The following is a 41,930-nucleotide window of genomic DNA, read 5'->3' as shown; positions in this document are numbered from 1 at the left end:
GCCGTCGCACTGGACCCATCGAATGCGATGACTCTGAACAATATGGGTACGCTTTATCTTACACAAAAAAAATTTGACCTCGCAGAAAAACAATTGCAGGCCGCCATTCGAGCGAATCCGCATCTGGCCGGCGCATACAATGGCCTCGGTGTGATTCATGCGAGCAAAAAGAACTGGGGTGAGGCGATTAAGAACTGGACGCTGGCGCTGAATGAGAACAGAAAAAATTACGATGCGATGCTGAACCTGGCTTTCGCATATCTCGAAAATCAGCAAAGAGACAAAGCCCTTGAGCTGTTGAAGGAATTTGAAAAAAATGCGCCGCGAAATCGATACGCAACCGACCTTACAAAAGTCCGTTCGTTAATCCAGAAACTTCAATGAGTAAGAAAAAGGGAAAAAAACAAAGTAGCGCGGGCGTCTCGCCTGCGAGATCTGCGCAGACGGGACGTCCACGCTACTCTGTTGCGATTGTCATTGGAATTGTGTTTCTTGTTTTAATTCTAGGATACGGCGCATTTCATTTCTCTTTCAAAAATAAAGGAGAGCAGGAAAATTCCGCCTCCTACAACGTTCTGCTGGTCTCCATGGATACGGTACGGGCCGATTACTTGCGTCTATACGATGCGGAAGGGGTTGAGACACCACACCTGGAGAAACTGGCGAAGGAAGGAATCCTTTTTAAAAAGGCAATCTCTCAAATCCCTTACACGCTTCCTTCCCATACTTCAATGTTTACGGGCCTCCATCCGGTTGCTCACGGTGTGCGGGACAATGTGGAAGACGTTCTTCGAAAAGAAATCCCAACCATAGCTGAGACCTTTCTAAAACATGGATATAACACAGCGGGATTCGTCGGATCGATGGTGCTGAATCGCACGACAGGATTGGCCAGGGGGTTTGAGTACTATGATGATTTTCTTAGCAGAGCCGACGTTCGTGGAGAAGATCTTGGAGCGATAGAAAGGAGGGCGCAGGAAGTTTTCTACTCTTTTCAAAACTGGCAGGGGAAACGGACCGAACAAAAGCCCTTTTTTGCATTTCTTCATTTTTACGACCCTCATGATCCTTACGATCCTCCCTCTACCTTCTCTCCGAAAGAGGATACAGCTCAGGAGCGCTACAAAGGAGAAATCCGATACGTGGATTATGTTCTGGGCGAATTGTTCGAGTTCTTGCGCAACAGGAATCTATGGGACAACACGGTTCTTGTGATTACTTCCGATCATGGTGAAATGCTTCAAGAGCATGGTGAAATCGGCCACGGCTATTTCTTGTACCAGCCCGCGCTTGCAGTTCCTTTGATTTTCCACCTTCCCGGCCAAAAGCAAAGCAAAGCGATTTCTAATGTCGTTCAGCTGGTGGATGTTCCCTCCACGATACTGGAGCTCAGCGGTGTTCCAGTGCCCGGGGAAATGCAAGGAGAGAGCCTTGTGCCTTTACTTGAGGGAGAGTCCGGGAGAAAAAACCGGTTTGCGCTTTCCGAATCTTACTTTGCTTCGATTCAGCTGGGTGTAAGCCCAATCTTTTCTATTCAGGATTCATCCTGGAAGTACATTGATTCCCCTCAGGCGGAACTTTACGATCTGGCGAAAGATCCGGCCGAAAGCAAAAATATCATCGAAGAAAAAAAATCACTCTCTCAGCAGATGAAACAGAAGCTTGTGCAGTATGGTGAAAGAAATCGTGCTTCCGCTGCGAAGCCTTCCGAAAAAAGATCGATCACTCCCGAACAGGCCGAGCAATTTGCAGCGCTTGGTTATCTCGGTGGAAGTTTCTCAGAAGAGAAATGGGACTTCCGCAAGGATCCCAAAGACTATATCGATGACTGGACGCGCATTCTCGAAGCAACGAACCTTACCATGCACGGACAATACGCTGAGGCATTGTCGGTTATTGATCAAATCGCAAAAGATGCAGGAACACTTACAGACCCGATTCTGATTCTCCAATCAAAATGCCTTGCCGGGCTGGGCAAATTCGGCGAAGCCGAAAAGATATTAAAACAGTTAGGAGACACGCCTGCTGCTTCTACATTTCTTGCGGGAATCTATACAAGCACAGGAAGAGACAAAGAAGCTTCGGAGGCCTATCAGCGCGCGCTTCAACAGCGGTTTTCGTATTTCGTGTTATACAACTATGTGCTTTTCTTAAAACGGACAGACAGAAAGCAGGAAGCGCTCGATCTTGTAAATCAGGTGCAGCAAACACGCGGTGATACCGACCAGGCGAAACCCTTGCTCGCTGAAATCTATTTTCTTTTAGAAAGATGGGAAAAAGCTGAAGAACTTTTGCTGGCGCTTGTGCAGGATCGCCCCTGGGAAGCAAAATGGTATGTTCAGCTTGCGAGTCTGTATCAAACTCAGAACCAGCCGCGAAAGGCTCTGGACCTGCTTCTAAAGAAGTATGACACGTTCTCAAATAACGCTGAGTATCTATTGCGGCTCGGTATTCTATTTCGTGCCGTTGGAGATGGGCCTCGTGAAATTGCCACTTTTCAGAAGATGATTCAAATTGCGCGTAGAGATCCGAGAGGTTATTTTTATCTCGCTAAAGCTCTTCTGGATCATAATCGTAACGCCGAGGCTGCCATTCAGTTGAGTAACCATGGGTTCTTGCTGAATCCTGATCCAGCGATTCAGATCTTCGGTCATTACGTTTTGAGTGATGCTTATCAGTCCGCCGGAAAATTATCCGAAGCTGAGAAAGAAATTCAATTGGCGCAGAAAATGGAAAAAGACCGTTTGTAGCAGCGATTCGCTAATATATGGCTAATAAGAAAAAACAAAAACTCGAAAAGCAAGAGATAAAGTCACCGGAGCCGCGCGCGAATCGATGGAAGATTCTATTGCCAGCCGTAGCTGTAATTGCAGTGGTCGCGCTTGTTTTTCTCTATCTCCGCTCCAGTCGAAAAATTCAGAGTGGAGCGTACAAAGATTTTAATGTGTTGATGATCACGCTTGACACGACGCGGGCGGATCATCTTCCGATGTACGGATACGACAAGGTAAAGACGCCTAATCTCGATGCTCTGGCCGACGAGAGCTATATCTTTGAGGATGCAATTGCACATGTGCCGCTCACGTTACCGTCTCACACTTCGATGCTGACCGGACTCCTGCCGATTAGTCATGGAATCAGAGATAACGCGGGTTTCTTTCTGGACGAGAAAGTGACAACTTTGCCAGAAGTTTTGAAAGCGAATGGCTACTCTACCAGCGCTTTTGTTTCGGCGTTTGTTTTGGATTCTCGTTGGAAGTTGAATCAAGGTTTCGATCACTATTATGACAATTTCGATTTGGCGGAGTTTAAACAGGTGAATCCACAGGATGCGCAGCGCCCGGCCGAAGAAACAGTAGTGGAGGCAGAGCACTGGCTGGAGTCCCACACTAATGAGCGATTTTTTTGCTGGGTACATTTTTATGATCCGCACGATCCCTACGAACCACCCGAACCGTTCAAAACTGAGTATTCGGATCAACCGTATGACGGTGAAATTGCTTATACGGATGTCCAAATAGGAAAGCTGTTGGATAAACTTGATTCTCTGCAGCTAAGGAAAAAAACCATCATCGTTATTACCGGTGATCACGGAGAAGGTTTAGGGGAACATGGAGAGTTGAGCCATGCCCAGTTCATTTACAATTCAACTCAGCATATTCCACTATTGGTGTATCTCCCGGGTCGTCCTAATGATCGTGTGAAAGGCCTGGTGCGCCATATCGACCTCTTCCCGACGATTCTCGAATTGTTGGGAATACCTCAGCAAAAAGAAATCCAGGGGCGATCTTTTGTTCCGCTTCTCAATGGAGGGAAAGATGCCGAACGCGTTGCATACAGCGAAAGCATTTACGCAGAACTCCATTATGGATGGAGTCCGATCAAAGGGATTACGACAGAGAAGTATAAATACATCGATGCGCCGAGAGCAGAGCTCTATGACAGGATCAATGATCCGGCAGAGAGTCGAAACTTGATCCAGGAAAAACCCGAGTATGCGAAAGTGTTGAGAGATCAACTGGACGAAATCATCGCTAAATATTCTGATAAAAACCGCCAAGGACCGCAGCAAATGGATCCGGAAACGGAGGAAAAACTACGGGCTTTGGGATACATCGGCGGTACTGTTCAAAGCACAGAAGAAAGCCGAAAAATTGATCCCAAAGATAAGATTCATCTTGCCCAAAAGTTGCAGACAGCATCCTATCTGGCCCAGAAGCAGCAATATCAGGAGTCCAATGAAACACTCGCGCAGGTCTTCAGAGAAGATCCAGCAATGCCCGATGCGCACTTCATTGCCGGTATCAATTACATCGGGTTGAAAGACTTCGATAAATCGATTGATGAGCTTATGCAAACTATCGCCCAGCGACCGCAGCATACGATGGCGCTTTATAACATCGGTTATGCCTATGAACGTAAAGGCGAGAATGACGAAGCCTTGGACTGGTTTTTGAAGGTACTGCAGTACGAGCCTACGCACCTGTATGCAAGCCTGAAGATTGCTCATTTGTACCGCATCATGAACAAACCAGAAGAGGCGCGACCTTATTTCTTGCAGGCGATGGAAACCTATCAACGGTTTCTATCAAATACAAAGAGCGATAAAGCGAAAACTGCGCTTCATTCCACCATTGGTGAAATTTATTTTGGGGCGGGGGATCTCGACCAAGCAGAACAACATTTCAGAGCTGCGATCGATTTAACTCCCGACAGGAAAGGTTTGCATTATAATCTCGCATCGATTTACGAAGCCAAAGGGAATTTGCCCGCGGCAATGGACGAATACCGAAAGGAAACCGAGGTAGATTCGGAGAATTTCAAAGCCTTTAACAATTTGGGATTGTTGTACCGGCAAGCACGTCAGTTGGATCGCGCGGCGCTTTGTTTCCAAAGAGTTGTTCAATTACTTCCTAAAGATGCTCGAGGTTATCTTTTGCTTGCGTCCACTTATAAAGAGATGGGACGCGTTCAGGAAGCCAACGCGATCCTGCAGCAGGCAGAGCAAACGCGTTCACCTTAATGAATTGCACAGCGTCGGCGATTCTCATATACTCATGGATTTGAAATGGGATGAGAATTGCTCTCTCCTCCTGCCGCTGTACAGAGGTATTTATGAAAAACTTCATTTTGATTTTGTTAGCTTTGTTCATCGCTGCCACTTCTTTTGCTGAGGAGAAGCGAAAGCAATATCCGGTCAGCGCAGAACATCAAAAATGGCTTGATCTTGTGCACTGGATCATATCCGATTACGAGCGCGAGGCTTTCCTGATGTTGGAGAAAGAAGAAGACCGCGCGCGTATGATCGAAATTTTCTGGGAGAACCGGGACCCCACTCCCGGGACGGTCCAGAATGAATTCAAAGAAGAACATTTGAAAAGAGTTGAGTACGCGAATAAGTTCTACGGACGCGAAACCTCGATGGCCGGTTGGAGAACAGATCGCGGACGCATCTATATTCTGATGGGCAAACCGGACTATACCAAACGAATTCCCGCCTCCTTTGATAATGTTTCGCTTGAGCTCTGGCATTACGTGGGCTACAAAGGGTATGGCCTCCCCAGTTCACTCTATCTACTCTTCTACCAGCCGGATAATATGCCGCCTTACAGGCTTTATTCACCATTGTCCGATGGCATTCGTGATCTGTTCATTCAGCGAAACAAAACATCAATGTTACCCGAAGACGCTCTGTACGGAATGCTCCGCCAGGAACTCGATCCCGAAGTAGCTCATGCCTCGATCAGTTCCATTCCTTCGGAATCTGCCGACCCGGGTTCACCTGGAACCAGCATTACCACCGAAGTGATTCTGGCGAAACTCCAAAATGCAAGAAACTACGATATTAGTAAGCGAAGATATGTGGATGATTTCCTGAAGGACCGTCCCTCAGTTCAGGTTTACTATTCCATCGGAAGGGAGGGGGTTCATGATGGCCTCTACTGGTTTCAGGCGCCTACCGGGGACTATTACATCGATTATTCCATCGAATACGAGCCGGACAAGCTGGACATGGGCTCCTATGAAAACTACTACACATCACTGACTGTTGATGGCCTGATTACCGCTCCGGACAAAACCGAAGTGGAACAAATCGTGGGTACTCACGAGATCAAAGTAACGCCTGAGCAATTTGAAAAAATTAAGTCGATGCCGTTTCAGTTTCAGGGGAGGCGGCCACTGATTCCGGGAAAATATGATTTCACGTTGATTGTGGCGAACAACGTTTCCAGAAAAAGCGCTACTTTTGTGGAAACGATTGAGATTCCCGATTTGACAAAACAGTCCAAACCTTCCATCACACCGGTCATACCGGTTCGGTCCATCGAAGCAGCTGCGAAAGACAACAAAATTCGTCCATTCCAGTTTGGAGATAAGATTTTCATTCCCAACCTGCCTGCCCGATATTCCAAGAATGCTCCCATGCTGCTTTATCATCAGGTGATTTTTCCCGATACCTATGCCTCGATGGGGACTCCGGAACTTCATTATGTGGTTAAGGTCGGGGACCAGATTGAATCGGAGCAAACGGAGCCGGTTTCCATTGCCGCTTCGCAGCTCGCAGGGAACTATATTGAAATTCAGAAGGATATTTCACTTTCCGCATTGTCTGTTGGAGCCAAGACTCTAACAGTAGAATTGCGCGAAGGTGAAAAAACAATCGCAAAAACTGCGCCATTAATGTTTACTGTTTCGAACGATGCGGCGCCGAACGTCTGGAAATTTTCCGTAGCGCTTCCGGGATTTAACTCGGGTTACCACAGTTTCCTTCAGGCACAGCAGCTGTTGCGTCTGAAAAGACCCAAAGAGGCGAGGTTGTTACTGGAGGATGCTCATACAAAGGATCCGGAAAATCTCGAAGTCACCTATCAGTTGATGCGTGCGGCATTGCAGGAGAAAAACCTGAACAAGGTGATTGAATTGGGATCTCCCTTAGAAGTGAAGAATCCGCGTAATCCACAGGTTTTATGGTTGATGGGGTGGGCATACTATTATTCGGAGAAGTTTCATGATGCGTTGCGGTTTTTTGAGAGGTACCGAATCGAGGAACCGAAGAAAGTGGAAGCCTTAAACATTCTCGCCGATATTTACTTCCGGTTAGATCAACCTGCAAAGTCACTCGAACGAGTCGAACAATCGCTGGCCCTTCGTCCGAATCAAAAAGATATTCTGGATCTGAAGAAAAAACTGCAGGCTGAACAGAATTAATGCTGTTTGTAGGGGCGCCGCATTTGCGTTTTTTGCAAATGCTGCGCCCGAATCATGCCGGGCTGAGCATTCGCAAAAAGCCCGAATGCGCAGCTCCTACCAGTTACTTCGTCATTTGTCTGCTAGCGATCTGCGCAGGTTGTAATTCGTCCAATTCTTCCTCTTCCAAAGGTTACTTCACCGACATAACGGAAAAGAGTGGATTGAAGTTTGTCCATGATCCCGCGGTCGATGGATCCTACTTCTATCCTGAAGTCATGTCTGCAGGTGGCGGTTTTCTCGATTACGATAATGACGGTGACCTGGATATTTTTCTCGTGAACGGGCAACGGCACGGTACCAATCAAGGAGGTCGTTTGAAGAACAGGCTTTTCCGGCAGGGACGATTGGGGAATTTTGACGACGTTACAGAGGAAGCATTTGGGAATGCAGCCACCGGATACGGCATGGGGATCGCGGTTGGTGATCTGGAGAACGATGGCGACGTAGATTTATACGTTACAAATTTTGGGCCTGATCAGTTATTCCAAAACAACGGCAATGGCACTTTTTCGGACATTACAAAGAAAGCTGGAATTGACAATCCTGGTTGGGGCAGTTCGGCAATATTTCTTGATTTTGATCGCGATGGTTTTCTGGACCTTTATGTTGCCAATTATGTTGTTTTTGATCCAGCGGTGTTCTGCACCGACAAAGTGGGGCGCAGAGATTACTGTGGTCCACAGGGTTTTCGCGGGGAGCCCGATCAATTGTATCGAAACAACGGAAACGGCACCTTCACAGATGTTTCGTTGAAATCCGAAATTGGAAAAGCGAGCTGGAAAGGTCTGGGTGTATTGAGCGCAGACTTCAACAACGATCTCTATCCGGATATCTATGTTGCCAATGATGGGGAGCCTGCAAATTTGTGGGTCAATCAACGTGACGGCACATTCAAGGATCTTGGCATGGTATTGGGCGCTGCGGTTAACGCGCTGGGACAGCCGGAAGCCGGTATGGGTGTTGCTTCAGGGGATGCGGATGGAGATGCAGATTTTGATCTGTTCAAAACGCATCTGCGAAACGAAACAAATACTTTTTACCGTCACATGGGGCAGATCGGTTTTCAAGATGATACGGCCGTTTCCAATCTGGGTCCCCCAAGTCTGCCGTATACCGGTTTTGGCACAGGCTTCTTTGATTATGATCAGGATGGTGATCTCGATCTTGCCGTTGTGAATGGCAGAGTTACACGCGGGCCTCTGTTGCTCCAGAAAAATTCACCGGATTACTGGGATGATTATGCTGAACCGAATCTGTTGTTTGAAAATGACGGGACGGGGCATTACCGAAACGTAAGTGACCTGGCAGGAGAATTTACCAGTGAAATAGAAAACAGCAAGGGATTATCGTTCGGAGACATCGATAATGATGGCGACATCGACCTGTTGATTACGAATGGAGGGGGACCTGCGCGTCTCCATCGAAATGATGTAAGCTCAAAAGGTCACTGGTTGATTGTTCGAGCCAAAGCCTGGAATCGTGATGCGATTGGCGCTGTTGTATCGATCCACGTATCCGGCCAACGCATTAAGCGATTGGTGCAGCCCGGGTACAGTTATTTATCCAGCAACGATCCTCGCGCGCATTTTGGGCTTGCGAGTGCGACTTCGGTGGATGAAATTACGGTTCTCTGGCCGGATGGAAAAACGGAGATCTTCCCGGGCGTCAAAGCAGATCAGATCGTTACTGTGGAGAAAGGTAAAGGTAAAAGTGAGGAAACGAAGTAGCGCGGGCGTCTCGCCCGCAAAGGAGCGGACGTCACGTCCGGGGTCCGTTACTGCGGAAAAACCGCAGTCTCGTAAGTGGCTTTTCATCGGCGCCGCTATCGTCCTTTTAGCGCTCGGAGCCCTCTGGTACTTTTGGAAGCCACAAGAGCAGATAAAAACTGCCGCTCCCGCCACTCCTGAATCGACAGTTGAGGCATTAGCGAAGAACAATTTTCAAGGCGCAGAAAAACCGGTAGTGGAAAAACTCCGCAATGTCATCAATGATGTAAAAGCGAATTCTTCTTCGGCACATTCCTGGGGCAAACTCGCAATGAACCTTCATGTGCATGATTTCAAAAATGAAGCTCTTCTTTGCTATGAAAAAGCCGCAGCATTGAATCCTTCCGATTTCCGCTGGCCGTATTACCGGGCGATGTTGCTGCATGACCGTGGTTCTGAAGAAGCGCTCAAGTATTTTGAGCAAAGTTTGAACCTGCGCCCGAATCACTTTGCCGGAAGGGTGCGATACGGTCAGGCCTTGCTCGACTCCAATCGTTTGGAGCAGGCAGGTCGCGAATTCGTAAAGGCTCTGGAAATCAATACGAACAGCTCTCATGCGTATGTCGGGCTGGCCCGCATATCATTGAGCCAGAACCAGGTCAAGGATTGTGGCTCGCTTCTGCAGAAGGCGATACAAGTCAACCCGCGTCATGGAGAAGCCTACGGACTTTTATCCGAAGTTTACAGACGGATGAATCAACACCAGAAAGCGAGTGCGCAGTTGTTGATCTCGCAGCAATTACCGAAGATCACCCCACTACCGGATGATCTCGAAATGGCATTGATTGCGGAAGGAGTCAGTTCTTACTGGCACGACTTGCGGGGACGCGCCGCTCTGGAAAAAGGGGATTATGCGCTGGCAGAACAAGAGCTCAAGAAAGCAGCTGCTGCTTCGAAGGATTTTTCCCGGCAGGATACGTTGGGTGTCGCGTATCTATATCAACGAAAATACGCGGAGGCGGCCGCTGCGCACAAAAAAGCTTTGGAGCTGAATCCTAAATCAACCGCAAGCATGAACAATCTGGCTGCAGCCCTATATGAAATGGGTCAGGAGCAGGCCGCTATGGACACAATTCGACGCGCCATCCAAAACGATCCGCGGATCCCTTACTCATACTTGCACCTTGCGAGATTGAATATTCGAAGCGGAAATCGCGCTGCAGCTGTGCAAGCGTACAGATCGGGTCTGGAACAGCTGCCACAAAATCAGGATCTTGCACAACAGCTTGCGTGGTTCATGGCGACAAGTTCCGATGCATCTTTGCGTAATGGTCTGGAAGCGGTTCGTCTTGCTGAAGCTGTTGCGTCCCGGAATCCCAATGCGGAAACGCTGGACGTTTTGGCAGCAGCTTATGCGGAAGCAGGCCGTTTTGATCGTTCCGTTCAGGTGGCGGAACAGGCTTTGACCATCGCTGAGTCCAACCGCCGGCAACAACTCGCTGAGCGGATCAAAACTCATCTGAAGGCCTTTCGCGCAAAGCGTCCCTATCATGAGTAAAATGTACAGAGGCGATCCTCCTCCTTATGAAGGAGGGGGCAGAGGGAGGTTGAGAACTTTCCAACCCCCTCTTAATCTCCCCCTTCATAAGGGGGAGAAATCCAGGCAAACACGCCATATCCTTCTTCTGCTGTTTTTCCTTCTGTTCATTTCCGCCTGCAAGAAAGATCAGCTCTCGCCTCAAGACAAAATCCGACGGATGTTGACGCACCGGTCTCTTGGAATTGCATATCTTGAGGAGATGCGTCTCGTAGATTCCGAAAGCGAATTCAAGAAACTGATCGACATTGCGCCGGAGGAGGCACTGGGGCACGCTAATCTTGCATTAACCTACCTTCGGTTGAATCGTAATTCTGATGCGGAAAAGCCCGCGCGCAGGGCCCTTCAGCTTTCAGATGAACCGGAGATTCACCTCATCCTGGCCGAGGTCCTGGAGCGATCCGGAAGGATGGAAGAGGCGAAACAGGAGCTGCAGAAGTCTGTTCAGAAATTTCCGCGACACATCAGCTCGCAATACAAACTTGCGCAGCTCAATACGCGTAGCGATTCTCCCGACCGCTATAAGAAGGCGGAATTGAGCCTTCAGGCCATTGTTGCAGCAAGTCCTGCAAACCTTCCCGCAAAGCTGCAGTTAGCGGAAATGCTGGTGCGCAACAGGAAAGCGAAAGAGGCGATTGTTCAGTTGCGCGAAATCAGGCAGTTTGTTCCGGATATTCCACAGGGATCCGAACAGTATCTGGACCGCGCCCTGAATTCCTTGTCAGTATCTAATACCGTAGAAGCTCTGCCGGCTGTCATTGCCTTTCAGAACTTCATGAAGCCGACGCCCCTTTATCAAGCGGGCATTGTGGAGCTGGCAGGTCCGGGAGGCGCCATACTGGGATTTCCAGTTTTGCATTTCAGCACAAAATTTTCGTCGCAGGTCCAGAGTCAGCCACTTGCGCATATCAGATTTTCAACAACAGATACCAAGTCGGTGCCCGACCCTTCGCGAATTACCATTGATTACAACAATGACGGCAAAATGGAGATCTGCCTGGTTAGGGAAAGATCTTTGCAGTTACTCGATCAGAATCAAAAGCTGTTACACGAGATTTTCGGAAAATTTACAGGAGCACTCTTTTTGGACCTGGATCAGGATGGTGATCTGGACATATACACAACAGGCGAAGCGAAAGCGCACCGGAACAACGGAGATGGAAGTTTTGCGGATATGACAGCCGCCATGCGACTGGAACGGACCAGCCAGAGTTCGGATGCCGCCTTCGGAGATTTCGACGATGACGGGGACCTCGATATTTTCGTTGCAGATCCAACTGGGGGCGACAATCTTTTTACAAATTTGAGGCAGGGACAATTTCAAAACATTGCGAAGAATGCCGGACTTTCCGGAGCCTCGCAGTCCGTAGCGGTTGCTGATTATGATTCCGATGGTTACTTAGATATTTTCGTAACGGGCAAGGAATCGATTCTGTTTCGCAATAAGGGGAACGGAACATTTCAAAAAGATAGCCATTCACCTTCCGTTCACCAGGTTTCCGCTAATGATGCCTCTTTTCTGGATTTCGATAATGACGGATTCCTGGATCTATTTGTCGGAGGCGCGAAAGCAACTCTTTTTCGGAATAACGGCTCCGGGATTTTTCAAAACGCTTCTTTCGTGCTTCCTTCGCCTCTTCCGAATATCGCTAATATCACAGTGGCGGACTATGATTCGGACGGCGATATGGACCTGCTCCTGGCAGATACAACGAAGAAAATTCATTTGCTGAACAACGAAGGTGGCAATGCAAACCGCTGGTTAAAAGTTGCGCTGTCCGGACTTGGCACAGGCAGCGGAAAAAATAATCGAAATGGCATCGGCGCGAAACTCGAGCTGAAAGCCGGCGATCTGTATCAGATGCGTGTTGTAACCGGAACCGTAACGCATTTTGGCCTTGGCCCCCGAACGGGCGCAGATGTTTTACGCGTGGTATGGACCAACGGAGTGCCACAAAACCATGTTCAGCCGCAAAGCAATCAAGTCCTTCTGGAAAAACAGATTTTGAAAGGATCCTGTCCGTTTGTTTACGCATGGAATGGCGAAAGGTTCGAGTTTGTCACCGATATCATGTGGAAGAGCGCTCTCGGAATGCCGCTTGGGATCATGGGAGGGGCAACCGCATATTCTTTTCCCAATTCGTCCGATGAATTCTTGAAAATTTCCGGATCGCAGCTGAAAGCCAAAGATGGTTTTTATACGATTCAAATCACCGAAGAACTCTGGGAGACTCCGTATCTGGATAAAAGCAGGCTCATTACGGTGGATCATCCTGACACAGTGGAAGTTTTCATTGATGAAAAGTTTGTGATACCGCCATTTCCACCGCTGCATGTTTATCCTGTATCCGAAAGAATCTATCCGCTGGCAGCCTTCGATCAGAATGGTATGAATGTCCGCCGGCAATTGCTATCGCGTGATGACGTTTACGTCAGCAATCTAAAATCCGCGAAATACCAGGGGATCACGGACGGACACGATTTGATCCTGGATCTCGGACAGTTCCATGCGTCGAATGATGTGATTTTGTTTTTGCGTGGATGGATTTTTCCCAGCGATGCCAGCATCAACGTTGCCCTTTCACAATCACAGCAACTGAAACCGGTTGCGCCCTATCTGCAGGTTCGTGACCCGAAGGGACAATGGAAGACGGTGATCCCATCCATCAGTTTTCCGATGGGCAAAGACAAGACCATGATTGTCGACATGACCGGCAAATTCTTAACCAACGATCACCGAATACGAATTCGCACGAGCATGGAAATCTATTGGGACGAAATCTTCTTTACCAGGAATGAACCTTCGATTCCTTTGCGGTTGACCACCCTGAAGCCGGCATCAGCCGATTTGCATTATCGCGGTTTTTCGAGAGCTTATCGAAAGAACGTATTGGGGCCGCATTGGTTCGACTATTCCAGCGTTGATAAAACGGCGCAATGGCGCGATCTGGAAGGGAACTACACGCGGTTTGGTGATGTAACTCCACTGCTCCAGGAATCGGACAGCCAGTACGTCATCTTCAATGCCGGCGATGAGATTACCATTCGTTTTGATGTTTCGGGCGCGCCCACTCTCCCTAAACGGTGGACGCGTGACTTCTTGCTGTACAGTGATGGCTGGATCAAAGATGGTGATTTAAACACGGCTCATTCGAAGACTGTTGACCCGCTGCCGTTTCAGAGCATTCGCTCCTATCCGTATTCACCGAAAGACCGTTACCCCACCGATGAAACACACCAACAATACCTGAAAACCTACAACACGCGGGTTGTCAAACCAAAGGTTTAAACAAAGTGGCGCGGACGTCCCGTCTGCGCAGTTGTCACAGGCGAGACGCCTGTGCTACTTTGCTTTAATTCCTATTCGTTAAGCTGGATAGTCTGATCTGCTGGAACGTTTTCCAAGCGGGTGGTTTTGCCGCTGGGCCAGGCGACTTCAACGAGTTTTACTTTTGTCTGGTTTCCCAAACCAAAAGTCACCGGCAATTCGCTTTGAGAGCAGTAACTCGAACCTGCTTTCACAGTTTTCCAGGATGTCTTGCCATCTTCAAAGTGAAGCGTGATCCGTGCGCCGATCCCATCTTTGTTGCTCTGTGATCCTGTGGTTTTGAACCGAAGATAATGATTGCTCCCGGAATCATTTCGCAGCAGCCGTGCTAGACCTCCATTCGTGGAAATCAGAATGTCCAGGTCGCCATCGCTGTCTATGTCTCCGTAGGCAGCTCCACGTGCCACGACCGGCTTGCTCAAGTCAGGTCCAACTTTTTGAGTTGCTACTTCAAATTGTTTATTCCCTAAATTTCGAAATAGATGAGGAGGTTCCGCATACTTCACCTGTTGTTGTACGCGCTCAATGTCATCGTGAACGTGTCCATTGGCCGCAAAAATATCTTCTTTACCATCCAGATCAAAATCAAAAAAGAAAGCTCCAAACGTTAGAGTGAGCAAGCTGTTCTGACCGACTGTTGAGGCAGGCGCTTCATCAATGAACAGACCGGTTCCCTCATTGTGATACAACCCCAGCATCTCATTTGAAAAATTGCCAATGAGCAAACTTGGATATCCGGATCCATCATAATCGGTTGCATCCACGCCCATGCCGGCGCGCGCCACGCCTGCTTCGCTGAAAGCAACGCCTGCCAGGACCCCTTTCTCGCTGAAGGTTCCGTTACCATTGTTGTGGTAAAGCTTATTGGGTTGTGTATCATTTGCCACAAAGAGATCCTGCCAGCCATCCCGGTTGTAATCAAATGCAATCACGCCCAGAGCCTTGCTCGTCGGATCGAGCAAGCCCGCTTTTCTAGTTACGTTTTCGAAAGTTTTATTCCCGCGGTTGCGATAGAGTCTGGAAGATTCGCCCTGGTAAGATTCCGGCGTGCAATAAGACTTATTGACGCCATCCAGTGTGCAAAACAGATCGTTGTCGATGGACCATTTCACGTAATTGCAAACGAATAGATCGAGCTTTCCATCTTTATCATAATCAAACCACGTGGCGCTCGATCCAAAATCAAAATCGTTGAGGCCGGCCTTCTGTGTGACATCAGAAAAGGAACCGTTCCCTTGATTCTCAAATAGCCGGTCTGATTCGAGCGCAGTTACATAGATGTCCATATCCCCATCGTTATCATAATCGGCGATAGCGGTTCCAAGGCCGAACAGTTCTACCGCCAGACCGGCTTCTTTTGTTACGTCTCTGAAAGTTCCGTTTCCGTTGTTGCTGTACAGAGCCATGTAGGAAGTCTTCTTCCGATTTTGCGGCCAATCCATTGAATTGATGAGCAAAATATCTTGAAAAGTGTCATTGTTGTAATCCAGGAAAGCGCATCCGGAACCCATCGATTCCGGCAGATATTTTTTCCCAAAGGCGCCGTTATTGTGAATAAAACTGATTCCAGCTTGCGAGGTAATATCTGTAAAACGATTCGCTGCAGAGGGAATGGTTAGCGCGGGTTCGGTTTTTGGTGAAACATTCTCCGCAGGCTTTTGCTCCTGTTTGCAAGAGACAAAAACAAGAAGAACAAGGAAGAAGTAGCTAATGCGCAGAGGTATGCTCATGGATGGGCTGGCGTTCGTTGTTGTCTTCGGGATTCAATTTGCGGAACTGTCCTGTAATCGTCTGAGAAGTTTCATCTGCTTTGAAACGCTCATAATACACTTTTTCTTTTTCAGCCATTTCCTGATTCCCCAAACCCTGATAACAGAGCATTAAGTTGTAATGAGCCTGCAAGTCTTCCGGATCGATCAGCAGGGTCTTTTCAAATTCCGCGATTGCATCTTCATGTTTTCGCTGGAGAAACAAAATCCGGCCGATCTGATTTCTTACGACTCGATCTCGCGGATACTTCTCGGCGGCTTTTTGCAGATGATGGAGAGCATTGTCATATTTACCCTGTGCTTTGAGGGTCAGGCCGAAGAAGAAGTGCGTCTTTGCAAGATCCGGAGCCAGGGCAAAAGCTTTTTTCAGCATTTCCTGTGCTCCCATCATGTTTCCTTCCTGGATGCGTGCTCTTGCAATGTTCACCCAGCCGTCCGCATAATTCGGATCCAGCTCCGTGACTTTTCGAAAAGCCATTTCTGCGGCCCGCAGGTCACCTTGCAATAACAATCCGATACCGTAATCATTCCAGCGTTCGCGCAAAAGCGGATCGGCTTCGTGCCGTCTGGCCGATGCTTTATCAGCGACCTTGAGCACGACTTCATCTTGAGACATCACAACGATGGGAAGATCCGGTATCGCTTTGATCTTGCCGGACACATGGGAAGTATCCCCTTTGAAGATCCAGCGGCCGTCGTCGTATGCCTTCCCCAGAGCGAAGTCTTTGTGTTCGGGATCTCGAATCCCAGCGAACGCCCAGTTGGTATTCCACCACGCGAATTTCCTGTAATTCAGTTTTGCTTTCAAATGAATTTTGCTCCCCACATCCGGCGGAATTTGCATTCGGAAGTGCACAGTTTCAGCAGCGCCTGGAGGAATCAAACGCACGTACGCAACGGATCGCGCGGCCCATGCATTTCGCTTGTTGATTCGATTTCCATGCTCATCCAACAGCAAAGAGCGGTAAAAATGAGCGCCTTTTTCGACCGGTCCCCGTTCCTTGCCGTAGTCTTCCGTTTTTCCGCTCCAAAAAATAACACGGCCTGTATCATCTGTTGCCTGCAATTCCAGCCAGACATCAAAAGCATCCACGGTTCCTCCGGGGAAGAAGTGTCCCACTCTTCGCGTGCGCACAACCACATCCAGGCGAATCGTGTCTCCACGCGCGACAGTGGCGTCAACTTTGTCCAGCGGCGCCACGACTTCAACAGGTTCACGAATTACAGTTGAACTTGCTCCGTATGAAGCTGATTCTTCGCCGACTGCAAACATGCTCTGAAGTTTCGGCCCATCAGTCGATTCTTTTTCCGTTACTTTGATAGGAATCGCTTTCGAGTAAGCAAAAATGTCGACCGTGACTTGGTCCGCTTTCAAGAAATCTTCGACAACCTTAAATTGTTCCTGATCCCGGTTCACATGCGGCAACGCTGTGTTTGCGCCCGGGAAACGGTGAGAATGGACCTTCCCGTTGATAGCAGCGGGATCCTTCGCATCGACAAGCGGCATGTGACAATCACCACATTTCATGGGGTTCGGTGGATAGTAGAAAGATCTTGCTCCCTGACCCGATATACCACTTGCCTGCCAGTTGTCATATTCGTTAAAGCCCCGCGACCACCGGTAATTATTTACCGGCACGTCCAGATGAACTTTGTGACAGGCGGAGCAGTATTCCGCCATATCTTGCCGAATAAAAGGTTTCATAAAAGTTTTCTTATGCGGTTCCGGATCTGTAAAAACCAGAAAATCGTGCAGCTTTTCGAGGAACTTGTTATCACTCGCAGCCAGATCATGCAGTGGTGGATATTCAATGACAAAGTCTCCCTGCCCCATGGAGCTTTTCACATGAACAATCGAGTGGCAGGAAGTGCAGCTCAAACCAGCCTGCGCTTCAGGTGTGTCAATAATTTCTTTGATGGGAGTATCCATCATTCCGTTGAAGATAACCGCGTGATCGTGGCATCCTCCGCACCATTTGGAAGGTTTTGTGCCAATCACGTCCTGCATGTATTCAATCGATTTGCGGTACCACTGATTATTAAAGGATGAAAAGTGATGAGCGGAGGAGAACCATTGCTTGTAAATGTCGACATGACATCTGCCACACATATCGGAGGTCATGAAGAAGTTGGAAGGTATTTTTCCGCCTGTATTCGTCTGAGCGGACGACGGAAAGAAGGGTCCTTTCGGGCCATCCCCTTCCTGAAACATGCTGGCCGGAGGAGCTTTTGGATTTACGATGCGGTCCGTGGACGCTGTTTGACCGCGCTGATACGACAGGACGATTGCCGGAAGGAAGACTGTCACTGCGAGAGCGGATGCTAACCTTCCTGACGTCCATTTTGTATGTCTTACTCTTTGAAACAGATACACAATTAACAAAAGCGATCCAATCGATGTGATTCCGATGTGCCAGTGCAAAATCCAGCGGTAAGGACGATGAGCGCCGGTCCACATTAAAAGGATGCCGAAGAGGACGCCGGCAATCAGTGAGACCGTCGCCAGTTTACCGATCAGCGACATCGAACGGAAATGTTTTGCGATGTAAATCGAAAAGAGAACCAGCAGAAGGAGCCCGAACCCCAAATGGAAAAGCACATTGGTCATGTAAAAGATGGTGGGATCTGCTTTTGCTGCCAGATAGACAGTATTCAAGAGCAGAAGTAGGAAGCCGTAGAGAAGAATCTTCTGGAGTTTCAAGTAGTAATTTTAGCACAGCAGGCGCGAGCATTTCGCTGTTTAGACGAAATGCTGCGCCCTCCAAAACCCGTCTACTCAGTCCCTATGATCATGCATTTCCATGATCCGTTCCGATAGGATCTTTTTCTGTTCCGGTGAAAGATCGGAAAAGAGCTCATTCACGCGATTGACCAGATCGTGCGCGAATTGGGCATGGGAATCGATCTGTCCATGCACCAGAGGAGTAACTTTTGTGAAATCAGGATTGTCTTTTGCCAGCTCCTGTTTCACGATGTCATGAATTTCCTCTCTTTTACCTTTGCGTTGTTCGATACTGGATTCCAGATCTTTTTTGAATGTGTCCCATCGAGCTTGCTGGACGGAATTCAAATTCAGATCCCCAGCGAGTTTGTCGATTTTGTACATGATGAAATCTTTCATCATTCCGTGGTGCCGATGCCCGCGGCCGAACCCAAAAGAGGGCAGGGTCGCAAGCAGAATTGCAAAGAGCGCTATCGGGATTGCTACAATCAAAACCTTTTTCATTTCTAAACCTCCGTAAATTTTCCTTTCATATGAACAATACGAAAGCGTATTTTCGAATCCTTTACCCAAATGTTAAGAAATGTAACGCGGGCGTCTCGCCTGCGGCGAAAGATCTATAATGAATGCACGGTTTATGAGTGTGCCTGTACTTTTAATTGACGACGATGTCCGCCTGTGCGAGTTGTTGAAGAGCTATCTTTCCGGCCATGGGTTTGACGTTACTGTCGCAAATACTGTTAAAGAAGGGACCCGCAACTTGCGAAGCGAAGACTACGATCTGGTTTTGCTCGATATCATGTTGCCGGACGGAGATGGTCTCGAAGTTTGCAAGAAAATTCGCAACGATTCGCCGGTTCCGGTGATTATGTTGACAGCACGCGGGGACGATGAAGACAAGATCATCGGTTTGGAATTGGGCGCGGATGACTATCTGGCGAAACCATTTAATCCGCGGGAGCTCGTTGCACGAATCAAAGCTGTTTTACGGCGGAAAGGAGCGTCCCCCGATTGGTCCGGTAACCTGAAGGCGATTGAATATGGAGAATTCTATTTGAATCCTCAAAATCAGAAGCTCGTGATTCAGGGGGAAAATGTGGAATTGACCGCCGCAGAATTTCGTTTATTACGGGTACTGGCGTCGAATCCAGGCAAGGTGTTTACCCGTGAGCGTTTGATGGATCTGGTGTCGGGACGCGATTTCGATGGAATCGACAGATCGATCGATGTTCATATTTCGAGGTTGCGGAACAAGATTGAGCCGGACCCAAAAAATCCACGATGGATCAAAACCGTTTGGGGTACCGGTTACCGCTTCCAGACTTAATTTTCAACGCAGAGCACGCAGAGAACGCGGAGAGAATTTTTTTTTTGCGTTACTCTGCGCCCTCTGCGTTAAAAATATGTTCGGCAAGATTTATCTAAAACTTTACTTCTGGTTTTTGCTGGTTTTCGTATTGACCATTGCCATCGTTTCGATGATGATCCACACCTTTTACTCGGAGCGTGTTCGCGATGAGCTGCATGACCAGATGGAGTCTCATGCGCGATTTCTAATGGCTGAATATGCGGAAGCGTGCCAGGAGATGAACTCGAATTCTTGCCGCACGTTCCGTGAGCGGCTCAACCGGATCCGTCCGTTGCGTTTCTGGATTGTGAATCGTTCCGGCCAGGTGGTATTATCGAACGAAGAACATCACGGACCGTCGGTCAATGCAAAGCAATTGGCTCGAGCGGCCGCTGGTGAAACTGTTATTGTAACAGGACGCCGCGCTCCACATCGCATTATTGTTCCACTTCGGCAAGATTCCGGCGTGGTCAAAGAGCTGGTCATTGTGGAACGCGGCTTTATGGGCAGGGGAAGATTTCCGCGTTTCCCGGTTCTCGTTTCTCTGATAATTGTTCTCATCACGATTGCTGCTTTGATCTTTCCACTTTCGAAAAAGCTGACGAAGCCGGTTCGCGAATTGCATCAACTTGGCCAGGAATGGGCTCAGGGACACCTGGAAAACCGCGCTTCTGTTTCAGGAAATGATGAAATCTCCGATCTTGCCGGCGCTTTCAATACGATGGCTGAAAATCTTCAGAAGATGCTGCAACAGAGAAAAGAGTTTTTGGCGTGGATCTCTCATGAATTGCGATCTCCTCTTGCGCGAATGCGAATCGCTCTGGAATTGTTATCCGAAAAACAGCAGGGCGAAAAATTGATTGAAGATATGCAGGAGGAAATATTGGAAAGCGAGAAGTTGATCGAACAACTGCTCCTTTTATCCAGAATCGAGATGAATGTTCCCATCACAAAAGAGCTCGCGCCTTTGGAAAAAGTTACGAAACGAGCGATCGAACAGGTCGAGCCTCTCGCCAAACATCAGGAAGTCAGTTTGATTCAAAAGGGAGAGGGTAGTGTAATGGGGGACCTGTATCAGCTGGAGCGTGCGCTCGTCAACGTGTTGGAAAACGCAATCAAATTTTCTTCCATGGGCGGAAGAGTTGAATTGGAAATAGAGCAAGTGGATGGCAAGGTGATTGTGAAATGCATGGATCAGGGCTCGGGAATCGATTCAACGGAACAGGAGAAAATCTTTCAAGCTTTCTTTCGAGGAAATGGCGCAGCAGGCAAGGATGGATTCGGACTCGGACTGTTCATCGCCCGGCGAATCATCGAAATGCATGATGGTACCATTCGCGCAGAAAAAAACAGTCCGAGCGGAACCCGGATCGTTATCGAGCTGCCCTCCTCAAAAAATAGTTGACAAAGTCAACTATTTTTTTGCTCGATTATGGTGTTGCCCCCCTCATTGCAGAACTTCGGTATCCGAGATAACTGAAAACCAGAATCAAAAGCGATGCCAGAACATGGGCACCCAGGAACATTGGCAGGTTTTTCACATCGTAAAACAATGCAATGCAGTAGACGTGCAACTGAAATGCAAGAAGAATCGGCACGCTCACCAAAAACGATTTGTGTGGCGCCCGGAAATGTGCAACTCCCGCCAAAACCATGAGTGATCCAAGAACTATGGAAGACCATGCACCATACGGTGTAAGAAGATTACTCGGTTGATGCACTTCTTTTATACCGAGAAAAGCGGTTGCAGCTCCGAACAGGATCAGAAGTATCCCCGCTATTTTTGACATGCTCAAATTCTAGCCGAATCAATGGCTTTTGCAATGGTAAACAAAGTAGCGCGGGCGTCTCGCCGGCGTCTTGCCCGCTGTTGACGCAGGCGGGACGCCCGCGCTACTTTGCTTACTTGCGATATAGTTGATGTCATGTCCAACGATTTACAGCAAAGTCGTTTTCTTAAGGCATGTCGCAAAGAGAGTGTGGATTGCACGCCTGTCTGGCTGATGCGGCAGGCGGGCCGGTATATGCAGGAGTACCGCGAGCTCAGGCAAAAATATTCCTTGTTAACGTTATGCAAGACTCCCGAATTGGCCGCGGAGATTACGCTTCAGCCGATACGCCGCTATCCATTAGATGCCGCCATCATTTTTGCGGATATCCTTTTACCTTTGGAGCCCCTTGGCTTGCATCTTGAGTTCGCCAAAGGGGAAGGTCCGGTCATAAATAATCCGGTGTCGAATCCCACAGATGTCGCGAGCCTGGAAACATTTGATGTAAACGAAAATCTAGGCTTCGTTCTGCAAGCGATTCGTCTCGCTGTACACGAGCTCAAAGGGATTCCGCTCATCGGCTTTGCCGGGGCTCCTTTTACAGTGGCAAGTTATGCAATTGAAGGTGGTTATTCCCGTCACTTTCTAAAAACGAAACAATTCATGTATCGCCAACCGGAAGCCTGGCACGAGTTGATGGAGAAAATCAGCAGCGTGACAGCCGAATATCTCAGGCGACAAATTGAAGCGGGCGCCTCTGCCGTGCAGATGTTTGACAGCTGGGTGGGTGTGTTGGGTCCGGAAGATTACTGCAAGTATGTGCTGCCTTATTCGAAGATTGTGCTTTCAAACCTTGCAGCGCCGGCGATTCATTTTTCTACAGGCACCGCTGCCTATCTCGATTTAATTTGTGAAGCGGGGGGCGAGATCATCAGTGTTGATTGGCGCGTTGATCTGCGTCAAGCGTGGAACCGGATTGGCGACCACGCGATTCAGGGCAATCTTGATCCTGCTCATCTGTTGATGAACACGAAGGAACTTCGGCAAGAAGTTAGAAAGGTGCTTTCGGCTGCCGGGGGACAAAACGGCCACATCTTCAATCTGGGGCACGGCGTTTTTCCGGATACACCCGATGAGAATGTTGCCGCATTGGTGGAAGAGGTGCATAAATGGAAGCCGTAATTCTGCTGGCTCACGGCGCTCCGGAAAGTGTAGATCAAGTTGAGGAGTATCTGCTAAGAGTCCGCCACGGCCGTCCGGTGGATACTGAAATCCTGGAAGAGTTCAGGGACCGGTACAGGAAGATTGGAGGGTCTCCTCTTTTGCAGTGGACTCAGTTGCAAGCGGAAGCCCTGGAAAAATTATTGAAAAGCCATTCAGATCATCGCAAAGTCTATTTTGGAATGCGCTATTCGGCGCCCTTTATCGGCGATGCTTTGAACCGGATGGTGGCGGATGGGGTTGATGCAGTGACCGCAATCTGCCTTGCGCCGCAATATTCTCAGCTGACAATCGGCGCGTATAGAAAGGCCATGGAAGATGCCATCGCGGGCAGAAACTTACAATTCACGATGATTCCGTCTTACGCGAAACATCCGCAGTTAATCCGCGCGTATTCGGCGAATTTGCAAATCATTTTGCGGGATCACGCGGATGCATTTGTCATACTCACTGCTCACAGCTTACCGGAGCGTGTTCTTACGCAGGGTGATCCTTATGATTACGAGGTCAAAGATACTGCCGTGCTTGTTGCGCGGGCTTGCAAGCTTTCTGATTGGCGATTTGCCTATCAAAGCCAGGGGATGACTGCCGAGAAATGGCTGGGACCCACAGTCGAAGCGCGGCTGGATGAGCTTGCTCTCAAATCCATTTCAAAAGTTGTCCTGATGCCTGTTGGTTTTGTCTGTGATCACATGGAAACCCTGTACGACATTGATATTCAGTTCTCCGATTACGCCGCGAAAAAAGGAATCACTCTTTATCGAGCCCCTTCGCTGAACGATTCGTCATTATTTATTGAGCTTCTTTATCAATTGGCCGGTCAATGATCGAACGTGGCGCTGTTATCGGCACTGGTATTTCCGGCCTCGTCGCCGCGTATTTCCTTCAGGCGCGCATCCCTCGCTTGAACCTGGATATCTACGACGCTCAAGATCGAATCGGAGGAGTGATCAGGAGCGAAAAAATTGCCGGTTGTGTCGTGGAAGGCGGGCCCGATTCCTTTTTAACGGTAAAAAAATCGGCCGTGCGTTTGTGTGAAGCTATCAATTTGGGATCGGAACTTGTAGGATCGAACGATCGATCGCGTAAGACGTACTTATTTCAGGATGGTGAACTAAGGGAATTGCCTGAGGGCTTCTTCTTGATGGTGCCCACAAAGTTCTGGTCATTCCTCAAGACCGATCTTTTTACATGGCCGGGCAAGCTCGAAGTTCTCTCGGATGTTTTTTCCTTTCCGGAAGAAAAGGACATCGAAGCTGCTGAGTTTCTGGAGCGCCGTTTTGGTACGGAAATTTTGCAAAAGATTGGGGAGCCGATGATCAGCGGCATCTATGGCGCAAATGTAAGTCGTTTGAGTCTCCAGACTGCTCTTCCTCAGATCTGGGAAATGCAAAAGAAGGGAAGTATCATCCGTCAACTGATAACACGCAAAGCGAGTGAATCGGCAGAGAGTCTGTTTACAACTCTGGAAAACGGAATGGAGTCCCTGGTGGCTCGATTGCAGGAAAAAATTGATGCGAACTGGAAACCGGGCCACCGCGTTGAATCTGTTTCGAGAAACGCGGATGACTGGAAGATTGGGGATGAGCATTATGATTTTGTCGTACTGGCAGGCTCTCTTCCGCGTCTCAACGTTCCAGAGTTTGCTGAAATGGATTCTCTCTACAAATCGATTCGGAGGAACTCCGCGGTGGTGGTTGTTCTCGGATTTGAAGGAGTGAAAAAAGAAGGTTTCGGCTGGCTGGTCCCTGCATCGGAGCGCCGTTCGATTCTTGCATGCACCTACGTTTCGAATAAGTTTCCGCGCCGTTCTCCGGAGAATCTTTTTTTAGTCCGCGTATTTTTGGATGGTGATCAGGCGGCATTGTGGATGGAGCGTTCGGATGATGCGATTCAGATTGAGATTCTGGGTGAGCTGAAAAGAATTGCGCAGATCGGCAGTGAACCTGTTTTTTGTCGGATTTTCCGGTGGAAGGATGCGATGCCAGAATATCAGGTTGGGCACAGCGCAAAAATAGAACGACTGCGCAAACTCACAAAACTGCATCATGGATTGTGCATGACCGGCAACATATTCAGCGGGGTTGGCGTGCCCGATTGCATTCAGCATGCGCAGAAGGTGGTGAGTGAAATGCTGAACAAGTGGAGAATGGAACTGAAGAGTTGAGTGGTGGGCGGGCATCCCTGCCGCCGGCCAAACACCAACACTTAACGAGCGGGCAGGGACGCCCGCCCTCCAACTTTTTAGCCAGGAGTAAGATTGCGTTACAAGAAGGAATTAGATCTTGCAACTGATGCGGCTCTGGAAGCAGGGGAATTGTTGCGCAGGGAATTTCACCGGCCCGGTGGACCGCGCGGCCAGCGCGCGCACGCCGAAGCGGACGATGAAGCGGAATGGTTGATCCGGAAACGTCTTACTGAAAGTTTTCCGCAATACAGGTACCGCGGTGAAGAAACAGGTTCTATCGAGACGGCGGACGATCATGTCTGGCTGGTGGATCCGAATGATGGAACTTCGTCCTACCTGCGCGGAGCTCGTGGAAGCGCTGTTTCGATTGGTCTTGTGAAGAAAGGCGTACCCGTACTGGGCGTTGTCTACGCATACACGGCCCCCGACGACAACGGAGACTTGATTTGTTGGGCTGAAGATTTCGACCTGATGCGAAACGGAAAATCCGTAAAACCGGCATGGGATCTTTCCAGCCCCGGTCATGTGGTACTGCTCGTTTCAACGCATCGCGAAAATCTCATGGAAACGTTGCTCGAATGTATTCACCCTTATCGTTATCGCGCTTTTCCCAGCATCGCCTATCGCCTGGCGCTGGCCGCCGTAGGAGACGGGCATGCAGCGGTTTCCTGGCACAGTCCGGGTGACTGGGATTACGCGGCCGGACATGCTTTGCTTCGCGCAGCAGGCGGAATTTTTACGAATGAAAACGGCCAAGAAGTCACCTATGCAGCGGATGGCGCCAGCAAAGTGAAGATTTGTTTTGGAGGACCTGCTGCACTTGTTGGGGATCTATGGAAAAGGAACTGGCATCCCGTCCAGGTACGTCATTCGGCTAAAATGCCCTCTACGTATGACTCTCCTTTTTTGTTTGCGCGTTTAGCGCCAGGCAAAGCGATTGCAGATCCGGAGCTTCTTTCACGCGCTCAGGGTTGTTTGATCGGACAAGTTTCAGGAGACGCACTGGGGAGCCAGGTTGAATTCCAGGATGCTGCCACGATCCGTAACCGCTACCCGGATGGATTAAGGCAAATGCAGGATGGCGGCCCGTTTCAATTAATGGCGGGGCAACCGACGGATGATTCTGAACTCGCACTGTTACTCGCAAGAAGTATTGTTAAAGAAGAAGGGTACGACAGTGAAAAAGTTGCCGCTGCATATTACTATTGGTTTCATCGCAGCGATCCCTTTGATGTCGGAGCCACCATGTTGCAGGCGCTGCGACCTGTAATGGAAGAGAATGTCCGTAGTAATCGCGCAGCGGAAGCGATGAAAGCCAATGCTTCTGGAGAAAGCCAGGCAAATGGATCGCTCATGCGCATCAGCCCGCTGGGAATTTACGGTTACCGGAAACCACCGGATGAATTATTCGCTTTGGCGCAGAGGGAAAGTTCTTTGACACACCCTCATATTGTGTGCCAGCAATGCTGCGGCTTGTATTGCATTGCCATCGCTCATGCCATTTTCTCCGGTCAAAGCGGCAAACAAGTTTACGAAGCGGTCAAAAGGTATGCTTATGAGAAGCCGCTGGAACCAGCCGTTCTTCAGGCTTTGTCGGCTGCAGCCAGATACAGGCCCGAGACAATCGTCCATCAAGGCTGGGTTGTGACGGCATTTCAGAACGCTTTTTATCAATTGGTTCATTCTAATAGTTTCGAAGACGGGATCGTGGATACTGTCATGCAGGGAGGCGATACCGATACGAATGCGGCAATAGCGGGAGCGTTACTGGGCGCTGTTCATGGGAGGGAGGCGATTCCGTCTTCGTGGCGAAACCTCGTGCTGAGCTGCCGGCCCGATCTCGCCGCGGGCGCTGTGCAGCCGCGTCCCTGGGCCCTGTGGCCCGTGGATTTGACAAACCTGGCTGAGTTGTTGTTGCTTGCGTAGCGAAGTTTGTAGTAGCGAATTCATTCGCTATAATTTTGGGAATGAACCATCCACCTTGCTATTTAACCGCCGACTCAATCTTAATCGTGGGGAATGAAGTTTTGCTGGTCCAGCGTAAACACGATCCATTTCAGGGAAAGTGGGGATTGCCGGGAGGATTTGTAGAGGAAGGGGAGAAAGTATTGGATGGCGCGAAAAGGGAATTACAAGAAGAAACCGGAGTAGAGAACATCTCGTTAACACAGTTTGCCGCTTATGGAGACCCTGGCCCGGATCCTCGCGGTCGTATCGTTTCCATCGTCCACTGGTCTTTGCTGCAACAGAAACCGGATGCAACTGCTGCCGATGATGCCGCTGACTGGAAATGGTTTGATTTGAATCAACTTCCCGAATTGGCTTTTGATCATGCGCAAATTATTGCTGACGTCCGAAACCGCTTAATGAAGTGCCAAAGTGATGAGTAATGAGACATGCAACAAGACTCGGCAATCATTGCTCAAAACTGTGGCACTTATCAAGTTGATGCGAGGTTGAGACAAATCAAGTGAAAATACTGTACATCCTGGCTGTGCTGATGCTGATCGGGATCGTTCTCATTTTTCTCTGCTCTATGAAAGTGTTGAATGATCTTAGCGCTGTCTCAAATCCCAGAAGATCGCCTCGCGTACCACGATTCAGACAACAGCAGGAACCCGCGGTAAAACCGAAGACTCAGATTTATGTGATCGGAACCTACCTCGGCCTTACCTTTTTTATAGTAGGTGGGGCTGGTTCCATTCTTGTGTTGTTTCAGGCAATGCGGCGCGGTTGATGGAAATCAAAATCAAACGTCTTCATCCGTACGCGCGTTTGCCGGAATACAAGTCCAAAGAAGCCGCCGGAGCAGATCTATATGCATGTCTATCTGAAGAAATCACCATACCGCCATTCGGGATCGGTCTGATTCCAACAGGTTTTGCGCTGGAGATTCCGGGAGGCTATCAAGGCGAAGTTCGTGCCCGAAGCGGACTGACTTTAAAAGAAGGATTATTCGTTCTCAATGGTCCGGGCACGATTGATGCGGACTATCGCGGCGAAGTGAAGGTCATCCTTGCTAATTTCACAGCCGAACCCAAAACGATCCACCATCATGACCGGATTGCCCAACTGGTGATCATGCCGGTTACTCAGGTAGCGTTCCGTGAGGAAACGGAACTCTCTGATACATCACGCCAGCAAGGTGGTTTTGGCTCCACCGGCCGGAAGAATTAACGCAAAGACGCAAAGACGCAAAGACGCAAAGAAAAAAATATTAAATGAAAATTCGTATTAGCAAAGTCGATGTCATTCTCTTTTGTATGGTGCTTTTCTGGGGGGCCAACATCAGTGTCATCAAAGTTGCTTTGAGAAGTTTTCATCCTGTTGTGTTCAACTGTTTGCGATTCAGCATTGCCACGCTCACGATGTTATTCCTGTACCGGGACGTTCTGAGAAATCCTCCTGGGCGAAAGGCAATCTGGAGATTGATGATACTGGGGATTCTGGGCAATACCTGTTACCAGTTCCTTTTCATCTATGGAGTAAAGTTGAGTTACGTCTCGAACGTATCCATCATGCTTGGCACTACGCCGATCTTTACTGCGGCTTTAAGCAAATGGCTGAAAATAGAACAAGTGAAAGGGCGCCTGTGGCTGGGAATCTTTCTTTCCTTTAGCGGGATTGTTTTTATTGTTGTCGGATCTCGCGATTTTCGCGCCGGCAATTTCTCCGCGAATCTTGGTGATCTTTTCGTCGTCCTGGCGTCTTTAAGCTGGTCTCTTTACACTGCTTTTTCCAAAAAGCTGGTGAGCGCGTATTCATCCCGTCATTATGTGCTATACACAGTTTTGTTTGGCACTCTTTTGATCGTTCCATTGTCCCTTCCTTATTTCGAACATCAAGATTGGGGTCAAATTGGACTTTATGGCTGGGTGGCCGTCTTTTATTCCGCTTTTCTAGCTCTTGTTTTCGGTTATTCCGCCTGGTATTACGGTGTGCAGAAAATCGGCAGTACCCGCACATCTGTGTTTTCCAATCTAACTCCTGTTGCGGGATTGATGATCGCTATGATTTTCCTGGGCGAACGCTTGACTTTGCTTCAATGGGCCGGCGCGCTCATCATATTCACCGGATTGATGTTGAACCGCTTTGCAAAAGGCAGCGTTCTGGAACCGGAACTGAATCCGGGAATCGTTTCAACGAAGTAATCGTAGAGTAAAATAGAGGCCATGTTGCAAGATCGTGGTAACGGGGTACTACTGCATCTTTCCTCACTTCCTTCCGCTCATGGTATAGGGGATTTAGGTTCACAGGCTTACAGATTTGTTGATTTTCTCGCCCAATCCGGTCAACAGTACTGGCAAATCTTGCCTTTGAATCCGACAGGAACTTATTTGGGGAATTCCCCATACACAAGCTATTCCGTTTTTGCCGGTAATGCGCTCTTTATCAGTGTCGAATCGCTTTACCAGTTGGATTTGCTTTCTAAAACGGATTTAGAAAGTGCTCCCACTTTTCCGCAGGAGCGAGTGAATTACGCAGCGGTTGTGGATTGGAAAGGGAAGATCTTGCGTCGCGCCTTCCATCATGCAGAAGAACGATTGAGAAAGGATCGCGATTTTTCAGATTTCTGCCGCAAGAATGCGGACTGGTTGGAGGATTTTAGTCTGTTTGCTGCATTAAAGGATCACTACAAAGAGATTGCCTGGTACGAATGGCCGGAGCCAGTTCGTGATCGGGAATCGGCTGAGCTGAGCGTTCTGCGGAACAAGCTGGAGAAGCGAACCTTGCGCTCGAAATTCATTCAGTATGTTTTCTTCAAGCAATGGCAATCTTTACGTGAGTACGCGAACAAAAAGAAAATCAAAATCATTGGTGATATTCCGATCTATCCAAGTTTGGATTCTGCGGACGCATGGTCTCATCCGGAGCTCTTCAAACTGGATGAAAACAAAAAACCTTTATACGTTGCTGGCGCGCCTCCGGATTATTTCAGCGAAACCGGACAAAGATGGGGAAATCCAGTTTATCGTTGGGACGAGCTTCAACGAACAGGCTATGCATGGTGGATCCGGAGACTTCGGCAGAATTTGCAATTCTGTGATCTGCTTCGTCTGGATCATTTTCGGGGACTGGTTGCGTACTGGGAAATACCTGCTGAAGAGGAAACAGCGGTAAAGGGAAAATGGGTGCAGGTGCCCGTGAAGGATTTTTTCGAAACGGTAAAGAAAGAGATTCCTTCATTGCCATTGATTCTGGAGGATTTGGGATTGATAACTCCGGATGTCAAAGAGGTGATGCAGGAGCTTGGCTATCCTGGCATGAAAGTCCTGCTTTTTGCGTTTGGTCCTGACCTGCCAACCAACCCCTATGCTCCTCACAACTACATCAGAAATTGCGTCGTGTACACCGGCACTCATGACAACAACACCATTCGCGGCTGGTTCGAAAATGAAGCTGGCGCTGAAGAGCGTGAGCGTTTGCAGCAATATCTCGGCCACTCAGTGAATGCGCAGACAGTTTCTGATTCATTGAACCGGCTTGCGATGTCTTCTGTGGCTCGTATCTGCATATTGCCTTTTCAAGATATTCTTGGTTTGGGCGAAGAAGCAAGGATGAATCTTCCGTCTCAATCCTCAGGCAACTGGGAATGGCGTGTTCAAACACACCAGCTAACGGAAGATGTCGTCAGGCAATTGCTGGACAAAACGCGACTCTATGGAAGGTACTGATGAGTTTGTAAAGACCTCATCGTACAACTTTGCGCGCTGGTTATTTATTCGACTTCTGGCGGTCATCTACTTTATCGCCTTTGTCTCTTTGTGGACTCAAATCACCGGTCTGATCGGAGATCAGGGCATTCTGCCGGTGCAGGATTTCTTGCGATTGGTACGCCAGAACTTCGACGTAGAAAGATACCGGTTACTCCCTTCGGTCTTCTGGCTGAACGCGACCAATACATCTCTTCATCTGGTTTGTGGTGCGGGTGCGCTCTTTTCTTGTTGTTTGTTTTTCGGATGGATGTCGACACCTGCGCTCTTTCTATTGTGGCTCTTGTATCTTTCGTTAACTGCCGTATGTCGCGAGTTCTTATCGTTTCAGTGGGATGTTTTGTTGATCGAAACCGGTTTCCTTGCCATATTTCTTAACCCTCCGCAGTTTCGCTTTCGCGATCCTAAGAATTCACCGTATAGAAAAGAGATTTTATGGCTGTTTTGGTGGCTCCTATTCCGGTTACTGTTTTCCTCCGGTGTCGTTAAGCTCACCAGTGGCGACCCTGCATGGAAGGATCTGACTGCAATGCAATACCATTATGAAACTCAACCGCTTCCTACATGGATCGGTTGGTATGTACATCAACTTCCCCGGTGGTTTGATGTGATAACTACCGCCCTGATGTTCGTGATCGAATTAGGGTTTTGCTTTCTTCTGTTTCTGCCGCGAAAGTGGCGTCTGATCGGAAGCTGCGGAATTGCGATGCTTCAACTCGTGATCCTGCTGACCGGCAACTATTGTTTTTTCAATCTGCTGACGATTGCGTTGTGCTTGCTTGCTGTTGACGACCGCTTTTGGCCGGCGCGATGGTTGAAAACGGCTCCATCCGAAAATACAAAACAACGATCCTGGCCCCGCTGGTTTGTTGTCCCGCTGAGCATTTTTCTAGCCCTGCTCTCTTTCATTCCACTGATTGGTTCGTTTCGTATGGGAATCAACTGGCCGGAACCACTCCTTAAAACTTACGGATTCACGCAATCCTTCTTCCTTGTGAACCGCTATGGCCTGTTTGCTGTGATGACAAAAACACGGTTCGAAATCATTCTGGAAGGAAGCAATGACCGGTCCGACTGGAAGGCTTATGAATTCAAATACAAGCCTGGGGATCCTGAAAGGCGTCCGGCATTTGTGGAGCCGCATCAGCCCAGGCTCGATTGGCAAATGTGGTTTGCCGCTCTGGAAACATATCAAAGCAACCGATGGTTTATTTCGTTTTGTTACAGATTGCTGGAAGGATCGCAACCGGTATTATCTCTGCTTGCAAAAAATCCATTTCCCGAAAACCCGCCGCTGTATTTGCGCGCGAGTTTGTATGAGTATCGCTTCGCAGATTTTGCAATGAAAGAGAGACATCAAACATGGTGGAGACGCGAATTCAAGGGAGAATATTGCCCGGTGCTCTCCTTAGAACGCGAATAACAACTACAAATCCGCCAAAATAGAAAACGCGGGTCTCTAGTTCTGCTGCTGACATAAGTTATGTGTCAAGCCATGCAGACTAGCGACCCGCGCTTGCTTGGAAAATCAAGGCAAACGCAGTGAGATGATAGCGTATCAATCTCACTGCGTCGCTGTTTTCACCACCAACTTAGATTATTACAAATTGAAAAGTGCAAATTGCATGAAATACTTTGCATATGCAACTTTCAACAATCTAAGAATAAAAATTGAGAGGGACGAATGGTGTAAAACCCTGGCTATTTTGTTGTGGTTTGAGATGTTACCATTAGGTTGGCTTCCGGATGGATCGTCCAAAGGTCATTGGCCTGTTCTGTTTGTTCCTTTTGATATTCATTGTGTTCGCAGTCAATCTCACGACAGCCGTAAACGATCCTTTCTTCGACGGCGATGCGGGGTACCGATTGCATTCAGCCCGCATGCCGATTGTTCGGCTGGAAAACCGTATCTGGCTGCCTATGCTCCAATTACACATATGGCTCTTCTATTTGCTTCACCTGCCTTACTACACGTTTAAAATCATCCCCTGTTTTTATTTTTTCGTCGCCTTACTTTTTCTCTGTCTCCTTGCTTACCGGCTTAATCGCGGATGCAATGCGGGCCTTTTATTTACTTTGCTGATCGTTTTCTCATTCTCCTTCCAGTCATATCTAAAGAACTTGAGTATCCTGCTGTGTCAGGAATCGATCGATCTGGCGCTCTTCTATCTGTTACTTTGGGGCGGTGCGCTCGAACTCAAAAAGAACAAATGGCTGCTTCCGATCGGCGCTGCTGCGCTGTTAACGCGCGAGAGCTTTTGGATCTACCTGCTTGTCATCACAGTATTGAATTGGAAAAGAATTATTTCCAGCAACGGATATCGAATTTCATTTATGTTTCTTTGGGGAATCCCGTTGCTCTGGCTCAGCTCGATTCCAGTTGGATACTGGTATTTCGAAGGCCGATTTCCAGCTTTTCCAGTTGAGTGGCCGCTTGGAATCAACAAAGAAGGCGGACGGGCTATCTCGCATGTGGTTGAAAGTTCCAGGAGTTTAGCCGTGTCGATAGTCTCCAGTAAAGCACTCATACTGGTCGCCGGCGCAATCATTGTATGGGCAATTGGAGCCGTTTATCGCAGGATGAGAGGGCAGGACGTCATACCAATCAATCCTTTCCGCTCTCAGTTCGCCATTTTCAGCCTGCTTTCGATTGGCATCGTTTACAGTCTTGTCATCCTGTTCAATCCCTGGGAAGCGACTTTCGCGAATCAGCGAGTCACGGTACCGCTATTGGCCCATGCATTTGTCTGGTCGTCAATACTGTTTGCGGAAACGCGCTTTTTGACCGGGCTGGCGAAGGTCTCCGCCAGGAGCATCCTGGTCGCCACACTTATTTTGACTATGAATCTAAATGTCAGCACCTGGATTCCTCCGGATAATTCTCAGCCGGAAAATGCGATCGCAGAAATCGAACAATTCGTCCGAGCCGCGGGTCACAAAAAGCAAGCGAATGTCTGTTTCTTCGGAGTAGATTACTGGCAAGCGCTCGAGATATTTGTCGGGGCGACGCTTTACGCCAGACGCTACCTCCACAAACGCGCTCAAGATTCCGGAAATTGTGATCTGATCATTGGACCGCCGGGTGTCGTTTCTGCATTAGGGGAGGACTTCATCAAGCGCGGGGATTACAACCTTCGCGGCCGCTCTTACCGGGTATTGGTGAGGGAATAAAAAAGCACTGGGGCCTGGTTCTGGAAAAAAGCTTGCAAAAATGGTGTTTCAGGACTTATACTGATTCTCGATTTCGCGTTCGGCGATCGTCAACTTTTACCCGATCAGGGCGGTTAGCTCAGCGGGAGAGCACTGCCCTTACAAGGCAGGGGCCATAGGTTCAAATCCTATACCGCCCATTTGCGTCTGCGCGTCCCCTTGTCTGCGCGTCTTTCGTGTCAGACGCGCAGACGAATAGACGCGGAAACGCGTCGACGATCTTTTGCGGGGTCGTAGTTCAGATTGGTTAGAACGCCGGCCTGTCACGTCGGAGGTCGCGGGTTCGAGTCCCGTCGGCCCCGCCTTACTTACGGGCTGATCGGTTGCATAAACCGCTCAGCCCATTTTCATCCGTGGTTTACCGCCCTCTCGATTTTCTTGCGTGAATGGTGATCAATTCGGTTGGACTACCAACGCGTGGTTCTTCCGTCCGCTCATACGGATGCCGGTGGATGAGAAAGGCATTGGGGTTCCGTTTAGGCATTTCTCCCGCTCATCGAGCGGATCGGCCCAAAGATTTCGGCAAGGCTGGAACGCCCGGGTTTTTATCCCGCAGGAGGAGGCAAGTGGAGCGTCACCATTGATCCTTCTACCGCGCTAACCGGTTTTGAGCTTCGTGAGCGCGGAAAGATTTTAAGACAAAGCGCAAAAGTCTTAATTTCGAATTTGCCGCGCCACATTGCGGAGCGTGAGCTTAGCGTAATTGAAAAGAAGTTTTCATGGGGAAACACAATCTGCATTTGGAAGAGATTCGTGAAGGCCGTGGACCAGGCAACGTAGTGATGATCCTGATTGAGAGCGAGAACGTTACGGAGCTGTTTTCAGCCTTTGGCGAAAGAGGCGTGAGAGCGGAAACTGTTTCACAAAAAGTAGTGGATGAGGCGCAGCGTTATCTGCAAACAGGTGTCCCTGTTGGGTAGGCATCTTGCCGATCAATTGCTCCTCCCACTTGCAATGGCCGCCGGGGTTAGTAAAAATGTAGAAACTGCAGGGCGGGTAGTGCGCCCTGATGAAAAGGAGACTGAAAGAATCTCGGAGTCTCCTTTGTAGCGATGCAGTTACAACAGGGCGAGACTCTGCGGAATTGTCTGGAATGTTCCTTGGCCGGTTCTACCAAATTGGTATGTTTTGCCATCCAGGAAAGGGCGTGTATATGACACGATAACCGGTTGCGGAATTCTTGTCCGGAATCGCGCGCACATTGATGAAAGCGCGCAAGCTGCTCAGGAATTTTGCGTAGGGAAGTGAAACAAACGGTTTGCCTTTCGGCATCGGCCAGAGGCGGACGTCTGCGGTCGATAGCTCTGTTGATGCAATCCATTTTGCATCAGGGTCAACTGCAACCTTCCCTATTGGACCTTTGTGACCCATTAGCAGATGAGGTGTATCGCCGTTGATTGGCCCTACTCGCACTATGCCATCAATATCCCCTGTCACTAAGCTTGTTCCAGCCGGATCAAAAGTTATACACAAAACTTGCTTGCCGTGAGAGGAAATTGAAAACGATTTCCCTTCCTTCAAATCCTGAAGCAAAACGTGCGAAGTTGCACCATGTCCCAATTCCGAACGCTTGCCCGACCACGTGCTTGTAGCAAGGTAGCGGCCATTATTCGATATCGCGATGCCGCTCAACAGGCCTTTGCCCGTCTGCGAAGTTCTTACGGAGTTCTCTTTCAGATTCCAGTGATACAGTCTTCCCTGGGTATCCCCGGAGAAAAGACTGCCGTCGGGAGCATATTTGATGGAAGAAAATTCTACACCCTTATTCTGTTCCAGAATTCGAGTTTTGCCGGACTGCAAATCCCAGATCTCAATACCCCGTGGTCCGGCTGCTGCGAATCCTCCATCAGGTGAACAATCAATGAGTTGGTAGACTCTACCAGAAAGCATCCCTTTCAAAGATCGATCTTTTCCATCCGCAATGGATATAAGATGAATCCCATCGTACGGTGTAGCAGCGAGTGCATACCTCCCAATTGGATCTAGATCAAAGGCATAAGCGCCAAAAGAGTCCGACTCCCATAGCCTTCGCGCAGGCACTTGCACATCTCCGGGCATATTCTGTACAAGGATTCTCGTGCGATCACTAGAAAAAAGGCTCACAAGTGATTTTCCATCGTTGGTGAATTGGGCCTCCAAAGTATTTCCGCTGAATATATATGGATATTTATGAATCAAGGGATAAAAACTTATAGTTGCGCTCCAAACGACTGCCAGCCATTTGCGGTTTTTATCAAATGCTAACGAACGGACTTTAGCACCGAATTCTTCATTCCGATTACTTATAACCACAGGCTTTATGCCATCAGGCGCGCTCAAATCCCACCAGAAAATCTTGGGGCCATCCGATATGAGAAGGAAGATGCCTGACGGATCGGTCCAAAACACGTGCCAGCTTTTCTCTTCTCCAGGCTCAACGGTGGAAAAAGAACGAACCGGATTCTTTGCACCGGGTAACAGAGACCAAATCCGAATCTCACCGTTGAAATCTGCTGAAATAATTTCGTCTTTACCGAAACGAAACTGGACTTCGTTGACCGTGGCATCGTGTTTTCCGATCAACCGCTTACGACCTTGTTCCGGCCCATCCAATTCTTCGATATAGACGTCATGACCTTTTGCATAGGCCACCCAACGCAGGCTGCTATCGAAATCCCAGAAATCGGTGCCCTCTGAGTTCCAACGAGCCACAATTTCCGGCTGTTCTTGACTCGATTTCCAGGCCCGTACAAGAATCAAGCCCGGGCCTAAGCTCCTGTTCCAAAGACTGCGCGTGGTATCGGTAATCAAGACGGGGGTTCCGCCTCTAGTTTTGCAACGTGTGAATCCCTCCAGATGGAATGTTCGAACGACTTTCCTTTGCGAAAGTGACCATACGTTCATCGCAGTTCGATCGTCTCCTGGTGACCAGATAACGAATTGGCCATCGGAAGAAAACTGCGGATCTTCTGGGGTCCGAAGGGGGTGTCCTTTGTGGTCGCTCAGAATCAAGGGCGCACTGCCATCCTGCGGGAGGAGCTTTACCCCCTCCACCCCACCTGCAAGAAGCCACTTGCCATCAGGACTGAACTGAATTTCTGCGATTGGAAACGGCGCCTGCATTACGAGTGAGGGAAGCGCCGTAGAGAGTGCTTCAACTGTAAACTCGCGCGCCTGACTCGTATCCACCAATTCCAGACTGGCCAGAGCCCAAGCAAGTCTATAATTGGTGTCCGAATTGGTGTCCGACTCCACTTCTGTCCGCCCAAGCAGAAGTAGTTTGCCGGCTTCTGTCTTCCGCGCCTCTAAAATCGCACGGTCTCTAGCAACCGTTGCACGGTGCCAGTAACCAACAATCGTTAACAGGAGAAGTATTAGTACTATAAATGTAGTAGTGGCGGCTATTTTCTTTTGCCTCCGTTTCCTGTTTGCGCGTTGTTCCATTGCCTGAGCAAACGCCTCTTCGGTGCTGGTCAAGTTGCCTGGATATCGCTGGCGCCAGGCTTGGTACTCCAGGTATGCCGTACCGGTCCACACCAAGTCCTGCAACCGGTTTCGCTGATCCCATACCTGGGCCGCCTGACGAAGCTGATCGCGAAGCTGAGCGCTGTCGGCATCTTGCGTTTGCCATCGTACTAAGCGCGGCCAATGGGAGAGCAACGATTCGTGAACAATTTCTACACGCCTTACCGGCTTTTCTCCCTCCACCTGGGGCGCTTCAAAGGAAGTCAAAAGACGCGCATCAATTAGCATCCGCAATACTTCCTCGGCGACGGTTCTTTCAGCAAAAACACTCAGCAATTCTTCGGTGTCACGAGCTGCCCTTGTATTTTCTGCTGTGATCAAATTGCGGAATATTTCCCGAACGATCGGCTGTCTTTCTGCTCCAATCTGCTCCATCGTCGTCTCGGCATGTTGCCCAAACGCACCTGCGACTCCGCCGATTTTTCTGTAGGCTTCCCGTGTTAGCCGTCCGGATTGACGGTCGCGCTTCTGCCACAACCTCGCAGCGGCAAATGCCATCAAAGGCAAAGCCCCTTTCTCTTTTTCTACATCCGAGAGAATTTCATCTACCAGCGTTTCGTCTTCGTATCGATAAGAGCACTCCAGTGCAGGTTGCACCAGAGCTCTTCGCAGAGCTGCACCCGTAAGTGGACCCAGCGGAGTCAGCTCCGAAAAAATTGGAGCCAGGGCAGGATATTCGTGGCACCGAAGCAGAAAATCATCCCGCATGGAAAGAAGCACTCTGACATTCACCTCTTGAGCCGCTTGGACGATCAATTCCACAAAACGTGCTTGAACCTCCGGATCATTCAAAGTAAACAGCTCTTCGAAGCGATCGATAATCAATACGGCCTCCGCATGCTTCGTTCGCCATTGACTCAAAAGCTGAAGCGTTTGTGTTGATTCTTTGTCTACGAAGACCTGGTGAAGGAGAGCTTGCTCCAAATTCAAGTGAGGGGAATCACCTGGAACGCAGAAGATGCAACTCCATTCTGTTAGAAGAGCTGGAATGAGTCCGGCCCGTAAAAATGAAGTCTTCCCAGCGCCCGAAGGACCTACAAGAGCCATCATATATTGTTGCTTCAATTTTTTTATGACCGATTCAACTTCCAATTCGCGGCCAAAAAAATATTCCGCATCATCAGTCGTAAAAGAAGCGAGACCAGGATATGGATTTTGTTCGTCAATCGTCTCTACGCGTTGTGTTGCTTCCTCTAACGCGCGCGCCAACGCTTCGGCTGAACGAAATCGATCTTCCCGATTGGCGGCAACTGCACGGGCAATTACAGACTTCCACGGGCTATCAAATAGTTGTAACGGATTTTGATGAACTGCATTCCAAATTTGTTCGCGCGTCTTTTCACCCGTGATTCCTTCGGGATGGATCATCTCTGCAAGAACAACTCCCGCTGAAAACACATCGCTTCGAGTATCAATGCTCTCACCGGAAACCTGTTCAGGAGACATATAAGGTAGAGTTCCCGAAATTCTTGCGGCTTTCTGAGCTGCTTGTTTTGCAATTCCAAAGTCCATGACTACCACCCGGCCTGTTCGGGTGATCATGATGTTTTCAGGTTTTAAATCGCAATGCACTAAACCGGACCGGTGAATGGCTTCCATTCCAGATAAAAATTGCGCCGCAATATCACTCGCCTCCCGCAGTTTCATCGGACCTTTCTGTTTCAACATCGCAAGCAGCGTGATTCCATCAATGTATTCCATGGAGATCAGTTCCAATTTTTCTTCCACAACGAGATCAAAAATCCGGCAAACATTGGCAGAAATGACTTCCCGTGCGGTTCGGACTTCCTGCCTTAGAGCTTCGACCAGATCCGGATTTCGAATAAGATTGAGTTGTAGAGTTTTCAGCGCTACATCCACTCGCAGCTTGCGATCGTACGCATGCCACACTTCCCCCATTCCGCCTCTTCCAAGTCTCGATAAAATTTCGTACCTGCCACCAATGATCTTTCCGGATCCAAGCAGTGGCGCACGCTGAGCATTTACCATCAGAAGCGAAGCGAGATCGGAAGTGCCGATCTTGGGATTTGATGCCTGGAATGCTGGGGATTCAATAAAACTGTGCGCACGCTCATCTGCTATCAGCAGTCGATCGATCTCTTTCCGTAAGGCTTCATCTCCGGCACATGCCTGATCGAGAAATACTGAGCGTTCATCGACCGGCAGATCAAAAACAGCATCCAGCAATTCATCAAGTTGCTTCCATCGCGCTGAATTCGTATCTGGAGTATTCATTGCCGAATCGCATTGTAAAGCCAGGCTTTGGCTTTTCGCCATTCGCGCTCAATCGTGCGACTCGAAACCTGTTCTACATGCGCAATTTCTTCAAAAGTCAATCCGGCAAAAAATTTCATTTCAACGATCCGGCTTTTAAGCGAGTCGCGTTTCGCTAGCCCAGTCAGTGCCTCATCGAGAGCAATCATTTCTGCTGCTCTCGATTCAGAAAGGTATGCTGTGTCATCGAACGAAATTTTCTGGGCATGGCCACCGCGTTTGGCGCGAGTATGGGTTTTTGCGTGATCGATCAGAATCCGCCGCATCATTTGAGCGGCGATGGCAAAGAACTGGGCGCGGTTCTGCCATTGAATCCTTTTCAGATCCACCAGCTTGCAATATGCCTCATTGACCAGCGCAGTTGTCTGGAGCGTATGTCCGCGTTTTTCGCCCTTCATCTGCCGCGCTGCCAGTCGATACAGCTCATCGTAAACAAGAGGTATCAGCTTATCGAGCGCTTCCCTGTCGCCATTTCCCCAGGCAAGAAGGAGCTGTGTTACAGGCTTTGACGAAGGTGTGTCCATTTGAAGCTTCTGATGTAAAAGCAGTTGCTACACATTATATACCTGTCGGTTTTTACTGCGAAATGTCGCCTTACTAAAGTGAGACAGCTCACGGTCCGAGTAGTAACCAAATTGAAACTATTTGACTGAGTGAGCATGAGAAATAGCCATTCCAGTGAAGCATTCGCCGTGGCTGACTTTAATTTTGGAAGGAGGCAAAAAAATGAAATTCACTTACTCCAAGTTTTTTCTTGCCGCGCTGCTGTTATTCACTCTTCTTTCCTGCGGCAACAACGATAACATCACAACAACGATGACACCGGCTAACCAGGTGCTTGTCATGGATAACTTCTATAGCCCCGACAGTTTGAAGATTCCACATGGCAGTACCGTAACCTGGAGTTTCCAGGGACACAATCCTCATACGGTAACCAGCGGAACGCAGGGTGATTCTTCGGCCGGAAAGCTCTTCGACAGCGTAGAAGTTACGTCTGGAGTTTTCGAGGTGACCTTCGACGAGCCGGGTATCATTTCGTATTTCTGCCGCCTTCACGGAGAAACCGGCCAGCTCATCGTGGAAGGAGGATTTTGATGGTGAAGACTGTTGGCATCATTGGTGGTACCGGACCAGAGTCTACTATCGAATACTATCGCCTGATCATTCATATGTATCGTGAACGGAAGAAAGAATGATTAAGCTTGGCAGTCTTTAATTTTTCGGTTTGAACAAGAAAGGAGAAGCCCATGAATACTCTGATTAAATCAGCGAAGGCGTCACGCCTTGTTTTCGCGCTGGCAGCACTGATAGCTCTGTCGGCGGGGATAGCCCCCAGTCGCAACACGGCAACGGCGCAGGGAACGGGCGGCACATTCACCACGATTGATTTCCCTGGCGCGAGCGTTACCTTTGCTAGCAGGAACAACTCTAGCGGCGATATCGTGGGACGGTACATCAGTGCCGGTGTAACCCATGGTTTTCCGTTGAGCTGGGGCGAGCTTACGTCGATTGATTTTCCTGGCGCTAGCTTTACCACTGCCAACGGGATCAATCCTAGCGGCGATATCGTGGGACGGTACATCAGCGCCGGTGTCCAGCATGGTTTTCTGTTGAGCGGGGGCGAGTTTACGTCGTTTGATTTTCCTGGCGCTAGCAGCACCGAAGCGTTTGGGATCAATCCTAGCGGCGATATCGTGGGATTGTACGAAAGCGCCGGTGTGACCCATGGTTTTCTGTTGAGCTGGGGCGAGTTTACGTCGATTGATTTCCCTGGCGCTAGCTTTACCCAAGCTAGCATGATCAACCCTAGCGGCGATATCGTGGGACGGTAGGTCGTTGCCGGTGTAACCCATGGTTTTCTGTTGAGCAGGGGCGAGCTTACGTCGATTGATTTCCCTGGCGCGAGCTTTACCACTGCTAACGGGATCAACCCTAGCGGCGATATCGTGGGACGGTACATCGTTGCTGGTGTAACCCATGGTTTTCTGTTGAGCGGGGACGAGCTTACGTCGATTGATTTCCCTGGCGCGAGCAGCACCGAAGCCTTTGGGATCAATCCTAGCGGCGATATCGTGGGACGGTACATCAGTGCCGGTGTGACCCATGGTTTTCTCTTAAGCAAGTAGCAGGAAGCTGACCGGGATGATGAAAACAGGCATCTACTCACGCCGGTGTCTGTCGAAGGCGGAAAGGGCTAACTATCGAAGCGGGGAGGGCAGGACCGACATTATAAAACTTCTCTTTTCAGAATCTCAGATTTTGTTCACGTTTTTTCAGGCATAGCTAATGCCAACCTCGGTCATGAGATTTTTCAGCGTTCGATCGATCG

At 49.0% G+C, this 41,930-nt stretch carries 30 protein-coding genes and 2 tRNA genes; 26 read left to right on the top strand and 6 right to left on the bottom strand.

The annotated features are described in order from the left end of the window. From L0156_15760 to L0156_15730, 7 genes are all read left to right on the top strand, one after another. Positions 1-384 (top strand): tetratricopeptide repeat protein (locus L0156_15760; GenBank protein MCI0604450.1); only part of this gene is annotated, 384 nt, incomplete at its 5' end. Continuing rightward, complete coding sequence (locus tag L0156_15755; GenBank protein MCI0604449.1) at positions 381-2,750, top strand: sulfatase-like hydrolase/transferase; 2,370 nt, start codon at positions 381-383, stop codon at positions 2,748-2,750. The genes L0156_15760 and L0156_15755, both read left to right, overlap by 4 nt. 17 nt (positions 2,751-2,767) lie before the next feature. Then, a complete protein-coding gene (locus tag L0156_15750) occupies positions 2,768-5,023 on the top strand; it encodes a sulfatase-like hydrolase/transferase (protein MCI0604448.1) in 2,256 nt (751 codons plus the stop codon). Positions 5,024-5,115: 92 nt separating this feature from the next. After that, a complete protein-coding gene (locus L0156_15745; GenBank protein MCI0604447.1) occupies positions 5,116-7,209 on the top strand; it encodes a GWxTD domain-containing protein in 2,094 nt (697 codons plus the stop codon). Next, positions 7,209-8,978, top strand: coding sequence for a CRTAC1 family protein (locus tag L0156_15740; protein MCI0604446.1), 1,770 nt, complete (start codon positions 7,209-7,211; stop codon positions 8,976-8,978). Before L0156_15745 ends, L0156_15740 begins: the two co-directional genes overlap by 1 nt. Further along, on the top strand, positions 8,962-10,515 hold the full coding sequence (locus tag L0156_15735) for a tetratricopeptide repeat protein (protein ID MCI0604445.1): 1,554 nt from the start codon (positions 8,962-8,964) through the stop codon (positions 10,513-10,515). The genes L0156_15740 and L0156_15735 overlap by 17 nt, the downstream gene beginning before the upstream one ends. A gap of 199 nt (positions 10,516-10,714) precedes the next feature. After that, on the top strand, positions 10,715-13,843 hold the full coding sequence (locus tag L0156_15730) for an FG-GAP-like repeat-containing protein (protein ID MCI0604444.1): 3,129 nt from the start codon (positions 10,715-10,717) through the stop codon (positions 13,841-13,843). 71 nt (positions 13,844-13,914) lie between these two features. Here L0156_15730 and L0156_15725 read toward each other — a convergent pair whose 3' ends face one another. The 3 genes from L0156_15725 to L0156_15715 form a co-directional block, all read right to left on the bottom strand. Then, complete coding sequence (locus L0156_15725; GenBank protein ID MCI0604443.1) at positions 13,915-15,612, bottom strand: CRTAC1 family protein; 1,698 nt, start codon at positions 15,610-15,612, stop codon at positions 13,915-13,917. Further along, positions 15,590-18,352 (bottom strand): tetratricopeptide repeat protein, encoded by a 2,763-nt coding sequence (locus L0156_15720; protein ID MCI0604442.1) that lies wholly within the window; start codon positions 18,350-18,352, stop codon positions 15,590-15,592. Before L0156_15720 ends, L0156_15725 begins: the two co-directional genes overlap by 23 nt. Before the next feature lie 75 nt (positions 18,353-18,427). Beyond that, positions 18,428-18,877, bottom strand: coding sequence for a Spy/CpxP family protein refolding chaperone (locus L0156_15715; protein ID MCI0604441.1), 450 nt, complete (start codon positions 18,875-18,877; stop codon positions 18,428-18,430). A gap of 118 nt (positions 18,878-18,995) precedes the next feature. Between L0156_15715 and L0156_15710 the strand changes: the two genes are divergently transcribed. Further along, positions 18,996-19,700 (top strand): response regulator transcription factor, encoded by a 705-nt coding sequence (locus L0156_15710; GenBank protein MCI0604440.1) that lies wholly within the window; start codon positions 18,996-18,998, stop codon positions 19,698-19,700. A 76-nt stretch (positions 19,701-19,776) separates the two neighbouring features. Further along, positions 19,777-21,126: a HAMP domain-containing histidine kinase gene (locus L0156_15705; protein MCI0604439.1), complete on the top strand. Its 1,350-nt coding sequence runs from the start codon at positions 19,777-19,779 to the stop codon at positions 21,124-21,126. 25 nt (positions 21,127-21,151) lie between these two features. Here the strand turns inward: L0156_15705 and L0156_15700 are convergent, their stop codons facing one another. Continuing rightward, a complete protein-coding gene (locus L0156_15700) occupies positions 21,152-21,511 on the bottom strand; it encodes a hypothetical protein (protein MCI0604438.1) in 360 nt (119 codons plus the stop codon). Between the two features lie 135 nt (positions 21,512-21,646). Here L0156_15700 and hemE point away from each other — a divergent pair, with 135 nt between their 5' ends. The 14 genes from hemE to L0156_15630 all read left to right on the top strand — a co-directional run bounded on the left by hemE (position 21,647) and on the right by L0156_15630 (position 34,743). After that, positions 21,647-22,672, top strand: coding sequence for a uroporphyrinogen decarboxylase (gene hemE / locus L0156_15695; protein ID MCI0604437.1), 1,026 nt, complete (start codon positions 21,647-21,649; stop codon positions 22,670-22,672). Then, positions 22,660-23,538, top strand: coding sequence for a ferrochelatase (gene hemH, locus L0156_15690; GenBank protein MCI0604436.1), 879 nt, complete (start codon positions 22,660-22,662; stop codon positions 23,536-23,538). The genes hemE and hemH overlap by 13 nt, the downstream gene beginning before the upstream one ends. Continuing rightward, positions 23,535-24,878 carry a protoporphyrinogen oxidase gene (hemG, locus tag L0156_15685; GenBank protein ID MCI0604435.1) on the top strand — a complete coding sequence of 448 codons (1,344 nt, stop codon included), beginning with the start codon at positions 23,535-23,537 and terminating at the stop codon, positions 24,876-24,878. Before hemH ends, hemG begins: the two co-directional genes overlap by 4 nt. Positions 24,879-24,971: 93 nt before the next feature. Then, entirely contained in the window at positions 24,972-26,825 is a 1,854-nt protein-coding gene (locus L0156_15680; protein ID MCI0604434.1) for an ADP-ribosylglycohydrolase family protein, read from the top strand. A 41-nt stretch (positions 26,826-26,866) separates the two neighbouring features. Continuing rightward, positions 26,867-27,289, top strand: a complete 423-nt coding sequence (locus tag L0156_15675) for an NUDIX hydrolase (protein ID MCI0604433.1) — start codon at positions 26,867-26,869, stop codon at positions 27,287-27,289. 80 nt (positions 27,290-27,369) lie between these two features. Further along, on the top strand, positions 27,370-27,636 hold the full coding sequence (locus tag L0156_15670) for a hypothetical protein (GenBank protein ID MCI0604432.1): 267 nt from the start codon (positions 27,370-27,372) through the stop codon (positions 27,634-27,636). Continuing rightward, positions 27,633-28,076, top strand: coding sequence for a dUTP diphosphatase (dut, locus tag L0156_15665; protein ID MCI0604431.1), 444 nt, complete (start codon positions 27,633-27,635; stop codon positions 28,074-28,076). The genes L0156_15670 and dut overlap by 4 nt, the downstream gene beginning before the upstream one ends. Positions 28,077-28,120: 44 nt before the next feature. Beyond that, positions 28,121-29,050 (top strand): DMT family transporter, encoded by a 930-nt coding sequence (locus tag L0156_15660; protein ID MCI0604430.1) that lies wholly within the window; start codon positions 28,121-28,123, stop codon positions 29,048-29,050. 21 nt (positions 29,051-29,071) lie between these two features. Beyond that, entirely contained in the window at positions 29,072-30,574 is a 1,503-nt protein-coding gene (gene malQ, locus L0156_15655) for a 4-alpha-glucanotransferase (protein ID MCI0604429.1), read from the top strand. Then, entirely contained in the window at positions 30,561-32,036 is a 1,476-nt protein-coding gene (locus L0156_15650) for a lipase maturation factor family protein (protein MCI0604428.1), read from the top strand. Before malQ ends, L0156_15650 begins: the two co-directional genes overlap by 14 nt. A gap of 323 nt (positions 32,037-32,359) precedes the next feature. Further along, complete coding sequence (locus L0156_15645) at positions 32,360-33,784, top strand: hypothetical protein (protein ID MCI0604427.1); 1,425 nt, start codon at positions 32,360-32,362, stop codon at positions 33,782-33,784. A 107-nt stretch (positions 33,785-33,891) separates the two neighbouring features. After that, positions 33,892-33,963 (top strand) — tRNA-Val (locus tag L0156_15640). An 87-nt stretch (positions 33,964-34,050) separates the two neighbouring features. Continuing rightward, a tRNA-Asp gene (locus L0156_15635) sits at positions 34,051-34,125 on the top strand. A 417-nt stretch (positions 34,126-34,542) separates the two neighbouring features. Further along, complete coding sequence (locus L0156_15630) at positions 34,543-34,743, top strand: hypothetical protein (protein ID MCI0604426.1); 201 nt, start codon at positions 34,543-34,545, stop codon at positions 34,741-34,743. Between the two features lie 190 nt (positions 34,744-34,933). On the opposite strand, the gene L0156_15625 is transcribed toward L0156_15630, so the two are convergent. Together L0156_15625 and L0156_15620 are read right to left on the bottom strand one after the other, a co-directional pair. Next, positions 34,934-39,562 (bottom strand): protein kinase, encoded by a 4,629-nt coding sequence (locus L0156_15625; protein ID MCI0604425.1) that lies wholly within the window; start codon positions 39,560-39,562, stop codon positions 34,934-34,936. Next, positions 39,559-40,125: a sigma-70 family RNA polymerase sigma factor gene (locus tag L0156_15620; GenBank protein ID MCI0604424.1), complete on the bottom strand. Its 567-nt coding sequence runs from the start codon at positions 40,123-40,125 to the stop codon at positions 39,559-39,561. The genes L0156_15625 and L0156_15620 overlap by 4 nt, the downstream gene beginning before the upstream one ends. Before the next feature lie 202 nt (positions 40,126-40,327). On the opposite strand from L0156_15620, the gene L0156_15615 reads away from it, so the two are divergent. From L0156_15615 to L0156_15605, 3 genes are all read left to right on the top strand, one after another. Next, a complete protein-coding gene (locus tag L0156_15615) occupies positions 40,328-40,696 on the top strand; it encodes a cupredoxin domain-containing protein (GenBank protein MCI0604423.1) in 369 nt (122 codons plus the stop codon). Positions 40,697-40,848: 152 nt separating this feature from the next. Then, positions 40,849-41,433, top strand: coding sequence for a hypothetical protein (locus L0156_15610; protein MCI0604422.1), 585 nt, complete (start codon positions 40,849-40,851; stop codon positions 41,431-41,433). A 30-nt stretch (positions 41,434-41,463) separates the two neighbouring features. Then, positions 41,464-41,727: a hypothetical protein gene (locus L0156_15605; GenBank protein MCI0604421.1), complete on the top strand. Its 264-nt coding sequence runs from the start codon at positions 41,464-41,466 to the stop codon at positions 41,725-41,727. Positions 41,728-41,930: the final 203 nt, after the last annotated feature.

The sequence above is a fragment of the bacterium genome (assembly GCA_022616075.1).
Classification (GTDB): domain Bacteria; phylum Acidobacteriota; class HRBIN11; order JAKEFK01; family JAKEFK01; genus JAKEFK01.
Note: the sequence above shows the minus strand (reverse complement) of the source record. Positions and strands in the feature narration are given on the sequence as shown.

Excerpts from the sequence above, each read along its gene's own strand:
- L0156_15755 (MCI0604449.1), top strand. The coding sequence starts at position 381 with ATGAGTAAGAAAAAGGGAAAAAAACAAAGTAGCGCGGGCGTCTCGCCT.
- L0156_15750 (MCI0604448.1), top strand. The coding sequence starts at position 2,768 with ATGGCTAATAAGAAAAAACAAAAACTCGAAAAGCAAGAGATAAAGTCA.
- L0156_15745 (MCI0604447.1), top strand. The coding sequence starts at position 5,116 with ATGAAAAACTTCATTTTGATTTTGTTAGCTTTGTTCATCGCTGCCACT.
- L0156_15740 (MCI0604446.1), top strand. The coding sequence starts at position 7,209 with ATGCTGTTTGTAGGGGCGCCGCATTTGCGTTTTTTGCAAATGCTGCGC.
- L0156_15730 (MCI0604444.1), top strand. The coding sequence starts at position 10,715 with ATGTTGACGCACCGGTCTCTTGGAATTGCATATCTTGAGGAGATGCGT.
- L0156_15725 (MCI0604443.1), bottom strand. The coding sequence starts at position 15,612 with ATGAGCATACCTCTGCGCATTAGCTACTTCTTCCTTGTTCTTCTTGTT.
- L0156_15715 (MCI0604441.1), bottom strand. The coding sequence starts at position 18,877 with ATGAAAAAGGTTTTGATTGTAGCAATCCCGATAGCGCTCTTTGCAATT.
- L0156_15710 (MCI0604440.1), top strand. The coding sequence starts at position 18,996 with ATGAATGCACGGTTTATGAGTGTGCCTGTACTTTTAATTGACGACGAT.
- L0156_15705 (MCI0604439.1), top strand. The coding sequence starts at position 19,777 with ATGTTCGGCAAGATTTATCTAAAACTTTACTTCTGGTTTTTGCTGGTT.
- L0156_15700 (MCI0604438.1), bottom strand. The coding sequence starts at position 21,511 with ATGTCAAAAATAGCGGGGATACTTCTGATCCTGTTCGGAGCTGCAACC.
- hemE (MCI0604437.1), top strand. The coding sequence starts at position 21,647 with ATGTCCAACGATTTACAGCAAAGTCGTTTTCTTAAGGCATGTCGCAAA.
- hemH (MCI0604436.1), top strand. The coding sequence starts at position 22,660 with ATGGAAGCCGTAATTCTGCTGGCTCACGGCGCTCCGGAAAGTGTAGAT.
- hemG (MCI0604435.1), top strand. The coding sequence starts at position 23,535 with ATGATCGAACGTGGCGCTGTTATCGGCACTGGTATTTCCGGCCTCGTC.
- L0156_15675 (MCI0604433.1), top strand. The coding sequence starts at position 26,867 with ATGAACCATCCACCTTGCTATTTAACCGCCGACTCAATCTTAATCGTG.
- L0156_15660 (MCI0604430.1), top strand. The coding sequence starts at position 28,121 with ATGAAAATTCGTATTAGCAAAGTCGATGTCATTCTCTTTTGTATGGTG.
- malQ (MCI0604429.1), top strand. The coding sequence starts at position 29,072 with ATGTTGCAAGATCGTGGTAACGGGGTACTACTGCATCTTTCCTCACTT.
- L0156_15650 (MCI0604428.1), top strand. The coding sequence starts at position 30,561 with ATGGAAGGTACTGATGAGTTTGTAAAGACCTCATCGTACAACTTTGCG.
- L0156_15645 (MCI0604427.1), top strand. The coding sequence starts at position 32,360 with ATGGATCGTCCAAAGGTCATTGGCCTGTTCTGTTTGTTCCTTTTGATA.
- L0156_15630 (MCI0604426.1), top strand. The coding sequence starts at position 34,543 with ATGGGGAAACACAATCTGCATTTGGAAGAGATTCGTGAAGGCCGTGGA.
- L0156_15625 (MCI0604425.1), bottom strand. The coding sequence starts at position 39,562 with ATGAATACTCCAGATACGAATTCAGCGCGATGGAAGCAACTTGATGAA.
- L0156_15620 (MCI0604424.1), bottom strand. The coding sequence starts at position 40,125 with ATGGACACACCTTCGTCAAAGCCTGTAACACAGCTCCTTCTTGCCTGG.
- L0156_15615 (MCI0604423.1), top strand. The coding sequence starts at position 40,328 with ATGAAATTCACTTACTCCAAGTTTTTTCTTGCCGCGCTGCTGTTATTC.
- L0156_15610 (MCI0604422.1), top strand. The coding sequence starts at position 40,849 with ATGAATACTCTGATTAAATCAGCGAAGGCGTCACGCCTTGTTTTCGCG.